Here is a 57,671-nt window from a genome sequence, read left to right as displayed (position 1 = left end):
TCAGCCAGCACAGGTCTTATGATGCTGACCTTCACGGGCACTAAGGTTCAGGACCATGCCTATGTTATTATGATGACCTCAGGAAACTACCGTAAGATGGTTACAGCTTGGTTTAATCTTTTTCGAGGCAAAGGTAATCACCGTCAGACCAAGCGTCAGGCTATCAACTACAGTATAGTTGTCGGTAGCTTTGTGGGCGGCGCCATTATTACAGGGGTTTTGACCCATCTAGTAGGACCTTATGCTATCTGGTGTGTCAGCTTGGTTCTTCTGGCTATTATTGTTGTCTACACGACCTTAGTTAAAGCCTATCATTTAGAAGATGAAAATATTTAAGGAAACGAAGGTTCATCCTTCGTTTTTTTTTAACCATTAGTAAGGAACAAGGGAAATGCTAATAAATTTTTGTTATAATAATTCAGTAAGCTCAGGAAAGATGAATCTCTGAGCAATGATTGAAAGCAAGTAATAAGCACTATGAATATTCAACAATTACGCTATGTGGTAGCAATAGCTAACAGCGGAACCTTTCGGGAGGCCGCTTCCAAACTTTTTGTCAGTCAGCCCAGTCTTTCGGTGGCCGTCAAGGATTTGGAGTCCGAACTAGGTTTCCAAATTTTTACGCGGACAACAACGGGAACTGTTTTGACTAGCCGAGGAATGGTTTTTTATGAGAAAGCTTTGGATGTTGTGCGGGGCTTCGACTCTTTTGAGAAGCAGTACACGAAGCCTGATGGTGATTACTATCAATTTTCTATTGCGAGTCAGCACTATGATTTTTTACCGCCGCTGGTGACCACTTTTTCGCAGCGCTATCCAGATTACAAAGATTTTCGGATCTTTGAATCAACGACAGTTCAGATATTAGATGAGGTTGGTCAGGGGCACAGCGATATCGGCATTATCTACCTCAATCGCCAAAACAATAAAGGAATTCAGCAGAAGATGTCCAAGTTAGGCTTGGAAATGGTTGAATTGATTCCGTTTAAAACCCATATCTATCTGCGGAAAAATCACCCGCTGGCTCAGAAGACTAGCTTGACCATGGAGGATTTGGCTGGCCTGCCAACGGTTCGCTTTACCCAAGATAAGGATGAATACCCCTACTATTCAGAAAATTTTGTAGACACTAGTGACAGTTCGCTTATGTACAATGTAACAGACCGGGCTACTCTGAATGGCATTTTAGAGCGGACAGACGCCTATGCGACAGGATCGGGCTTCTTAGACAGTCGCAGTGTCAATGGGATTACAGTTATTCCCCTAGAAGATCATCTGGACAATAAAATGGTTTACGTTAAGCGGGTTGACACTAATCTCTCGACTTGTGCCCTTAAATTTATTGAGGTCATGACTGAGTATTTTAAAAGTTTTAAACCCTAGAAGCTAAGAAAGCTAGTGTCAGCGGACCTTTTAGCTGAATGTCGAGCAAGGAGTAAAAAAGCATGCGTAAGCTTATGATTCCATTGATGATTATCATATTAGTTATTTTGGATCAGTTGAGTAAATTTTGGGTGGTTGAGCATATCCACCAGGGGGCTGTGCAAAAATTTTTACCGCCGATTTTTAGTTTAACCTATGTCCGCAATTATGGGGCTGCTTTTTCCATCCTGCAGAACCAACAATGGTTCTTTACCTTGATGACCATCCTAGTGATAGGAGTGGCAGTTCGATACCTTTGGAAACATTTATCTGGTTCTTTCTGGCTTGTCGGCGCTCTGACATTAATTATTGCTGGTGGGGTGGGGAACTTTATTGACCGATTGAGACTGGGTTATGTAGTCGATATGGTCCATCTTGATTTTATGGACTTTGCCATTTTTAATTTGGCAGATTCCTGCCTTAGTGTCGGCGTTTTACTATTAATTATTGCTTTTTGGAGAGAGGAGCAGCATGGAAGTCATTATTAAACAAGAGGGACAGCGACTGGATAAGGCGCTTGCGGATTTAACCAGTCTGTCGCGTTCTCAGGCCCATCAGGCCATCAAGGATGGTACTGTTCTGGTTAATAGCCAAGTCAAGAAGGCTAAGTACAGTGTCAAAGCTGGGGATATCATCACGTACGAAGAGCCTGAAGAAGAGGTTTTAGACTATGTCGCCCAAGACCTCCCTCTGGAAATTGTTTATGAGGATCAAGATGTTGCTGTCATTAACAAGCCTCAGGGAATGGTGGTTCATCCGTCGGCCGGCCATCCGTCCGGCACTTTGGTTAATGCTCTCCTTTACCACATTAAAGATTTGTCCACCATTAATGGTGTGGTAAGACCTGGTATTGTCCATCGTATTGATAAGGATACTTCTGGTCTACTGATGATTGCTAAGAATGATCAAGCCCACCAAGCTTTGGCCGATGAGCTCAAGGATAAGAAGTCCTTGAGAAAGTATCTGGCTATTGTCCACGGTAATCTCCCCAATGATCGAGGACTGATCGAAGCACCGATTGGCCGCTCAGCCAAAGACCGAAAAAAACAAGCCGTTACTGCTAAAGGTAAACCAGCCGTGACGCATTTTCACGTCTTGGAACGATTTGGAAACTATACTCTGGTCGAATTGCGCCTAGAGACTGGCCGAACTCATCAAATTCGTGTTCACATGGCCTATATTGGTCACCCTATCGCTGGCGATCCTCTCTATGGACCTCGCAAAACGCTCAAGGGTCACGGGCAGTTTCTGCACGCCCAAACTCTCGGTTTCACCCACCCGACGACAGGAGAACTTCTTGAATTTTCTGTTCGGCCTCCGAAACTCTTCCAAGAGACCTTAGAGAACTTGCGTCAGAGTAGGTTGTCATAAAGTGTGTAATTAATATCCCTTCGTTATGCTGTTGGGACCAGTTTATACAACGAACTTGAGCACACTGGTGGTTAAAACAAAAATGTCAGCGCAGGAATGTCACTTGAGAAATAGGGAAAATATGCATTTTCCTATAAATTGAGGCTGGAGTAGACAGCCATGACACTTGTCCCTCATCCACATGTTACCACATTTGAAGAGTGAACTTCCAAAAATTAGGCGTTAAATGAGGCAGCAAAAGACTTGCGGTTAATTCTTGCCTTAGCTAGTAGTTTTTGCTATAATGGGCCCAATGAATAAAATCCTTTAAAACTGTCCAGAGAGGCAGGCAAGGAGACAAGCTCAGAAAAAATGATAGGGTAGGCTTATACCTTTATCGCTTATTTTGTGTTATCTCCTTGCAAGGGCAGGGAGATTTTTTGTTCAAAAAATTATTTTATAAGGAAGGATTTCTTATGAAAACAAAAGAAGTCGTCGATGACGTAACCATGAAGCGGGCCATCACCCGCATCACTTATGAGATTATTGAGCGGAATAAGAGCCTTGATAATCTTGTACTTGCAGGCATCAAGACTCGCGGTGTTTACATCGCTCGTCGGATCCAAGACCGCCTCAAACAGATTGAAGGAATTGACGTTCCAACGGGTGAATTAGATATTAAACCCTTCCGAGATGATGTTAAGATTGAAAAAGACACGACAACAATGCCTGTTGATGTCACTGATAAGGATGTTATTTTGGTTGATGATGTCCTTTATACAGGACGAACAATTCGAGCCGCTATCGATAATTTAGTGAGTTTGGGACGGCCAGCCCGTGTCAGCTTGGCTGTTTTGGTTGATCGCGGCCATCGAGAATTGCCAATTCGGGCTGATTACGTTGGAAAGAATATTCCAACCAGTTCAGAAGAAGAAATTACTGTGGAAATGGTGGAAGTGGATGGTGCTGACCGTGTCACGATCAGTGATCCAAGTTAAGATAGAAACCTCCGCAGACAAGGATTAGTAAGGAAGTAGTTGTGCAAGAAATAACATACGATATTAGCGATATGCCCAAACCCGGGCTGCTCCTAGGCCTATCTTTTCAGCATCTCTTTGCCATGTTTGGCTCGACAGTGCTGGTACCAATCCTAGTAGGAATTGACCCTGCTATCGCCCTCTTCTCCAGCGGTCTGGGAACTCTGGCTCATTTGACTGTCACCAAGTATAAGATTCCCGCCTATATGGGGTCAAGCTTTGCTTACATTGCGACTATGCAGACCCTTCTCAAAACAAATGGGATGCCAGCCGTTGCTCAGGGGGCCATCTCAGGCGGTTTAGTATATCTCTTAGTAGCTCTGATTGTTAAGTTTGCAGGTAAGGACTGGATCGACAAGATTTTGCCTCCCATTGTGGTTGGTCCCATAATTATGGTTATTGGACTTAGTCTGGCAACCTCAGCTGTCGACAATGCTATGCTGGTCAATAATAAATACAGCGTGACTAGTTTAGGCGTTTCCATGATTACTCTTTTTTCGGTTATTCTCTTTAGTATTTATGGGAAAAAGATTGTTGCTGTTATTCCGATTTTACTTGGTTTGATTGTTGGCTATCTCTTTGCCATTGGGCTAGGATTCTTAACAGGTCAGACAATTGTTGATTTTTCAGGAGTGGCCAAGGCTTCCTGGTTAGATATCCCTAACTTCCATATTCTGTTAGCTGATGGTCATTTTAGACTTTATCCAAGTGCCATTTTGACCATGGCCCCCATTGCTTTTGTTACCATGACCGAGCATTTCGGCCATGTCATGGTTCTCAACAGTCTGACAGGTCGTGATTTCTTTAAGGATCCCGGCTTGGAAAGAACCTTAACTGGGGATGGTTTAGCTCAGGTCATCGCTGGTTTCTTCGGCGCTCCTCCAGTAACCTCCTATGGGGAAAATATTGGCGTTATGGCTCTCAATAAGATTTTCTCCGTTTATGTCATTGCCGGAGCGGCGATAATTGCAGTAGTCATGAGTTTTGTCGGTAAGATTTCAGCTCTCCTCCAATCCATTCCTGCCTCTGTTCTGGGTGGCGTTTCTATCTCTCTCTTTGGCGTTATCGCTTCCAGTGGTTTGAAAATCCTAGTTGAAAACAAGGTTGATTTTGACAATAAGAAAAACCTCTTCATTGCTAGTGTTATTCTAGTATCAGGTATTGGCGGACTTATGCTGCAAATCGCCGATCTTCAAATCACTAGTGTAGCTTTCTCAACGCTTCTTGGGATTATTCTCTATCAAATTCTTCCAGAAAAGGACTAAAGACCTATGGCAGTAACAAATGGTATGGTCTCCCTCAAACATCTGGTGACCATGGAAACCCTCTCCAATGAAGAAGTCCTCGGTCTGATTAAACGAGGGATTACCTTTAAGCAGGGTAAGGCTGATTTTCACCTAGATCGGCAATACTTCGCAGCTAATCTCTTCTTTGAAAGTTCAACTCGAACCCACAAGTCCTTTGAGGTGGCCGAAAAGAAGCTGGGCTTGGATGTGATTGAATTCGATGCCAAGACCAGCTCTGTCAACAAGGGCGAAACTCTCTACGACACAATTCTGACCATGTCAGCTCTGGGGGTGGACATCTGTGTGGTTCGTCACTCCAAGGATGACTACTATAAGGAATTGATTGATAGCCGGACTATTCAGGCTTCGATCATCAATGGCGGCGATGGGTCGGGTCAGCACCCTAGTCAGAGTCTCTTAGATCTCATGACCATCTATCAGGAATTTGGCACTTTTGAGGATCTTAAAGTTGCTATTGCTGGGGATATCACCCATTCGCGTGTAGCTAAATCCAATATGCAAATTCTTAAGCGTCTTGGGGCCCAGCTCTATTTCTGTGGTCCCAAGGAGTGGTATTCGCACGAATTCGATGTGTATGGCCAATACGTCACTATTGATGAAATTATAGATCAGGTTGATGTCATGATGTTTTTGCGGGTACAGCATGAACGCCATGATGGGAGAGAGTCTTTCTCAAAAGAAGGCTACCACCGTCTTTATGGTCTGACCAAAGAACGCTATAATCGCTTGAAAGAGTCAGCCATTATCATGCATCCAGCCCCAGTCAATCGCGATGTAGAAATCAAAGATGACTTGGTTGAAGCTCCTAAGTCTCGGATTGTCGCCCAGATGCAAAATGGGGTTTTTGTCCGTATGGCTATTATCGAAGCCGTTCTAAGAGGTAAAGCCTAGGCTGAATTGGCAATTAGAAATCATGTAGCTAATATGCAAGCTATTTAATTGAACACGAGCTAAAATCTTAATAAAAAGACAGACTTCCTTGTGCCTTGGTGGCATGGCGTCAGTTTCCTATTTTTATACAGATTTTTTAAGGCTCTTGTATCTTAAATGAAGGAGAAAACAGGTCAATCCTAGCAAACTTTTGCAAGATGTGACCTTGTCCTGAGGATAGATTTATGACGAAAAGACTATTAATTTTAGAAGATGGCACGATTTTTGAAGGTCAAGCCTTCGGAGCTGGGATTGATGTGACCGGCGAAATTGTCTTCAATACTGGCATGACTGGTTATCAGGAATCCATCACCGATCAGTCCTATAACGGTCAAATTTTGACCTTCACTTATCCTTTGATTGGGAACTATGGCATCAACCGTGATGACTATGAGTCCATTACACCAACCTGTAAAGGAGTAGTTGTGGCGGAGAGTGCAAGACGAGCCAGCAACTGGCGTAATCAAATGTCCTTGGATGAATTTTTGAAATCTAAGAATATTCCGGGGATCTCTGGTATTGATACCCGGGCTCTGACCAAGATTATCCGTCAGAACGGTACCATGAAAGCAACCTTGGCTAATGCTGGTGATACCATCGAACATCTACAGGATCAATTACGGGCGACAGTCCTGCCGACCAATAATATCGAGCAGGTTTCGACCAAAGCAGCCTATCCAGCTCCCGGTGTTGGCAAGAACATTGTTTTGGTAGACTTCGGACTTAAGCATTCCATCTTGCGGGAATTTTCGAAACGCAGTTGTAATGTGACCGTCGTGCCTTACAATACAACTGCTGAGGAAATCCTTAACCTCAATCCTGATGGAGTCATGCTTTCCAATGGACCAGGAAACCCTGAGGATGTGCCTGAAGCTCTGGACATGATCCGGGGAGTCCAAGGCAAGATTCCTATTTTTGGTATCTGCATGGGACATCAGCTCTTTAGCTTGGCTAACGGTGCTAGAACCTATAAGATGAAGTTTGGGCATCGAGGCTTTAATCATGCAGTGCGTGAAATTGCTACAGGGCGGGTTGATTTTACCAGTCAGAATCACGGTTATGCTGTTGATCGCGAGACCTTACCGGATAGTCTGATTGTCACTCATGAAGAGATTAATGATAAGTCTGTCGAAGGGGTTCGTCATCGCTACTATCCAGCGTTTTCGGTTCAGTACCATCCAGATGCTGCCCCAGGTCCTCATGATGCCAGCTATCTCTTTGATGAGTTTTTGGAATTGATTGATGCTTTCAAATTAGAGAAAGCTATCCGCTAATATTTAATGTTGTACAGTGAGACGACGAATAGTAGAAAGGAGAAGTTCAGTTAGCGTTCCTAACTGAACATGGGACTAAATCCTTAGGAAAAAAGAGACGTAGCTGTTGGTGCTTTGGCACTTTACAGATATAGATACTTAGCAGTGTAAAACTTCCTAGGTGTTGACCTCTGCGTCAGATTTCCTATTTTTCTACAGGATTTTTTGCAAGCAAACTGTCCCTTTGTATCTTGTATTATGCCGAAACGTTCTGATATTTCTAAAATTATGGTCATCGGGTCTGGTCCAATTATTATTGGTCAGGCTGCTGAGTTTGACTACGCTGGCACCCAAGCCTGCCTAGCTCTGCGTGAAGAAGGTTATGAGGTTGTCTTGGTTAACTCGAATCCAGCCACTATCATGACCGATAAAGAAATCGCCGACAAGGTCTATATTGAACCTATCACGACTGAATTTGTGACCCGCATTTTGCGCAAGGAAAGGCCAGACGCCCTCTTGCCAACTCTTGGTGGCCAGACCGGGCTCAATATGGCTATGGAACTGTCTAAAGCGGGTATTCTGGATGAGCTGGGTGTTGAACTTCTAGGAACCAAGCTTTCAGCTATTGATCAGGCTGAAGACCGTGACCTGTTCAAGCAGCTCATGGAAGATTTGGAGCAACCGATTCCTGAATCACAGATTGTTAATACTGTTCAGGAGGCCTTAGATTTTGCGGCCGAGATTGGCTACCCTGTCATTGTCCGCCCTGCCTTCACTCTGGGAGGTACCGGTGGCGGTATGTGTACCAATAAAGAAGAATTGCGTGAAATTGCCGAGAATGGCCTGAAGCTCTCGCCTGTTACACAATGCTTGATTGAGAGATCCATCGCTGGTTTCAAGGAAATTGAATACGAGGTTATGCGGGATAGTGCTGACAATGCCCTTGTAGTATGTAACATGGAAAATTTTGATCCTGTTGGTATCCACACAGGGGATTCCATTGTTTTTGCACCAACTCAGACGCTGTCCGATATTGAAAATCAGATGCTGCGGGATGCCAGTCTAAAAATCATTCGTGCCCTTAAGATCGAAGGTGGCTGTAATGTCCAGCTGGCTCTGGATCCTCACAGTTTTAAATACTATGTCATTGAAGTTAATCCGCGAGTATCGCGTTCCTCAGCGCTGGCTTCCAAAGCAACAGGTTATCCCATTGCTAAACTAGCCGCTAAGATTGCGGTGGGTTTGACTTTGGACGAGATGATTAACCCCGTTACAGGAACAACCTATGCCATGTTTGAACCAGCCCTTGACTATGTTGTGGCAAAGATTCCCCGTTTTCCATTTGATAAGTTTGAAAATGGAGAACGCCGCCTAGGAACACAGATGAAGGCGACGGGTGAAGTCATGGCTATCGGCCGCAATATTGAAGAAAGTCTGCTCAAGGCTTGCCGTTCGCTGGAAATCGGTGTTCACCACAATGAGATGCCAGAATTAGCGACAGCTAGTGATGACCAGCTCTTCGAGAAGATTGTCAAAGCTCAGGATGACCGACTTTTCTACATTTCGGAAGCTATCCGTCGCGGTTTTAGCATTGAAGAAATTTCAGACTTGACCAAGATTGATATCTTCTTCTTGGATAAGTTGCTCCATATTTTTGAATTGGAGCAAGAGTTACAAAAGAATGTTGGCAATCTTGATATCTTAAAAGAAGCTAAACGTTTTGGTTTTGGTGACAGAAAAATTGGTCAACTTTGGGGAATGGATACCGAAGCCATTCGCCAGCTGCGCTTAGATAATAATATTATCCCCGTCTACAAAATGGTTGATACCTGTGCCGCAGAATTTGAATCTGCGACCCCATATTTCTACTCAACCTATGCCTTTGAAAATGAATCAATCAAATCGGATAAGGAATCAGTTATCGTGCTGGGTTCTGGCCCGATTCGCATCGGTCAAGGGGTGGAATTTGACTATGCAACCGTTCACTCAGTTAAAGCCTTACAGGCAGCTGGTTATGAAGCCATCATCATGAATTCCAATCCAGAGACCGTCTCGACTGACTTTTCCGTATCTGATAAGCTCTATTTCGAACCTCTGACTTTTGAAGATGTCATGAATGTCATTGATTTAGAGCAGCCTAAGGGCGTTATTGTACAGTTTGGTGGCCAGACAGCCATCAATCTGGCCGAACCCTTGTCTAAGGCCGGGGTTAAAATCTTAGGAACCCAAGTGGATGATTTAGATCGAGCAGAAGACCGTGACCTTTTTGAACAGGCTCTGCAAGATCTTGACATTCCACAGCCGCCGGGTCACACAGCCACTAATGAAGAAGAAGCAGTAGCTGCAGCCCGTCAAATTGGCTTCCCAGTATTGGTTCGCCCCTCCTACGTACTTGGTGGCCGCGCTATGGAAATCGTTGAAAACGAAGACGATCTTCGCTCCTACATGAGAACAGCCGTTAAGGCGAGCCCAGACCATCCAGTTCTTGTTGATTCTTACTTGGTTGGTCGTGAGTGTGAAGTCGATGCCATATCAGATGGTAAAGATGTTCTCATTCCGGGTATCATGGAACATATTGAACGAGCCGGAGTTCACTCAGGGGACTCTATGGCCGTTTACCCACCGCAAACCTTCTCTCAAGAGATTATCAATACTATTACTGACTACACTAAGCGTCTGGCTATCGGACTCAATTGTTACGGCATGATGAATATTCAATTTGTCATTCACAACGAAAGGGTTTACGTCATTGAGGTTAATCCACGTGCCAGTCGGACCGTGCCATTTTTATCCAAGGTAACTGATATTCCAATGGCTCAGGTTGCAACCAAGCTAATCTTGGGGCAAAGCCTAGCTGATTTAGGCTATCAGGACGGTCTCTATCCTAAGAGTGATCGGGTTCATGTTAAGGCCCCTGTCTTCTCCTTCACCAAATTGGCTAAAGTAGACAGCCTTTTAGGCCCTGAAATGAAATCAACTGGTGAAGTTATGGGTTCGGATAAAACCCTAGAAAAAGCCCTCTATAAAGCCTTCGAAGCCAGCTATCTCCACCTGCCAACCTTCGGTAATGTCATCTTCACCATTGCAGATGATACCAAAGAAGAAGCCTTAGAGCTGGCACGTCGTTTTGATGCTATCGGCTATGGTATCTATGCAACAGCTGGAACCGCATGCTATTTCAAAAAACATGGCCTAAATTCAGTCATTGTTGATAAGCTGGGTGATAACGATGACAATGATATTCCAGCCCTGGTTCGGACCGGTGTTGTCCAAGCCATTATCAACACGGTTGGTACCAAGCGGACAGCAGATAAAGATGGTCAGACTATCCGCAGCTCAGCCATTGAAGCAGGTGTTCCCCTCTTCACGGCACTGGATACGGCAGATGCTATGGTCAGAGTATTGGAAAGCAGGAGCTTCACAACTCAAGCCATTTAGAGGAACTTAGAATTTTCTTATTATCAACTTAGGACTGGGAGAATTTTCCAGTCTTTTTTAGAAGTCTGAAAATGCAACTGGCTGTATTGGTGATTTTGATAAAGTGAGGCGTGAAGAAGCTCAATCGGTGAACCTTTAGTCCTGAGCGCTCAGCAGCTTACAGTCGCCGACAGTCACTGAACAAGCAGCCGGTTCACACATAAGCAACATTAGTCTTACCTTTAAGCAGTCGCAGTCAGATTAGATGATGAGTCGCCACCAGCTTGACTATCCAGTGAATCATTTAAGGTTGGGAATAAGTCAAAGTGAAAACAAGAACGTATCATTTGGGTTTTCAAAGAATATTTAGTTGGTTTCACACCAAAGGAACCATATAAATAGACCGCCTGATAAACAGACAGGTAGCTATGATTTATAGATTAAAATAACGAAATTTTCTAAGAAAAGTCGATTCACGACATATTTTGGCCGATTCACGACATTTTCGTGCACAAAGTAAAAAATAGGTTATACTGTCATTGTTGGATGCAATAGTTGAAGCTTGTTAGTATTTTTGATTGGTGATTAACTCAACAAGCTTCCTGACTCCTTCTTTATTTAAATCAACTCGGGTCCTTTGCTACTTTAGGCCCGAGTGATTCTTTACTCCCAAATAGTAAAAGGAGAGGCCGTATGGGTGCTTTCCTTTTGCTTTATTTACTAGTTTATACTCAAAGAAAATCAATAATAGATAAGACGACGAAGCATAGACAGTACTGGGTTACGGCAAGCTGAAGCCAACGGGATATAGTTTTGATTTTTAAAGAGTATTAGCTTAATGTGCAATGCCACAGTCTTATAGGAGGTAGCGGCGAATGAGAACCTATCGGAGGTTTACTGTAACCAGCCTTATCACCCTAATGCTCATTATCTGGCTGGGATTTTTCTTGTCGATTGCCCTATGGAAGATTATCTTTCTAGGAGTAATTAATTTTATCCTAGACTATTTGGTATACCGTGTAGCTTATGAGGAATCTTCTGGCAGTGAATTAACGTTGCGAGAAACATTACAAGGATTTTATCGGCTGATCGGCAATAAGTACTCACTAGTATTTTTAGGTCTTGTACTTATTACAGTCATCTACGATTATGTGACTCACAAGCCTTTGATTGATAACTATTTCTTTATCAGCCTTGTCATAATGACTTACGGGATTCACTTTATCAGCGCTTCCAATGGCAGTTCTAAGAGAGGTCGACGATAACATCTTCTATCAGTTTATTACTCTAATTTTATTTAATAAAATTAACAAAAATAAGTAATTGAGATGTTATTTTGGAATGGTAAAGTGATAAAGTAGATTTTCAACAATAGTTGTTAAGTCGAAAGTTGATTATTTGTTAAAAATTTAGGTTATATTTATTTTATGGAGAAAAGTGATGAAAGCAAGTTATAAAGGAAAATTGATTGATGTCTGGCGAATTAGCAAGGCCTCCCCTTATCCTGCTTGGGTGGCAGAGGCCTTTAAAAAGAAGTGTTTGACTTGGAGGGATAACAAGAATTTGCAGATTTTGATTCCAGCCTTGGATCCTAATTGGGCTAGTGACAGCCATTTTTATGGTTATGGTATGTATGCAACAGCTCAGGTTGGCGATGTTATCGACCATACCAATGGACGGATTATTCCAGCTGAGCGTTTCGAGCAAGCCTATCGTACCATTGGCGATTGGTAATAGACTCACTCAGAAACGAGAACAATTTACGTTGAGAAATGAGCTGAGATGTTTTCATCTTAGTCTCTTTTTTATGCAACTTTAGTCGGTCTCACACCTTTGAAGCGAGCCAAATACATCACCTGCTCCTCGCGGGTGTGCATGGAAAGTTAGTGTTACAAAAAATCTCCAAGCGCACTACAATAAAGGTGTTCAAGCCTTATTGTAAAGCGAAAGGGGAAAAAGCATAGTTTATCACACACAAAGTGGCTGTTCTTCTACTCACCTCTAAGTATAGACGGAAGATCGTCTATAATCAATATCGAATCCGTTTAGGTTAGATATTATTGGGCTTCATTTGTGTCAGCATACCTTCTACCTTAAGCATTTTAGTATTTTTCTGCTTTATATTATGATTAATATAGCACAGATAAACGGACCCAATGCAGTCATTTAGCTGATTTTCTTTGGAAGTGCAGGTATCTAAAAAAGCAGGCATACGCCTACTTTCTATTAACTATTACGCTTTTTCTAGGACGCCATCATTGAGGTGATAAACCTCATCAGCAAACTCTTCTAATCGTATATCATGAGTGACAATGACGATCGCCTTATCACCTTGGTGGGCAAGATTGGCAAAGAGTTCACCGACATCTTTAACATGCTCACTATCAAGAGCGGCAGTGGGCTCATCAGCTAGGACGACCTCAGGCTGGGTGTAGAGGGCCCGCGCAATGGCTAGTCGTTGGCGTTGACCACCGGAGAGCTGATCAGGATATTTGTCTTTGAGTTGGTAAATGCCTAGCTGTTTGAGAAGTTGGACAAGGGCATCTGCACCAAGATTGCCCTCTTTTTTTACTTGATCAACCAACTGTAATTGTTCCATAGCCGTAAGATAAGGAACTAAGCTATAGTTTTGTAGGACAAAACCTATTTTTTCCAAACGGAGACTATCGCGCTCTTTGGACGTCAGCTTGAGAATGTCTTGTCCATTGATGGAAATGCTGCCATCATCGGGTGTTTGCAGTCCGCCTGCGATGGTCAAAAAGGTACTTTTCCCAGAACCAGATGGGCCCAAGACTAGGATAAGTTTACCTTTATCAATAGTGAAATCAAGATTTTTGAGAACATGAACGCGAGAGCTGTCCTTACCGAAATATTTATTAATATATTTTAGTGATAATACGGCCATTTTAACCTCCAATAATACTTGTAGGATCGATTTTAGCAATGATACGAAGTGGAATTAGTGAACCGATCAAGGCCATGATAATCATCCCAAATGACACTAGGGATAAGAGGTTGAACTTGAAAGTCATGGGAACGTTGCTTGGAATTGCCAAGGAAGTTATTATAGTCAAAAGAATTCCCAAGATTAAACCTGTAGCCGTGAGGATAAAGGATTGCGCTAGAGTAGCGCTCATTAGGCGACCGGCTGGAATCCCTTGAGCTCTGAGAACTGCAAAGTTATTGATCTTCTGGATAGTAATGATATAGAGAAAAACAGCAATGATAACGAGGGAAATAATCATGAGAAAGGCAATCATAAAGACGAAGGTTTCATTTTGTGCTGAATAACCAGGTAGCTTTTGAATCATAGAATTAACACTATAAGATTTAACGCCGTCTTTGTCAACATCGAGGTTTGCTTTCTTAGAAACAATCGCACTGGCCGCAAAGTCTTTAGTCCCCTTCAAAGTTTGCCAGTCTGAGAGCTGTCCATAAACGACAGGAGCAATATTGAGCTTAGCTCCTCGGGTAAAGCCAACAATGGTAAAGGTTTGATCAAAGCCGTTAAGCTTGATCTTATCTCCAAGATTATAGCCATCATCAGCTAGGGAATCATCGACAACCACTTCATGCCCTGCTTTAAACGAGCGGCCATCAGATATCTTCATATCTTTAGCAATAAATTGGCTGGCCTTCAAGCCAACAAAGGTTGCGGAGGTTTTTTTGGCTCCTCTGGCAGTCAGGATGACAGTCGTTTCTCCAATTTGAGCCTTATCCCTATCATCTGTATATGGCTTGACTTGTTCTTTAGTCAAGAGAGACTGACGTAAGGTTGTGTTGGCATTATCATTGAGCAGGACTGTTTTAATCTTCCATGACTCAATAGCTGCTGTATTCTCATGTGCCAGTCCGAGGGCCAAGCTAGTCATGATAAATATGAGATAAGTAATCAGAGTGATCATAGCAATGACCAGACTATAACGTACTTTCTCATGTCTTATTTCCTTTAGTGCTAGAAACATCAGTGTACCTCCAATTTCATCCATTTCATCATACTACTTAGGCATATCAGTGTCAAAAATTACTTACTTTAGAGGCTGGACAAAAATTTGTCCAGTATTCCTGTCTTGGAATAAACTCTTGGCGCAGTGGTTGGCTGCTGGATGCCGAAACTACACTAAGATGGTTAATAGAAACGAGCTTGGACTTAAAATGACATAGAACTTTTATACGTAATCTTCAGAGATTACAACATTTTGTGGGCGAGGGCAAAGTCCTCATAGCTGCTATGCTACTCTCTTTTTAAGTGGTCTAAATCATAGGATTCTATCAGTATTTCCCTAGATAGTATAAGTTTTATGAGTGAAATCGTGTTATACTCCTGTTACTATTGGAAGAAGGAGCAAAATATGATTAAGGTAATTGCGACCGATATGGATGGAACCTTTTTAAGAGATGATAAGACCTTTGATCGCCAGCGATTTGCTCGGGTTCTCAAGAAGCTAGAGGAACGAGACATTAAGTTTGTTATTGCTAGCGGCAATCAGCATTGCCAGTTGCGGCTAAATTTTCCGCAATACGATCAAAGATTGACCTATGTGTCAGAAAATGGTTCTCATGTTGTGACAGAGAATCAAACGATCTGGGAAAATTTTATCGAGCGGCAGACGGCTCTTGACTGTTTGAATTTCCTTCAGGAAAAATTTCCTCAAGCTTTAAATATGGTTATCTGCAAGGATATGGCTTATTTATTAACAGACGCCGATTCTAAGACGATTGATGTGCTCAAAAGTTATTTACTACCCAAAATGCAACTGGTTGAGTGTTTTGAGCAAATGCCAGAGGATCCTATTTTTCAGCTAACGGTCTGGGTTCCTGAGGAGTTAACCCAGCAAGTTGTGACGGAAGTTTCTCAGACTTTTGCTGATCGAAATTTGACAGGGACCTCCAGTGGTCCCGGAAGTATTGATATTATTATCTCTGGTATGCATAAGGGAAAAGGGCTGAGCTATCTTCTCGATTATTGGGGGCTGGAAGCAGCTAATCTCATGTGTTTTGGTGATGGCGGCAATGATATTGAGATGCTAAAGCTGGCCGGTCAATCCTATGTCATGGCCAATGCTCCAGAAAACATAAGGAAACTTGGACAGTTAGCACCATCTAATAATGACGATGGCGTCTTACAGGTTATTGAAAGCTATCTAGACAGACTGGGAAAGGAAGACTATGAAAGTTGAACATTTAGCTATCTCTGTCAAGGACTTAGAGGGAGCCCGAAACTTTTTTTGAAGCATACTTTCAGGCCCAGTCCAATCAGCTCTACCACAATCAAAAGACTGATTTTCGGTCTTATTTCTTGAGTTTTGCGGATGGGGCTAGACTGGAGATAATGAGTAAGCCAGATACTCTAGACCTTGCTAAAGAAGCTAATCGAACTGGGCTAGCTCATTTTGCTATGAGTCTCGGAAATAGGGAAGCGGTTGATGATTTGACGAAACGCCTAGAGGCCGATGGTTACAAGTGCATCAATAGCCCTCAAACGACAGGTGATGGCTATTATGAATCTGTTATTCTAGGATTCGAGGATAATATCATAGAATTGACTGTTTAAGCGATCGCGTTTCTTATTTGTCTTTTAATTAGAGTTTAGCTGGTGACTTTCATCAGCTTTTTTGCAGGTAATCATAGTATAGTATCAATTCCTAATAGGATTCTATAAGAAAGAGCCTTTATAGGGTTTTATAATATCGATAAGGCTAAAGTTACGAAAGGAGTGGGGCTGAGCCCTAACTGATTTATGACCAAGAAGCTATATTTGATGCGACATGGAGAAACCCTTTTTAATACTCAAAAACGGGTTCAGGGCTGGTGCGATTCTCCCCTAACCCTAAATGGTATTGAGCAGGCTAAGCAGGCCAGAAATTGGTTTAAGGCCAATGATGTTGACCGTCAAGCTATTTATTCCTCAACTCAAGAACGGGCTGCAGATACGGCACGCCTCATTGCTGAAAATGACAAGATTAAGCAGCTCAAGGGGCTCAAGGAGATGAACTTTGGTATCTTCGAGGCCCAGCCAGAAAATCTCCTGCCGAAAATGCGGCCGGGAGCTCGCTCCTTTGAGGACCTCCTAGTTCCTTATGGCGGTGAGGATATTACTAAGGTTGGTGAGCGGGTTTGTCAGGAGATTCTGATGACAGCAGAAAATGACCCAGCGCAAGAAATTATTATGGTCAGTCATGGAGCAGCCCTCTGGGGACTCATTCAGCATTTAGATTTGGCTTTTCCAGAAGGAGTAACATTCGGCAACTGCAATATCTGCCTCTACGAGTACGAGAGCGGTAGTTTAATACTAAGAAAAGTCATTGATCCTTTAAGTAAGAAAGAAGTGGTTTTATGAAAACGCTCTATCTTATGCGACACGGGCAAACACGTTTTAATGTGCAAAAGCGAATCCAAGGAGCTTCGGACTCTCCCCTGACAGAGTTAGGCATTGAACAGGCCAGATTAGCTAAACAATTCTTTGATGACCAGAAAATCGCGTTTGATGCGGTCTATGCCTCGACCCAAGAGAGGGCCGGTGATACAGCCCAAATCGTCAGCGGTCGTAATGATACGATCCGTCTCAAGGGACTCAAAGAGATGGATTTCGGTTCCTATGAAGCACAGCCGGAATACCTCAACCCACCTCTGCATACGGATGGAACGGGCTATCGCGATGCCTTCGTCTTTTTTGGTGGAGAAGACACTATGGCTGTCCGCCGTCGCATGGTTAAAACACTCACCAATCTCATGGAGGAATTGGCAGAGGGCAGTAAGGTTTTGGCGGTCAGTCACGGGGCTGCCATTGCCCAATTTTTCCGAGGAGCTTTGAAAGAAGCTCCTGATGTGCGAGGAATGAGTAACTGTGCCATTCTCAAGTTTACCTATGATAAAGGACAGTTTGATATGCACTATATCTACAATCCCACAAAAAAAGAATTTATCTATCGCAAGTAGCTAAACCTCTCTTTGGAAGTCTCAGTCGCTTGTGCCAAATACGGACGCTCTAAGTTAGGAGGTGAGTCCATGGTTTGCCTCCCTTTATTGGCTGATTTTATCGAGTGGCCTAGGTGTCTGTTTTCTTGAGGTGAGCAGAGTTGTATAATGGTCTTGTAAATCATTTTTCTAGAAGGAGTAGCTTAGATGGCAACGCATCTTTATTTGATGAGGCACGGTGAAACCCTCTTCAATGTTCAAAAACGGATTCAGGGTTGGTGTGATTCTCCCTTAACTCAAAAGGGGATTGATCAAGCCAAGCGGGCAGGGCGTTATATGCGAAAGCATAGTATTAAGGCAGATGTTTATTTCGCGTCAACAACAGAGCGGGCCTGTGATACTTTAGAGCTAGCGACAGGCGTAAGTAAGTACGGCCGTCTCAAAGGACTCAAAGAAATGAGTTTTGGTAGCTTTGAAGGGCAGCAGGAGTACCTTCATCCACCGCGGGACTATCGTCGTAAGGTCGGTAATTATTATGAAATACATGGCGGTGAGTCAGATAGTCAGGTTCAGGAGCGCCTTAAAGCAAGCATTACCCAGCTGGCTCAAGATTATGATGGGCAAACGATTTTAGCGGTCAGTCATGCTGGAGCCCTCATGCATTTTGCACATGCGGTTGGGATTGATTGGGAGTCTTATCAAATTTTTCCGACCAACTGCTCAATTTTTGAATACAGCTATGACCAAGGTCAATTCAAGCTACTGAAGCTAATTGATCCTATTCAAGAAATTGTTCATAATTTTGATTAAGAAGTCAGATTAGGCTGAAAACATAGGATAGTATTAGAATTTCTGATGATAAATGAAGTTTGCCAAATTTTATCAGGCTATAATAAGAATAACGAAAGAAAGGAAGTATTCTTATGACTGAATTACAAGCATTTCCAGACGGATTTTTATGGGGTGGAGCAACGGCAGCTAATCAGTGCGAAGGTGCCTACGATGTTGATGGTCGTGGTCTAGCCAATGTTGACGTGGTACCGATTGGTCCCGACCGTTTCCCAATCATTGCCGGTAAACGGAAAATGTTCGATTTTGAGGAGGGGTATTTCTATCCAGCCAAGGAATCCATCGATTTTTACCATCACTACAAAGAAGACATCGCCCTCTTTGCCGAGATGGGTTTTAAAACTTACCGAATGTCTATCGCCTGGTCGCGAATTTTCCCAAAAGGGGATGAAAGTCAGCCTAATGAAAAAGGTTTGGCCTTCTACGAAGCTGTCTTCAAAGAATGTCACAAATATGGTATTGAACCTCTAGTGACCATTACTCATTTCGATTGTCCAATGTACTTAATTGAGCATTATGGCGGCTGGCGAAATCGCAAGTTGATTGATTTTTATGGAAATCTCTGCCGAGCTATCTTTAATCGGTACAAAGGCCTAGTCAAGTATTGGTTGACTTTCAATGAAATCAATATGATTTTGCATGCACCGTTCATGGGAGCCGGTATTTGTTTTGAGGAAGGTGAGAATGAAGAAGAAGTCAAATATCAGGCGGTGCACCATGAACTGGTAGCTTCAGCCTTGGCCACCAAGATAGCTCATGAAGTAGACCCTGAAAACAAGGTCGGTTGTATGCTGGCGGCAGGGCAATATTATCCGAATACCCCTAATCCTGCTGACTACTGGCAAGCCATGCAGGACGACCGGGAAGGCTATTCTTTGATCGATGTTCAGGCGCGTGGCTACTATCCAAACTACCTCCTTAAAAAATTTGAACGTGATGGCCTTGATATCACAATGACCGAGCAAGATTTGGAACTCCTGAGAGACCATACGGTTGATTTTGTTTCTTTCTCTTATTATTCCAGCCGAGTGGCTTCTGCTGATCCAAAAGCTAATGAAGAAATACAAGGTAATATCTTTGCTTCCATTAAAAATCCTTACCTGACATCATCTGAATGGGGCTGGCAGATTGATCCTCTAGGACTTCGAATTACCTTGAATACCATCTGGGATCGTTACCAAAAACCATTATTTGTCGTCGAAAATGGCCTAGGGGCAGTTGACGAACCCGATGCGAATGGCTATGTTGAAGATGATTATCGCATTGACTACCTGCGGGAGCACATCAAGACTATGAATGCGGCTATCAATGAAGACGGTGTTGAGCTTCTTGGCTACACTACTTGGGGCTGTATTGACCTCGTATCAGCTGGTACTGGTGAAATGAAGAAGCGCTACGGATTTATCTACGTTGATCGTGATAACCAAGGCAATGGCAGTCTTAAACGCTCTAAGAAGAAATCCTTCGACTGGTACAAGAAGGTTATTGCTTCCAATGGGACAGAACTGGATTAATATAATTTGGAAGAAGTTAATTTATATAAGTTACTAGAGATTTGCGATATAAAAGTCTGAGAATCCTCGGACTTTTTTGATTTGGAAGTAAGGAAATTTCTCATACTTATTGAAAAATAATACAATCATAAAACTAACTAAAATTCTTGACAAATATGAGTTTTGAAAGCTAATATAGTCTATATTTATTGTTATAGTTTTAGGTTTTATAAGGAGAATTTTATGGAAATCAAAAGTCAATTATCTATTGCTCAATCGCATGCCAGTCAATTTTCGGCGACAGGCAGCACTCTAGCTGGCATTGGTGAAGTGGCTAAGGATGATTCCACCACTGTGGCTGGCAATGCTAAAGCGCATGAGGCGCTGAAGCTAGCTCAATCAGCTCGACAAAAAGTTTTTGATTTGCTGAGTCATGCTTCCACAAATATTCACAGTGTTGCCAGTGAATTTGAATCTGTTGACGCCAATCAGGCTCAGGCTATCCGTGCCACAAAGCTGTAAGGTGAGCCGTGATGCTTCAGTTTTTTAGAAAATTATTGAGACGCTCAAGCCCCAGTGTTAATGGAACCTATCGGACGTTTAAGAATGCTCCGCTGTCCCCAAACACTCCGTACGTATCGCCTGATCAGTTTTCAGCGACAGGAGCTCCGATAACAGGTTTTGTCCAGCAGTCTGTTCAGCCTGCCAATCCTGCTGGTTTTCAGCCTATGCCGCCGACATGTTCCACTGCAATGTCTGCCCAGCCAGTACCTGCCCCAGTGGGTCCCCAGCCCGTTCAACCTGTGACTCCTGCTGGCTTCTCGACAGCTTCGGAAGCTCCGACAGTACCCTTCCCATCAGGGACCGTTCCAGCTCAGACTCCTCAGCCAGTCTCTCTGGATCAATCGTCAGTTCCAAAGCAGGAGCCGAAACTTTCTCGGTCTGAGCAAGTGGTATCCCAATCGTCGCCTTCTAAAAAGAAAGCGCCATCAGATCAGGCTGCTAAAAAGTATCAGCTTGAAGATGCCAGCGAATGGCGAAAGAATTTAAACCGGACTTTAGAGCGTGAGCGCCAAAATCTTGGGCTCAATACTTGGCCGACTCCTCCGAGCAAGGAAGACTTGGAAGAGCTGGAACGGCGCCGAGCGAAAATCAAAAAGGAGGCAGAAGCCGAGGCTAAACGTCGGGAAAAGCGGAAAGAGATAGCAGCCAAGGAGACCGAGCAAGATAAGCTTTTGCAGCAAGAACGGGATTTATACGAAGAAGAAGATATGTTAAATGCTAAAAGCCGCCGATTAGACGAGCAAGAGCAGATAGTCGGTGAAGTCTTAGCTAGGCTGGGCGGTGCTTTGGAGGGTTTAGCCTATGCTTACCGATTTTCTGGTGAAATCGAAAGAAGCTACCATCTGGTCTTCCAAGAGCGTGGCAGAGCCGATGATTTACTAGAAACCGCTAAGGAGAAGGTGCAGGCTCGAAAAAGACAGGTCATCGAGGAGCAAGGAGTGGTTTATACCCAGCGTCAGAAACTGACAGCTGAGATCGAAGATTTAGAAGAGGAGATTAGGAAGATTCCATGAGTATTGATATGTATTTAGAGAAATCTCAAGCACAGGCAGCCAGTGCCAAGGCCATAGCCCAGCAAGAGATTCAAGCCTATGAAGAGCTGGAAGCTGCTTTAGAAGATTTTGAGAACAGCGGGGCTGAATTAAAAGGAAAGACCTATGATTCGGCTCGGCGGTATTCAGCCACCGTCCTGCGCCCGCTGGCCATGATTGGGAAACAGCTGGCTCAGACTGTGGCTGAGGCCGTTCAGCGTTTCCCAGAAGCTTATATGGAACAGGTAGCTCATGAGAGTCTGAAAGAATCGGAGTTGGAGATGGCTATTGCCGAGTTAAATCTTCGGATTTCCAATGCTCGAGATGCGGTTGACGCCATGAATCTGGATCGCCATGATGCCAATGAAGGGGCCCGGCTGAACAGCTATCACAGGATGATTGATGCTGCAGAAAGCAGCCGGCGGGTTTTGGAAGACAAATTGGAGAAACTGCGTGCCTTTAATGCGACGTCTCCGCAGATATTTTCCGAGATTGATGCCTTAAAAGCTGCTTTAGACAGGGGCATTGCCCTAGCAGAGCAGAGTTGGGACAGCCAGACGGGGACCTTCAAGTCTGTAGGCACTCAGTGGCTTTCTGGCATGACGGCCATCACTAATCAGTTGGCGAAGGAACTGAAACTGTCCGCAGAAGAGCAGCAATATGTGGAGAATCTCAAGGCCCAATACGGCTTTGACGACATCACTGCCCGCCAGATTATCCAAGTCAGAAGAGGGTTGGAGAAGAAGTTTCCCGATAAGGGTCAAGAAGAGAGAGACTACATCCTTAATCTAATTATGGGAAGTTTTGTCTATCAAGAAGATTCTGGAGTAAAAGGATATGTCAACAATCAAATGTGGTTTCAGACTGCGGGAAATCTTGCGGATGTAACTGGACTACCCATTAGAAATGCATCTGATTTATTAGAATGGCTGGGAATGGATAAAAAGGATGTTAAGAAATTGAGATATAATATTAGATTGCAACATACAATGTCTGATGGAAGTCAAATGACTGCTGAAGAAATGAAAGAAAAAGATAAAGATGCTTATGTTCAGGCAAAGAAAGCATACAAGTCAAACTATGGTTCAGCAAAAGGCTTCGATGAATTTTGGGATAAAAAATTGCAGGATTATACAGATAACGATAAACAAACCAATGCAGATTTTGCCCATCAATCTATTACAACAGCCACGATATTACGTCCTAATTATTCTGCGGCTGACTTATATGGTGGTAAGGATCACGTAGAAAAACTAGCAGGTTGGCTCGGTGATACAACGAGTGCCGCAGGAGCCAGTCCAAGTATTGGAAATGATGACTACAGAGCAGATTTAGATTCCGTCAATATTACAGCTCGCATGGAAAAAGAAGGACTAAGTTATACAGAAGCTTCGAATCAATACTATGCAGATATTGATTCTGGGGCAACCACAAGAGCTGACGAGTTTAAGACTAATCAAAATTATGGAGAAATGGAAAGTGCTATAGTTGGCTCTAATACAGGTTCAATTGATGATGAAAGTATGGAGCGCTTGAGAGAAGAAAATCCTGAAAGCTATAACTTTATCATGAGTGTGAAGAATGGCGATAATAACTTAAGGAACTATGCGGATGAATAATAATTTAAATAAAATACTTTCTATAATCATCATTTTTATAATGTTAATTTTAGGGATAGTAGCATTCAATGATATGAAATATCATCATACAACTACTGTTATTAATATTTTTGACGAAATTTATACTCAGACAAATTCTAGTTACTTAAATAAAAATATATTTAGAAATCTGAATGATGTTATTGTTTATAAAAAAAAGGTCTATGATAGTGATATGAATGACACGGGAAAGCTGAATCCTCAAGTAGTTTATAAGGAGGAAGCGTTTTCGAATATTTACTCTAATGTAAAAATTGATTTTGATTTACATTCTAAAAATCAAGGATTTATTATCTGGTTTCAAAGAAAGTTACCTAATAGTGATTTTTTATGGTACACCATCAAGTATAATTCAAAAAATAAGTTGTTAGAAAAGGAAGTTAATATCCTTAATAATAATGGAAGAAATATAGCAGATACTGATAAGGAAGTTCGACCTTATCTTAAAAGTCAAGAGATAAAAGTTCAAGAATTAAATGATGACTATAATAAAATAATCAATAATCTTGTCCTCAAAGACTGGGTAAGCATTTATGAAAGTAAATTTTCTTCAACTAACTATGGTGATGTAACAGTTAAAACTCAATGGCAAGATTGGTAAAGTTGCTCAGAGATTTCTAATAGTTATAGCTTATTTATGGGTCTGAAAATGGTAAAATTCAACTTGTTCAGTACGTTAAAACTGCCGAGTGACAAGGAGAAAGTCATGCACAAAAAAACTATTATAATAAGTATCTTGGTCACTATCCTATTGTTTATCCTAGCACCATTTGGTTACCAGTAGCTTGACCCTAAGTATAAGCTATCTCAAAATATCTTTGATGAGATGTATGTCAAGATGGGGAGGGTTACTCCTTCCAAGAAAGTAACAAGAAAAGATTACTCAAATTTTGATGATAATGACAAAGAGTACCCTGTTGTTGAATTCACATATAACGGTAATGTTTCATCAGAATATGAAGATATCTTTTTTGCAAAAAATAGCAGGGATAGAAGTTTGGAGATCTGTTTTACGAAAAAATTAGATAAGGATATCGATTTAAAAATGTGGTATATCTATAGGTCAAATGAAAAAAGGGCTGAGGAAGAGTTAATTATTATTGATAATCAAGGTGATGAGGAACGTTATATTGATCAAACTTCTCAGATCAAAACTTATTTAAAACGCTATCATGTAACCAACGCTCAAATTAAGCAATCCTATAAACGTGTCATAAGAGGTCTTATTCTTAAAGACTGGACTAAGATTTATGACAGTCAATTTACTCCTAGTGATTATGACAAGATTGAGGTCAAAAAACAGTGGTAGGATTGGTAACTTACTGTTTAAAAACCAAGGCGCAAGAGCTTGGTTTTTCTTATACCGAAAAATTCTGTGTTATACTAAATTCATGAAAACTTTTGAAGAAATTTATGCCAACCATGCAGAAATGCCCTATATCTCAGCTAAATATGAGGACGAGCTGAGACGCAAGCCAATCTCGAAGCGTAACATGGAACGAACGAGAGAAGGCTTGCTGCCTGGACACATTATCTTGCTTTGGCGGATTAATTTTGGTACCTATACGACCTACAGTCCTCATCACAAATATTTCTATACGACTTATGGCATCGATGCCCAGAAGGAATTGGACTGGTTGATAGAACACGATTACCTTCGCCTGATGTCCGCCAAAGAATCACTCATCTATTTGCGAGCTGATAAGCTCAAAGACTTCCTCAAAATTAAGACGATCAAAGGCTTGTCCAAGATGAAGCGGCAGGGCTTGGAGCAAAAAATGTTAGAGGTATACAGTGAAGACGAACTGGCGCCGCTCTTTGCTCTGCGGGGTTATGCTTTGACAGCCAAGGGTGAAGAGGCCTTAGCCGCTCATCCAGAAATTGTTCGGCGACACCCGCAAAAGAAATTTTAAGCACCTGCCGTAAATAAGGCTGAGTTCTCAGACTCATTTCCAGCCTTTCTTTCTGTCCAGAATTTTCTTTGAGGATTAACAACTCATAAATAAAAGGCCAAATAAAAGCTAAATAATCATATCAGACAGGGCTAAAGCCCTTTGAAGCGAGGGCGAAGTGTGCTATAATAAGCTAGTTAAAAGATTCAAATTAGGAGAAGAATAATGGAATTAACTCGTGATCAAGTATTCGTTAATCAATATCACTATGATGCCCGCAATTTAGAATGGGAAAAGCAAAATGGTGAGCCGAAAACCAATGTTGAAGTAACCTTCCAATTGGTCAGCAAGGATGACAAGAAAAACGACACCCATTTGGTAGCTGTTTTGCAGTTCCAAATCGTTCGTGATGAATTCGTCATTGCTGGTGTCATTTCACAAATGGTGCACGTCCATAATCGTTTGGTCAATGAACCAAAAGAATTTTCTCAAGAAGAAGTTCAAAGTTTGGCAGGCCCGCTCTTGGAAACGTTGCAGCGCCTAACTTACGAAGTGTCCGAAATCGCTCTTGACCGTCCAGGTATTAATCTGGAATTTTAAAATGAAATTAGCAGTTATAACGGACTCCTCGGTCTACCTCCCCAAAGATTATTCGGATCACCCCGACCTTTATATCTTGGATATTCCCATTATGATTAATGGTGAGACCTATGTTGAGGGGAAAAATCTGACCATTGAGGAGTTTTATCCCAAGATGCAGCAGGCTTCCAGTCTGCCGACGACTAGTCAGCCCAGCATCGCAGATTTAGAGGATACCTTGACCAATTTGGAAAAGGGCGGCTACACCCATATTCTGGGGATTTTCCTTTCCAGCGGTATCTCAGGTTTCTGGCAAAATATCCAGTATTTGATTGAGGAACACAGCCAGCTGACGATTGCCTTTCCAGATAGTAAGATTACTAGCAGTCCCATGGGTTATATGGTAACCTCAGCTTTAGAAGGGGCGAAAGCCGGGCTGAGTTTTGAAGAGATTTTAAGTCAGTTGGAGACCATGATTGCTGGAACTGAAGCCTATATTATGGTCGATGACCTTAATCATTTGGTAAAAGGCGGCCGCCTCTCCAATGGAGCTGCTCTTTTGGGAAATTTGCTTAATATCAAACCCATTATGCATTTCAATGAGGGGGTTATTGAGGTTTTCGAGAAGGTTAGGACTGAGAAAAAAGCCCTCAAACGTTTAATTGCGATTTTAGACCAGAGAGCTGAAGAAAAAGCCTACAAGACTTGGATTATTGAGGCCAATGCCCAAGACAAGGCTCAAGCCTTTCGTCAGCAGCTCTTGGCCAGTGGCTTTAAAGGTGACTTGGACATTGTTCCTTTTTGTGGCGTGATTTCTACCCACCTTGGAGAAGGGGCAGTGGCGGTCGGTTTTACACCCAAGGCGGATTAGCGGCCGCATTTTTTAATAAGGCTGACTTGGTCAACTGTGCTTAGTCAATTTAGGAGGAAACAGGTATGAGTATTAAAGTTATTGTGGCAGGATTTAAGGGACGGATGGGTTCAACCGCTGTCGATATGGTCAAGGGAGATGCTGATTTGGAATTGGCGGGACTTCTTGATCCCTTCGCTCCTGAAAAAGAGATTGATGGCATTCCGGTCTTCAACAAGAAGGAAGACTTAGTTGGCTTCGATGCTCAGGTTTGGGTTGATTTCACCATGCCCAAGGTTGCCTATGAAAATACTCGTTTTGCTTTAGAAAACGGCTTTGCTCCTGTTGTTGGGACAACAGGCTTTACACCTGAGCAAATCAGCGAATTGATCGAACTTTCTCGTCAGCAAAAAGTCGGTGGTCTGATTGCGCCTAACTTTGCTATCGGAGCCATTCTTCTTATGGAGTTTGCTGCTAAGGCAGCCAAGTATTTCCCTGATTTAGAAATCATCGAACTCCATCATGATAAGAAAAAAGATGCCCCTAGCGGAACGGCCGTTAAGACTGCTGAATTAATTCAGAAGGTCCGTGCTCCTAAGAAACAGGGGGCTCCGGATGAGGAGGAGACCCTGACTGGTGCACGTGGAGCTGAGTTTGATGGTTTTCGCATCCATTCAGTCCGCCTTCCGGGTCTGATAGCTCACCAAGAGGTCATCTTTGGTGCTGAAGGCCAAGGCTTGACCCTTCGGCACGATTCCTATGACCGCGTTTCCTTCATGAGCGGAGTTAATCTAGGGATCAAAGAAGTGGTGAAACGAGAGGAACTCGTTTATGGGTTGGAAGAATTACTATGAGATTAAAAAATTTGCCTTCTGAGTTTCAGGAGGCTTTACCAGTCTTAGAGAAGATAAAATCAGCAGGCTATGAGGCCTATTTTGTCGGAGGATCGGTGCGGGATGCCCTCTTAAATCGGCCCATCCACGATGTCGATATTGCGACCAGCTCCTATCCTCAGGAAACCAAGAGGATCTTTGAGAGGACGGTAGACATTGGCATTGAACACGGAACAGTCTTGGTCTTGGAAAATGGCGGCGAGTATGAGGTTACGACCTTTAGAACTGAAGATGTTTATGTTGATTACCGCAGACCCAAGAGCGTCTCTTTCGTCCGCTCCTTGGAAGAAGATCTCAAACGACGAGATTTTACTGTCAATGCTTTTGCTTTAGCTGAGGATGCCCAAATTGTTGATCTTTTTGATGGCTTCAGCGACTTGGAGAACCAGGTTCTGCGGGCGGTTGGCAGAGCTGATGAGCGTTTTAGCGAGGATGCCTTGCGAATTATGCGTGGGCTTCGTTTTGCGGCTAGCTTGAATTTTACCATTGAAACTAGTACTTTTGCGGCCATGAAGATCTACGCTCCTCTCTTAGAAAAAATTTCGGTTGAGCGGTCCTTTATCGAGTTTGATAAGCTCTTGACTGCTCCTTATTGGAAAAAAGGATTGGAAGCCTTGATTCAGGCTAAGGCTTGTGACTATCTGCCTGATTTACAAGGGAAGGCTGACAAATTGGCGACCTTGCTGACAGATTATGCAGATGATTTTGTCTTTGCGACCAGCGAACAAGCCTGGGCTGCTCTCTGCTTAGCCTTGAAAATCAAGAATTGCAAGGCTTTCTTGAAAAAGTGGAAGACCTCCAGTCACTTTCAAAAGATGGTAACACAATTAGTAGCTATTTACGACCATCGTCTAACGGCTGTCCACGATAAGCAAACCCTTTATCGCTACAGTAAGCCTCTGGCAGAGTTAGCTGAAAATCTACGACAGGCTCAAGGTTTGACGGTCGATTTTGACTTGATTGCCCAGTTGGATGCTAGTCTCCTCATTCATCATAAGAAAGAGATTGTTGTCAACGGCGGTGACCTCATGGCTCAATTAGGACTCCGGCCAGGTCCAGCGCTGGGGCAGGTTTTGAACCAGATAGAGGCCGCTATTGTTCAAGGGGAGTTAGCTAATGAACGAGAAGCTATTTTAGCCTTTGCTGAATCTAAGATTGAGTAAGTAACTGTATTCACAAGATTAAATTCTTAGCGTCAGCTGGAAAAAGTTTGGAAAAAAGTATTCCAGCCTTCTATTTTTGCAGTAATAACAGTTTGCCGCAGTGCTTGGGAGAAAGACTTGTTGGCACTGCCAAGAAGTCTTTCCCCTGCACAGTTCATTAGGTGCTTTAGCACCAATGAACCACTGCTGATTGGAGGTCCTTATCTTGGGGTGCAGTTCCATTTTCAAGTCCCCCCTTAAACAGTCCACTGGACTGTTTAACTACTCCGTAAGTGTTAGCGGCCATCCTAATCAACTTGTGCGGAGGTGGGACAACGAAGTCAATTTATATAAAAAATCGACTTCTGTCCCACTCTCAAAACAGACAGTTGCCGTTGTGGTAAAAAGACGGTTGACCCTATTTAAGTCAATCGTCGAGGGGATTTTCAAGACCCTAGGCTTGAAAATGAGCAATGGAACTCCGTTAGGAGATTGCTTGCGTCCCTACCACATAAGGCTAACTATCAAAAAATGTGAATACAAGTTCTAAGTAACTTGCAACTATTTAGCATAAACATATTTATGTAAATCAAAAGAGATTTCTAGTCCAGGGAGGAAAAATGAACGATTTTATTGTAGAAGGATTGACCAAATCGGTTGGAGATAAGACCGTTTTTTCAGATATTTCCTTTATTATTCACGATCTGGATCGCATCGGTTTGATTGGGGTTAATGGGACTGGGAAAACAACACTCCTAGATGTTTTGGCGGATAAGATTGGCTTTGATGGAGATGTTTCTCCTTTTTTAAAGGCCAAAGATTATAAAATGGCCTATCTGACTCAAGAGCCAGATTTTGATGATAGCCAAACGGTGTTAGATACGGTTCTCTCGTCTGATTTGAAAGAAATGGTGCTGATTCGCCAATACGAGGAACTTATGCTCCACTATGATGAAGCCAATCAAGCCAAGCTGGATCAGATCATGGCTGAAATGGACAGTTTAGATGCTTGGACTATTGAGAGCGAGGTTAAAACTGTCCTGTCTAAGTTGGGCATTTCCGAATTGACTCAAAAAGTCAGCCAGCTTTCCGGAGGATTAAAACGGAGGGTACAGCTGGCTCAGGTTTTGTTAGGGAATGCGGACTTGTTACTGATGGACGAGCCAACCAACCACCTCGACATTGACACCATTGCCTGGCTGACGAATTTTCTCAAAACCTCCAAGAAAACCGTCTTCTTTATCACTCATGACCGCTATTTCTTAGATAGTGTGGCGACACGCATTTTTGAATTGGAGCAGGCCCGATTGACCGAGTACCAAGGCAATTACCAAGATTATGTCCGTCTCAAGGCCGAAGCAGATGAGCGAGAAGCAGCCAATCTGCATAAGAAGCAGCAGCTCTACAAGCAGGAATTGGCCTGGATGCGGACCCAACCCCAAGCCAGAGCTACCAAGCAACAGGCCCGAATCAATCGCTTTAAGGAGCTCAAGGGCCAATTGCAAAAGACATCCTCAACCAATGATTTAGCCATCAATTTCCAGACCAGTCGAATTGGCAAGAAGGTACTCAATTTCAAGGGGGTATCTTTTGCCTATCCCAACAAGCCAATTTTGCAGGATTTTAATCTTTTGGTGCAGAACAAGGATCGAATCGGCATTGTCGGTGATAATGGCGTTGGCAAATCGACCCTCCTCAATCTCATTAATGGAGATTTACGGCCGACTTCTGGCCAACTTGATATTGGTGAGACAGTGAGAATTGGTTATTTCTCCCAGCAAATCATGGGGATGGACGAGAGCAAGCGAGTCATCAATTATTTGCAAGAGGTGGCCGATGAAGTCAGGACAACTGTGGGGACAACCAGTATTACCGAACTTCTGGAACAGTTCCTATTTCCGCGTTCTAGTCATGGTACACGGATTGCCAAGCTATCTGGCGGTGAGAAAAAGCGGCTGTACCTTCTTAAGATTTTGATTGAGAAACCTAATGTTTTACTTCTGGATGAGCCAACCAATGACTTGGATATTGCAACCCTGACCGTTTTGGAGAATTTTCTCCAAGGTTTTGGCGGGGCTGTTATCACTGTTAGTCACGACCGCTACTTCCTAGATAAGGTAGCTAATAAAATCTTAGCCTTTGAAAATAACACGGTTCGGGAGTTTTTTGGCAATTATACTGATTATCTGGATGAGCAAGAATTTCTTCGACATCAAGCCAGCCATGACAGTCAAAAGGCTGAAAAAGAATCCCAAGATGCTCCAAAAGAAGAGTCTGTCAAGAAACGCATGTCTTGGCAGGAAAAGCAGGAATGGGCTTCAATTGAAGATGACATTGCCAGTCTGGAAGATAAGATTGCGGCAGTTGAAGCTGATATGGAAAATTATGGCAGCGACTTCGCCAAGTTGGCCGACCTGCAAAGAGAACTGGACCAGCTCAACCAAGACCTGCTGGAAAAGTATGAGCGCTATGAATATCTGAGTGAGTTGGAGAGCTAAGGACTAGTTTATTTCTTAAGTAGCGAGATCGTTAGAAACTCCGAGAAGAAGTTGCTTGCGTCTGCACTGTCTAAGAAAGCATCAAAATTCTGATTGTGATTTTAATCAAGTACGAGTATAAGAAAGGAAACCAAACCCTCTATGAACCTTATCTGGTCTTATTTGAAAAAATATCCTAAGTGGCTGGTTTATGACTTCTGCGGAGCTTTCTTATTTGTAGTGGTCAATCTGGGCTTACCGACGGTTTTGGCTCGGATGATTGACCAAGCTATTAATCCCAAAGATAAGCAGTCTCTGACCTTTTGGACCCTGATTATGCTGGCTGTTGTCATTTCGGGAATTATCGGCCGGGTGACACTGGCCTATGCAACTGGAAAGCTATCGACGAATATGGTCCGAGATTTGCGCCGGGACATATATGCCAAACTGCAGGACTATTCCCACGAAGAGTATGAAAAAATCGGTGTCTCTTCACTGGTGACACGGATGACTAATGATGCCTTTGTTTTGATGCAGTTTACCGAAATGAGTTTGCGGATGGGGGTGGTGACACCGCTTATGATGACTTTTTCTGTTGTCATGATTTTAGTCACCAGCCCGTCCTTGGCCTGGGTAGTTGCTGTTTTTATGCCTTTCTTAATAGCAACCATTGCCTATGTGGCGATCAAGACCCGTCCTTTATCTGAGCGGCAGCAGAGGACTTTAGATAAAATTAACCAGTATGTTCGGGAAAATCTGAGCGGCCTGCGGGTCATTCGGGCCTTTGCTCGTGAGTCATTCCAAGAAGACCGTTTTGACGAAAAAAATCAGGATTATGCTGGTATTTCAACGAAACTCTTTACCCTGACCGGCCTGACTGAACCCCTGTTTATCCAGATTATTGTTGCTATGATTGTGGCGATTGTCTGGCTTGCTTTGAAACCTCTGCATCAGGGAAGTCTGCAAATCGGAGATTTAGTGGCTTTCATCGAATACAGTTTTCATGCCCTCTTTTCTTTCTTAATTTTTGCCAACCTCTTTAATATGTACCCTCGGATGGTCGTTTCCAGTCGACGGATCAATGAAGTCATGGATATGCCCCTGTCTATTTCGCAAAATCCTGACGGGGTAACCGAAACAGACAGTCGGGGTTATCTGGAATTTGATCATGTCACCTTTGCCTATCCGGGTGAAACAGAAAGTCCAGTTCTCCACGATATTTCCTTCAAGGCTGGCCCCGGGCAAACGACGGCCTTTATCGGCTCAACTGGTTCTGGAAAATCCTCTCTGGTCAGTCTGATCCCGCGTTTTTACGATGTAACCTTGGGCAAGATTTTAGTTGATGGTGTCGATGTCCGTGATTACAATCTCAGGGCTCTGCGGCAGAAGGTTGGCTTTGTTCCGCAGAAAGCTTTGCTTTTTACCGGTTCGATTGAAGAAAATCTCAAATATGGGAAGCGTGATGCTGACATTCAGGAGCTTGATCAGGCAGCCTCAGTAGCCCAAGCCAAGGAATTTATCGACAGTCGTGAAGAAGGGTACGCCACCCATCTAGCCGAAGGAGGCAGCAATCTTTCTGGTGGTCAAAAGCAGCGCCTAGCCATTGCCCGAGCTGTTGTCAAAAAGCCTGATATTTATATCTTCGATGATTCTTTCTCAGCCTTGGATTATAAAACTGATGCACAGCTGCGAAAACGCCTCAAGGAAGTCACTCAGGATGCGACTGTCTTGATTGTAGCTCAGAGGGTGGGAACTATCATGGATGCAGATCAAATCATTGTTCTTAACGAAGGTCAGATCGTCGGTAGAGGTACCCATGAAGAACTCATGAAAACCAATGATATCTACCGCGAAATCGCTAACTCCCAGCTCAATGCTGGCAAGCTCTTGGAAGAAAACTAGAAAGGAGGGGCTTATGTCAAAAAATGTCTTTTTACGCTTGTGGTCCTATTTAAAACATTATCAGAGCACCCTCTATCTGGCAATCTTTCTTAAAATTGTGGGAGCAGTGGCCAGTGTTGTTGAACCCTTTGTTTTGGGTCTCATGGTGACAGAACTGACCTCCAGCCTTTTATCCGGTCGAGCTATTGATGGGAAGAAAATTCTCTTTCTCATTATTGTTTATGCTATTCGTGGTCTTTTATCTGAAATTGGTAGTTATGGTTCTAATTATTTCATGACCAGAACAGTGCAACGCTCTATCCACGATTTGCGTCATGATCTCAGTCATAAAATCAATAAGATTCCTGTATCTTATTTTGATAAGCACAAGTTTGGGGATATGCTGGGGCGCTTTACCAGCGATGTTGAAACTGTTTCTAACGCCCTGCAGCAATCCTTCTTGCAGATTATCAATGCAGTTCTAACTCTAGCCATGGTCATCGCTATGGTTCTCTACCTCAATATCCAATTGGGCCTTTTCGTTATTGCAACGATTCCCATCACTTATTTCTCAGCGTCTTATCTTCTGAAAAAATCCCAGCCCTATTTCAAACGTCAGGCTGATGTTTTAGGAGATATGAATGGTTTTGTTCAAGAAAATCTGACGGGCTTTAATGTTATCAAGCTCTACGGCCGAGAAGAGGCTTCTGCGCAGGAATTCGACGGTATTCTCGACGAGTTGCAGGAGGTTGGTTTCAAGGCCAGCTTTATTTCAGGTATCATGATGCCTATCCTCAATGCCATCTCAGATACTTCCTATTTGATTATTGCTGTCTGGGGCGGCCTCAAGGTTATCGCCGGAAAATTGACCATTGGTAATCTTCAAGCTTTTGTCCAATACCTCTGGCAAATTGGGCAGCCCATTCAAACATTGACTCAATTAGCTTCTATGCTCCAATCAGCCCGCTCATCTCTAGAACGGATTTTTGCTGTTCTGGATGAAGAGAATGAAGTATCTGATGTCACCGAGCACCTCTCCCATAATTTAACCGGTCAGGTGTCCTTCAGGCATGTAGATTTCCAATACGCAGAAGGAAAGCCATTGATTAAGGACTTTAATTTGGATGTTCAGCCTGGTCAGATGATTGCTATTGTTGGGCCGACTGGAGCAGGCAAAACAACCTTAATCAACCTGCTTATGCGCTTTTATGATGTGACCAAGGGCGCTATTACAGTAGATGGCCACGATATTCGCCATCTATCTCGGCAGGAGTACCGTCAACAGTTCGGTATGGTGCTCCAAGATGCTTGGCTTTATGAAGGAACCATCAAGGAAAACTTACGCTTTGCTAAGTTAGATGCGACAGATGAGGAAATTATCGCAGCAGCCAAGGCGGCTAATGTTGACCACTTTATTCGAACCCTGCCAGGCGGTTACAATATGGAAATGAACCAAGAATCCAGCAATGTTTCTCTGGGGCAGAAGCAGCTCTTAACCATCGCTAGAGCTCTTTTGGCCGATCCAAAGATTCTGATTTTGGATGAGGCGACTTCCTCGGTTGATACCCGTTTAGAACTCTTGATTCAAAAAGCCATGAGTCGACTTATGGAGGGACGGACAAGCTTCGTCATTGCCCATCGCTTATCAACCATTCAAGAAGCTGATAAGATTCTGGTCCTCAAGGACGGTCAAATTATTGAGCAGGGCACTCACGACAGGCTCTTGGCTGATAAGGGCTTCTATCATGATCTTTATATGAGTCAATTCAGCCAGTCTTAAAACAGTGCTATCAATTCCTTCACTGCAGGCTAACCTCTTTTGCCCTTTTGAATGAAAGTATTTATGGGAGAAGCGTATCGAGAATGAAAAAAGCACGGAAAGTCTATTTTAAACAAAGGAGTTAACAATGAATGGATTAGAAGATATGAGCTCAGAAGAACTTCGGCAGCTTTTTCCTATCTTTTTGGTAGCCCACAATGATGACTGGACAAATTGGTATGAAGAGGAGAAAAAGAGTATTTTGGACTTACTTGCGGATAAATTTTCTGTCAGCGTTCATCATATTGGCAGCACCGCTATTCCCAAGATTTGGGCTAAAAACATTGTGGATATTTTACTGGAAGCTGATAACAGACAAAGTCTTCAAGAGATTAAGACCATCCTGCTGGCTAACGGTTGGCTTTTTATGAGCAAGACTGAAACTCGCATATCGCTTAAGAAAGGTTACACAACAAGTGGTTTTGCTCCAAGAGTTTTTCATCTGCATCTGCGACTTTTGGGAGATTGTGATGAACTCTATTTTAGAGACTATCTGATTAAACATCCGAAAACGGCTAAAGCTTATGAAGAGTTGAAACTTTCTCTCTGGAAAAAATTCGAACACGACCGTAATAGTTATACGGAGGCTAAAGCAGACTTTATCAGGAAATATACTGAATTAGAAAAGCAAAAGGGTGATAAGAATAGGAAAATCCTATAATACAGCCTACTTTCCTCGGTTTGACAGATAGCCAAACAATTGAAGTGTTAATCATTTGTCAATCCTGCATCGGCCATGATGCAGGATTTTTCATTATGGCTTGAAGCTAGTTTTTCTCAAAGAGAAAAACAAGAAAACCACCAGCTTAGCTGGTGGCTGATAAAGACTTCTAGTTTCCATTTATTATGCGATTGTCAGTTCGCTTTGCGGCTTTGGATGCCAAACAAATAAATCACTCGCAAATGTCTAGAAGAAAATTGCTATGATAAGAATGTAAGGAGGGGAGAGAAGTGCATGATGATTTTGAAAGATAAAGGTCAAGAAGTTATACACCTTTCTGCTAGACAAAGAGACTTTATGACTTCTGAAGCTTTGACACAGGAACTCCAGGCCATTTCATCAGCGGCTTTTTATAGTATGTGTTTCGCACTACCGATCTTTTTTGAATTTTTATATTTTACAAGGCTGATAATACTTTGTAGTTATGAAGCTAATATTTCTTATTATGATTAGCCAGATTGGATTTGGATATTAAAAGGATGGATTGACCATTGACCAAATTTTTGAAAATATTTTATGATTTGTCTCGCACCGCAAGGTGCGAGACGGACTAAAAGTCACATAATTAAAAAGGTCCGAAATTTTTCGGATCTTTTGTTGTTATTTAATAGTTTACAGTTCAGCGAATCCTAAAGTAGAGCGAGAGAAGGGCAATGCCAATCATCAAGAAGAAGAAAGCGACCATAATGCCAATAATACTGGCCGAAAACAGGGGGCTGCCCAGTAGAATAAGGCCAAATAGGATAGTAAGAACAGCCGAGGAGAGATTGATGGAGTATCTCGGATAGCCAGCCCGACGTAGCTGGACGCCAGTGACTAGGCGCAGCAGTCCAGATAGCAAGACCCAGTAAGCAATGATGGTCATAAAGGCTTTAGTCAAGGAAAAGACAGAGCTGCTCAGAAGTACAAAGCCAAAGACGACAGAAAGAAGACTTTGAATGAGCTGCCAAATGCTGCGGTATTGGGGACTGTTCAAATATTCCAAAAAACTAGCAATTCCAGTCACAAAGATAATCAAGGCGATGATCCAGGCAATCGTAGCCACGCTGGTTAGTGGATTAGCAAAGAGAAAGACAGCGTACAGGATTGAAAACACTCCTCCGATTAAAGGAAACCATTTCATAAGTAGACCTCACTTCTATGTTTATCCCTATTATAGTTTAGCAATAAAAGAAAAGCAAAGAGAACCCATCATTATTAATAAAAATAGGGACATGGCAATAGTTCGAGACCATCGCTATGTCCTTTTCTCAGAAGATCTAGTAGTTTATACTCTTTGAAAGTCAAAATAATAAGCCTTCGAGTACACAGCCTAATACATTCGTGGCAAGTTTCTATGTTGTTACTCATTAGCATGAATGTCATAATTGTTGAGTAGCCAATCACCAACGCCCGGTGCGTCTGGGTTGTGAGCAGGTTGATTTTTATCAAGAGCGCGCAGTTCTTCCATTTCTTGGCTCGTCAATTCAAATTCGAAAATATCAAGATTCGATTTGATACGAGCTGGTTTAGTTGATTTTGGCAAGACAAGGATACCTTCTTGGTTCTCAAAGCGAAGGATAATTTGTCCGACATCTTTACCGTATTTTTCAGCCAGCTTTTTGATGACTGGATCAGACAGCAGCTCCTTATTCCCCTGACCAAGTGGTCCCCAAGCCTCGATGAGGACATTATCTTTAGCTAGCAGTTCTCGCAATTCTTTTTGTTGGGCATAGGGGTGCATTTCAACTTGGTTGACAGCAGGCCTAGTTTTAAACTGTGGCACATACTCTTTCCATAGTTTAGGTGTCATATTAGAGACACCGATAGATTTGATTTTGCCAGCAGCCTGAAAATTCTCCAAGGCACGCCAGCCATCTAAGACTTCTCCGTAAGGCTGATGAAGCAGGACCAAATCGATGTAGTCTAAATTAAGCTTTTCTAACGAAGTATTTAAGCCTTTGACGGCTAAATCATAGGCGTAATCCTGCAGCCAGAGCTTGGTAGTCACGAAGATTTCTTCGCGCGGAATGCCAGAGTCCGCAATAGCTTGGCCAACTTCTTTTTCATTCATGTAAGCCTGTGCGGTGTCGATGTGGCGATAGCCCACCGCGAGAGCTTCTTTGACTGCCGTATAAGTCGAGCCGCCCGCAGGGATGCGGAAGACCCCGAAACCAACTGCGGGGATAGTATTGCCGTCGTTAAGTGTAAATGTTTGTACCATGGTTTTTCTCCTTTTTAACAAGATACAAAGCCGTTAAGCACTCCAAAGAAAAACAGGGAACCTGACAAAGAATTAATAAAATTCTAGGAAGGTGAGTCTTTTTTCACAGGAGTGTAGGCGTGTTCAATTAACAAGATACAGCCAGATATCTGTTAGCTAAGTGTTATGCACTTGGTAACAAAGGCTAATGATAAGAGTGAATTGGCTGCTTCTAGTTTTATTTTTTCTAAAATATAGCAAAAGCAAGCTAATAACATAAGCTATTGCTAAGCAAGTAATGTACGCTAATCGCGTATAATACCAAAGTTTGTATTGACAAATTTGCTTGGTTCCAGTGCGACTTCCTTTATAAAATCAGCGATAGCCAGCCGCGAAATATTGTTGGCATAAATGATATCACCTTTGGGGATTAAATCATAAGAGCGGTCGCTTGAATTATCAAGCCAACCTGGTCGTAAGATTGTGATGTCAAGGCCTGAGTTTTCCAGAATATCGGCAGCCTGTCGATAAGGTTTTAGAATTCTTGCAACTTGACCATTTTGGCCAGGCAATTCACCATAAATACCATAGGATGAGATGAAAATAATGCGCTTGGTCTGCGTTGCCTGCATGGCATTGACGATGGCTGTTACCATTCTTGGCAGATCGCCTGATAAAGCAACGAAAACAAGATCACTACCGATAAGAGCTTGTTCCAAGGCAGCTTTATCAAAGACACTGGCTGCGATTTTTATCGTACGAGCGCTATCTGGCAATCGATTGGCTGACCGTGAAAACAAGGTCAGCTCCACCTCAGTCTCATTCAGTAAGATTTTTGTTGTGGCACGGCCGAGTGACCCTGTCGCGCCGATGATTGTTACTTTTGTCATTTAATATCCTCTTTCTATCCCATACGGCCATTCTTCATGGCAGCAATGACACCGCCGTCGATAAGAAGGTCTGTTCCTGTAATGAAGCTAGCCTCCTCGCTAAGTAAATAGGCACTCGCAGTTGCAACTTCAGCTGTTGTTCCAACACGTTTAGTGGCCGAATTATCAATCAAAGATTGATAACCAGTCGGATTTGCTTTCAGTTCGTGACGAGCCAAAGGTGTAATGATGATACCAGGACTGATACTATTGAGTCGAGCCCCACGTTCTGCCCAATTTAGACTTTCTGCTTGCACCCTCAGAATATTGCCCTGCTTGGAGATACCGTAGGCACCTCCAGGCATATCTTCTTGAATAAAATCCAATTTGCCTAAATCATCTGCTGGAGTTGTCATCAAGGCTTGACGTTGTTCAACTGTCACAAAGTCCGTAAACATGTGCCCAGCCATACTTGAAATGACAAGACCGGAACCGCCGGGTGCTATAATTTTTCCGAAAATTTCTAGAGCGATAGCTGTACCAACCAGATCCACCCGAAGGACGTCCGCAAAAGTCGCTTGATTTGGTGAAAGTCCCGCTGTATGGACGTAATAGTTGATATCGCCTAGTTGTTTGGCCTTATCAGCAAAGGCTTGGATAGAGGCGCGTTCACCTGCGTCAACAATGACTGTTTCGACGGTGAAGCCAGCATTCTCCAAATCTTCCTTGGCATTCTCAAGATTTATTTGATTGATATCTCCTAAAATAAGTGTTTTGCTGGTTGCGATGCGGCGCACAATTTCAAGTCCGATGGCTCCTGCACCTAACAAGACTACAATATCCTTTGATTTTTTCATGTTTTTTCCTTCCTTATTCCTTATCCTATAGTTTTAATCAATTTTACACGGCTAGCCGGTAAATTTCTACTCCAGTCATTATCATACTTAGTAACTTAAGAGTGCTAGAGTAAAAAATCCTTTCTCAATAGGTGCTAGCCACTTGCTTGGTAATTTTCCACTGACCATTTACTTTTTCAAAATACATTTTGGTTTGCAAGCGCCAGATCGAAGGCCCTATGCCCCAAACCCGCGCTTTGACACGGCTTTGCCCGATGAGACTGGCGCTGTTTTCCCCGACAGTCACCTCCTTGATGGCATCCTCCTGCCAGGAGTAGTAGGCCATCTCCCCTGAAGCGATCTGGTCCAGCCATTCGCTCACCGGCTGATGATAACCTGTCGTGTGAATTAATAAGGTATCTGGCTTCAGCAGTTTTTCAAGCGTGTTAATATCCTTGGTCACCATAGCTTGATTGATTTGGCGGTAAAGATTTTTCAAGATTTCATCATCTGTCACAAGCATTACCTCCTTTTGGTTGATGAATTCAGTATAAAACCTTATAATCAAATTATCCAATACTTATTTTCGATTATTTATAAAATTATTTTATAAGAAAAAGAAAGGAACTAAACACAGGCTGTGTGTGAAGTGAGTTAAAAGTTATTTATCCCTGAGATGCAAGTATCTTCGGTTAGCTTTCTATCTTAGCCACGTTCGCTTAATAGCCTATTTTAATTATGAATACCAAACAAATAACCTATCTGATTGAAACGGCTAAGACCCTGAATTTGAGCCGTGCCGCTGAAAATCTCTACATTTCTCAGCCATCCCTATCTTACCAAATCAAAGTTATTGAGGAAGAAGTTGGCTTTGCAATTTTTGATCGTATTGGAAAAAGCATTCGTCTGACGCCTGCTGGAGAAGAATTGGTTGTGTCGCTGCAGCGCATTTTGCAGGAGCTGCAGTTTGCCATTGAGCAGGCACAAAATATGGGGGAGCGTTACAAGGATTCGATTAAAATTGGATTTTCAACCCGAACGTCCCTCTATTATCTGCCTGAGGCTATCAAAATCTTTGAAGAAAAACAACCATCGGTGCAGATTGTGCCAGAGATTCAGTCACCCGATGATTTCGTCAGTTCCTTCATGCGCAGAGAGCTGGACATGATTTTGCTGCTAAGGGAAGAGGCTGAAAAGTTAGCTGGCGTCAGCCTTCATCCACTTTTTATAAGTCACATCTATCTCTTGTGCCAAAATTCAGATCTGCTCGCTCAGAAAGAAATCATCACAGCTGATGACTTGGCCCACCGTACTTTGCTGGTAAACGGAGGTTCATCGTCAAAACTTCGCCAAGTCCAGCAGCGCGTCTTATCAAGTGTTCCTATTCATTACTATAACAGTCCGACGCATGATTTTACTCTGATCCAAGTCGCAAGTGGCAAAGCCATTTGCCTCTCGCCAGGTTTCCTCAATGATTACTCGGGACAGTTTGCTTGGGTACCATTTGATTGTCCAGAGCAGTTTGACTTTGTCTTAGTGACACATGAGGATAATCGTATCACTAGTGTCAAGGTCCTGATTGACATCTTACAAGATTTATACGATGGGGCGAGAGATCGTTTTTAAGTATTTTAAAGTATCAAAACTTTGCATCGTTTTGAATGCTCCTCAATGATTCATCAGATATAAAAAGGATTTCCTTGAAATTTAGCTAGAAGTCACTTAGAGATAGTGATCATCCCTTTTGAGATTTAATTTTCCACCAGATAAGAAGGGGAGCAGCCTGAGAGTCGTGTTATAAAATCTAACATAAAAATCGAAAAAAATTAAAAAAATTACACAAAAGTCTTGACAAAATATTCTGAAAATTTGTATAATAGCACACGTAATTAGATTTACGAATTAATCGTATTGGAGGATTTATAATTATGACAACAGGTAAGCAGTACGTTGACGGTGTCTTTGAAAAGGTGAAAAAGCAAAATAGCCATGAGCCGGAATTCCTGCAAGCAGTAGAAGAGGTTTTCCAATCTTTGGTGCCTGTCTTTGATAAGTATCCTAAGTATATTGAAGAAAATCTTTTGGAACGTTTGGTTGAACCTGAACGTATCGTGTCTTTCCGTGTCCCATGGGTTGATGACCAAGGAAAGGTTCAAGTAAACCGTGGTTTCCGCGTGCAATTCTCGTCTGCCATTGGTCCTTATAAAGGCGGCCTGCGTTTCCACCCATCGGTGAACCAATCCATTATCAAGTTCCTCGGATTTGAACAAATCTTTAAAAATTCGTTAACTGGTCAGCCTATCGGAGGCGGTAAAGGGGGATCAAATTTTGATCCTAAAGGTAAGTCTGACAATGAAATCATGCGCTTCTGTCAAAGCTTCATGACTGAATTGAGCAAACACATCGGTGCAGATACTGATGTTCCTGCCGGTGATATCGGTGTTGGTGGACGTGAAATTGGCTACCTCTACGGTCAATACAAGCGCCTTCGCAATGAATATACTGGCGTTCTTACTGGTAAAGGCCTGCAATGGGGTGGATCACTCGCTCGTACAGAAGCAACTGGTTATGGAGCTGTTTACTTTGCTGAACAAATGCTCAAGGATCGCGGTGAAACCTTCAAGGGTAAAACAGCTCTTGTCTCAGGTGCCGGTAATGTTGCTATTTACGCCTGTGAAAAATTGGAAGCTCTCGGTGCTAAGGCTGTGACTGTTTCTGATTCGTCAGGTTTCGTCTATGATCCGGATGGTATTGATGTTACTCTCTTGAAAGAAATCAAGGAAGTTAAGCGTGAACGTATCGTCAAATACGCTGATGCTCGTCCAAATGCCACGTTCACACCAGCTGGTGGTGACAAGACTGTTTGGTCTATAAAAGCGGATTTGGCCTTCCCATGTGCTACTCAAAATGAATTGAGTGAGACAGACGCTGAAACGCTTGTGAAGAATGGTGTTATCGCCGTTTCTGAAGGGGCAAATATGCCGTCAACGCTTGGCGCTATTGATGTCTTCCTTAAAGCAGGTGTAGCCTTTGGCCCTGCTAAGGCTGCCAATGCTGGTGGTGTTGCTGTATCAGCACTTGAAATGGCACAAAATAGCCAACGGACATCATGGTCATTTGAAGAAGTTGACTCTAAACTCTATGACATCATGAAAGGTATCTACGAAAATTCAGCAGCAGCAGCTAAAGAATTCGGTCATGAAGGCAATCTCGTTGTTGGTGCTAATATCGCTGGCTTCCTCAAAGTCGCTGAAGCAATGTCTGCTCAAGGGATTGTTTAGTCCAACACGTATGGCAAAGATCTTACTGTGATCTAATGCACGATCGATATTTTTCAATAGATTAGGCTCGGAATATCTTTTTCCGAGCCTTTTTCTTGCTCAAGTTCATGTATTGTATTTTAAAGGGAAGCTAAAATTCGGGTACAAAGGATACTAAGAAAACGAGCAGAAAATTAGGTCATTTGGCAAGGGATAGCAAGTCCTGAGAAAGCTTATCAATTTTCACAGAAACATAGACAGGTGCAAACTAGGCCATTGAGTGATCCAAAGGTTGAGGAAATCTTTAGAGGTCTGTGTGTTATTTAAGGAACTTAACGTAATAGAGTTACTAAAGACTCAGGAAAAGTGAGTTACAGTGGTCAATTGGCAGTACCTATCACTTTGTGATAGCGTCCAACCTTAATCAACTTTGCAGAGGGGCTACTACGAAATTGGCTTTTCGAGCATCAATTTTTCTGTACTTCCCTTTAAATTTACAGCATCGTAGGCGAATTGCATGGCAGTGCCTATCGTTTCGATGTTCAAAGACTATTATTATCTTAATGTGTCCTGATAGTTACTCTAAAACATGATGGTTAGGAACTCTGATTTTTGTAATAACCATCAGGCGTTTATGGTATAATTCTTTTAGTAGTTATACATATTCAACTTTATGCAAGAAAAGGATAAGGGGAAACTATGACCTTGTATGCGCTGACTGCAGTTGTTGTCATTTGGTTTATCATTTCGTTTAAAATAGATCGGCGAAAGTTATCAAATGCCTTCTTGTTTTTATTTTCATTAGGCTTGTTATTTCTCAGTTTTGCTTATTTTGCCTACGAACGCCAGTGGGAAACGATTCATGGCCTTTTTATCTTGTTTGTATATGGCTTTATCCCAGTCAGTTTGATGATATTTGCGACTTACATGATTATCAATGGTATCCTTATTTTGAGAAAAGAGCGCAAAAGCCTAGCCAATAGTTTGTCTATCTTCTTTGGAATAGGGATTTTATTTTATTTAGCGATGACGATCTTATATGTGCGCTATTGGTTTAGGCTCTATGTTCAAAATAGTATGCAGGGCTATATTGCTCAATATAGTTATATTATCCTTAGTTTCTTCTTTATTGTTTTTCTCTTTATCTTTTTTGCTTTCTTAGCTTACTCCATTTTGTATTTGACTTTACCTAAGAATAAAGATTACGATTATATCATTATTCATGGGTCGGGCTTGATAGAGGGGTATAAGATTCCTCCATTATTGGCTTCAAGGATAGATAAAGCAATAGAGGCCTATCGTGCAGCGACCAAGGACGATGTTCGCATCATTGCCAGCGGGGGAAAAGGACGTGATGAAATAATTTCTGAGGCGAGAGCAATTGCTGATTATCTAATAGCGAAAGGGATTAAAGAAGACCGTATCATATTAGAAGAGCAATCGACTTCAACTTATGAAAATTTAAAATTTTCGCAAGAACTTACAAGAGGGCAAAAGGAAAATCCTAAATACCTCTTTGTCAGTAATAACTACCATGTCTTTCGTGCGACCCTGTACGCTAGACGGCTCCACATGGATGGTGAGGGGGTTGGAGCTAAAACGGCCGGTTACTATATTCCCAGCGCCTTTTTGCGAGAATACCTTGCCATTTTGAATAAGATAAAGGGAATATTGATTGTGATTTCGGTAGTTTTTCTCCTGTTAGTCTACTTTTCATTAAAATAAGAGTTTGTGATGACCATTACAATAGGTATCGTTGAAGATGTTTAGATTTGGTCAATCTTGTCCAAGGCCACTTAATAAGATATGACTTTGAAATAGTTCTCTATGAGGATTTTAGGTCTATTGACCAATTTATTGATGCCCAGCAGCATGACCTTATTTTGCTGGATATTATATTCCTTATTATGGTGGTTTTTACTGGTGCTCTGAAATTAGGAACAATACTACAGTCCCAACTATCTTTATATCTGCCGGAACAAAAGAATACGACCAGATAAGAGCGTTATAAATGGTAGTGATGACTATATTACCAATCCATTTTCCTAGAGCTTACTGTTGACAAAGGTCAATTCGAATCTGAGAAAGAGCCTACGGTAATATACTAATAAAGAAACTGGAGAGATCTTAAAAAAATAGATTGAAGAGAAAAGTCCGTTTTGGGCACATTTCTTCGATCTATTTTCTTTTTAAAGACTCTAGATGAAAACTCCTATAAGCATTGGTGGTATCAATACTTATAGGAGCACAAGGAGTCCAGAGATTTTTGCGATAAATAAGAGACTAAGAGGGATGATAGCTGCGTCATCAGAAATTCTGTCTGACTTTCCAAAATACTGTCCCTTTACCATCTGATATGGTTAATGAAGCAAGAGAGATAATCGTTAACGAAATGGGACAAAGTCCTTCACTGTTTTTGGCTTTGTTTTTCCTTTTCCTTTTCTTCTTTTTTAGTAATACCATGACGGCTTGGTTCATCTTTTCTCATATAGTCTAATTTAAAAGTATGAGCTTGGGCGATAGACTTTTCTATGGCATTTTCAAATTTATCCTTATCTTTTGCAGGATAGTAGACATTAGCAGTGACAATATTGTAGCCTACTTTAAAGAGATAGATAGCCTCAATAACATCACCGTCAGCATAAGACATCGTTTGCTGGTAGATATAGACAGTTCGGTCGCGAAGTGTTAGAGAATCATAAGTAATAGTTCCATGCGTAAGATTAAGGGCATTCCCAACATTGTCTAAATTTCTGTTAAATTGTATATCCTCTTGCCTCTCTAATTCATGGGTAAAATCGTACTGGGACTTATCTATTTTCGCAAACCGCTTAGCATCCTTTGAAGCAGCATAATCTCCTGCAGTCTTATATTGTCCGCCAGAGGCTGCAATTTCAAAAAAGACGAAGGCGCCCGAATTGTCTTCGCTATTGAGGATCAGGCCGTATTTACCGCCAAAATCAATAGGGGCCTGTCGATCTTTATAAGTTTGTTGCCATTGCTTAGGGATCGGGACAGCAATATCAGTGCCTGGAAGCCAAGACTCATTGCCCCTTAGTTCTTGCGGTTTGGTCTTTTGATAGGTATCAGCCCAGTCAATCAGGGAGCTTTGTTGCTGCTCCTTAGTTAAGGTTCCTGTAGAAGAATTCATGGCCTTGCGATAATCCTTTTCTTTAAAGATAAAGAAGAGGGGATCTTGATATTTTCGCACGGCGGCCATATAGTCAATTTCTGCTTCAGTATAAGGCGCGTGCTTATTAATGAGAGCACTGTAGTAGTCTGACGTATTGTCTTCACGCCAGGAGACTAAGACTCCATAGCCCACCGTAGATAGCAGAGCTATCAACGATATCCCTAAAATCCCTAGAATAAAACGCCCAATTTTGGATTTAAAAATTTTTTTCATAATAGCTTCCTCGCTAAATGTCATTCGATTATATAGTTGGGAGAGCATCAGTAATGTGACAGGAGTGAATATTTCCGTCAGTTACGGCTAAGTAAGGGAGCAGCTATCCAGGCCTCTGACAGACTGAAATGATTCAATAATTTTTAAATGATGAGGATGGAAAGAGTTCTCCAGCTCATCTTATTTTTTAAAAAGAAAGCGCTTGCTTACCTTGAGTATACCATAAAATATTTTAAAATAGTGATTAAATTTAGAAATGTGGTCCTTATAACCTTTCCAAACCTTTTGTTGCTGCCTGCACTTCATTGTCTTGGCCCTTCCTTGCTTTTCTGCGAGTATTAGTAGTGGCTAGCAGCCGTATAACGAATAAGTAGGAGTGATTTTCTCTAGTTAGTTTTAAGATGAGCGGGTTCCTGTTTCCGACTGTCATTACAGTAAAAAAACAGCGGCAAAAGAATAACGATTGCATCTTGGATGAGATTTTTGCACCCTATCTCAAAATAGATTTTATGGTCTGAAATTTTGCTATAATGATCGCAAAGGAGAAAAGCAGTGAAGTTACGATTAGAACAAATTTCTGAAGGGGACGAAGAAGTAATCGTGCGTTACCGTCAGATGACTCCGACTGTTCAGGCAATCAGCGATTTGCTGGCAGCAGAACAGGAGAAAATTCTCGGCAGAAACGATCAGGGTGAACGCTATCTCCTACTGGATGATATATTGTATATTGAAAGTGTCGATAGCAGGACCTTTGCCTACACGGATAGGGGGATTTATCAGATTACTGCAAGCCTGAGTCAGCTGGCAGAGCGCTACCGCAGGCATGGCTTTTTTCGCTGTGCCAAGGCTATGGTAGTCAATATCTACAAGATTCACTCCTTCCAAAGTCAGGCTTATGGGCGGATTGAAGCCACTCTGGACAATGGTGAACGTGTCCTTATTTCACGTAAATACGCCAATAAACTCAGACAGGTCTTACAGGAGGGAATTAAAGATGAAGACTAAGTGGTGGGAACGTTTCTTAAGTCAGGAAATTGCCAATGAATATAAGGCAGCCATCTATTGCTTTTGTGTTTATTTTTTCTATGCTGTTTGCCAGCTTTTGCAGGGAAGAACAACAGCTAATATCTATTATTTAATTGAAATGGTTATTGCGGCTTATGTTATCACTCAGGTTCAGGTTTTCCTGTTTAAAAATTTTGATGAAGCCGATAGATTAGCGAGAAGAGAGTTATTAGGCTTAATTGTTTGTTCCTGCCTCTATGGCCTTGTTGGACAATGGCTGAGCTGGTTTGATGGTAATCTTCTAGCAGCTGCTTGCTTTGTCCTCTATATGATGCTGGAATACTTGACTATTTTTATTGCCAACAAAATCAAGCGTAACATTGACAGCAAGAAGCTAAATAGATTGTTGAATGATTATAAGAATCAAAGAAAGTGATAAGTGGAATATTATGTCAGAGATAAAATTAATGAAATTAAATAATGACGAGATGTATTACAGTGATACTGGGGAAGGTATCGCCCTAGTTTTTTTACATGGTCTTGGCTGCGATGGACGAATGTTTTTACAGCAAATTCTAGCTTTTCAGCATCAATATAGAGTAATTTGCCCTGATTTATTGGGAAACGGAAAATCCTCTATTTTAAAAGTCCCTGTTAAGCAAGTGATTGAAAAGCAGGCTGCTGCTGTGATTGCTTTACTGGATGAACTTAACATTAAAGAGGCAGTATTTTGTGGAACGTCATATGGTGGGATTGTCTGTCAGCATATTGCAGTCAACTATCCAAATTATGTTAAGGGATTGGTTTTAACTGATACATTTTCTGATACGACTATTCATAACATCAGGGAGTTTCTTAATAAAATGGCTATAAGTGCTAGTTTATGGCTCTATTATTGTCGCGGTCTTCTTAAATGGTCGGTAAAATCACAGTATAAAGGATTTCCAGAAGCACAAAGTTATATGGAGACCATTATGGGAAACCTACGCAGTCGGGAAGTGGTTTTACAGCGCAGGGCTATTAACCAAATTAATTATACTGAGAAGATTGGTCAGTTAAAAATACCTATCTTGTTGTTGGTGGGGGGCCGTTATAATCTTTTGATCGACTATATGAAGAGAATTCATCAAGTTATGCCATCCAGCCAAATTAAAGTTATTGAAGATTCCTTTGATCCGTCTAATATGCTCAAGCCTGATAAGTATAATCAACTGTTATTGGAATTCTTAAACACTTCTATCTAAGGAAAGGAAGTAATCACATGGAAACTGTTATTGATATCAAGCATTTGCGCAAATACTATGGCAGGCATATGGGTGCAGAAGATGTGACCTTGTCTGTTAAAAAGGGAGAAATCTTCGGTTTTTTAGGTTCCAATGGTGCTGGAAAGTCAACGACTATTCGCTGTCTGCTGGGATTGATCCAAGCAAGCAGCGGTCAGATGATGCTCTTTGACGGTAAATATGGGACTTTAGTAAAAAATCTCAAACATATCGGCTATATGCCATCAGAAGCTATGTTTTATCCGAATATGAAGGTTAAAGATGTCATTGCTTTTGCGGCTAAATCTAGAAAAAAGACTGTTCGCAAGAAGCGGAAGAATTCTTAAAGTGGATAGGCTTGCTAATCTGACACGCAGCCAAACTAAGCATGTGACAGTCTGGAAGGATAATCATCAAGAGAACTTTAGGTTTACAGGCTCCAGCAGCGAACTGTTAGAACGTTTGACAGACATGCAGTCAGATGATTTTCTGGTTGAAGAACCGCCGCTGGAAGACCTCTTTTTGCAGTATTATGAGGAAGCAGCTTAATGACTTTATTCACACATGAACTAAGACAAAGTTTTAAAACTCTTCTAGTTTGGGCTTTTACAGTTGGAGTTATTTGTTGGGCTTGTATTCTGCTCTATAAGAGTGTTGAAGATCAGTTAGCAACCAAGGCAGAAATTTTCAGCAATATGGGAAGCATGACTCGGGCTTTTGGGATGGATGAACTTAGCATTGCCAGTCTGGATGGTTACTTTGGGACTCAAATCACGATGATATTTGGACTTGGAGTAGGGATGTTTGCGGCTATGCAGGGAGCGGCCAGCCTGTCTAAGGAAGAGGAAGGGCATACCAGCGAATTTCTGCATACACTTCCTTATGGACGCTTGAATATCTTGGTTTGGAAATATCTCAGTCTGCTCTGTATGCTACTGATCTTCAATCTGATAGTTGTAGGATTGGAGGCTTTGGGGATCTGGCAGGTTAATTTGGATTTTTCTTTCGATTTATTTCTACGCTACCATGCTCAGGCCTTGTTGATGCAGGTTGAAATCGTCAGCCTTGCTTTCTTGGTTTCTGCTGTCAGCCGTAAAAAGCAAATCGGCCTCTCGCTTGGGTTGGTTTTACTGCTTTATGTCATGGATGTAATGGGCCGTATTGTTTCGAATATTGAAGATCTTAACTATCTAACGCCCTACCATTTCGCTAGTGGTGCAGATGTTTTCAGTCAGGAAAAATTGGAGCCAGCCTATCACGGCGTCGCTTTTATTCTTATTGCAGTTAGTATCATACTAGGTACTAGGGGCTGTGATTTACCAGAAAAAGGACTTGAGCGACTAAGCAAACGGTTCATAAGTAGGTTTGAAAATAAGCAGGACCTTTAACTCTGGGAAAATACTTATTTAATATAATAGGGCAAAAATTTAGAGAAATAAATTCTAGTTTGTAAAAACGGATAAAATTAAGGCTGTGTGTGAGGGTGATGGAATGAAAATAATTTGTATTGGAGATAGCTTGACTTTTGGAAATGTTGGATATTCATACATTTATTTTTTGGGTAAAAAATCTCATCGCAAATACATCAATAAGGGAAAGAACGGGGATACGGTAAGGGGAGCATATAACAGATTGAAAAATTTGATTGACAAACCGAAATATAAATCAGAAATATACATTCTTGGGATTGGAACAAATGATATTTTTTTACCATATTTGAGGTCGGTCTCTTGGTTTTGGTTTTTACAGATGAGTTTGCGTTGTAAGATAAAGAAGTGCATTGAAGATGACAATATATTTTATGAGGAATATGATAAAGTTTTGAAATTTCTCTGTGAAAAAAATAAAAAAGTTATCATTTTTGGAATACCATTTATCAATTTGAAAAATTTTCCGAATGAACACTTAATGAACAGAAATAAAATCATAAGAGAATTGGCTGAAAAACATAATTGTCCATTTGTTGATATTTACAAACTTCAAAGAGAAAATATAGATGAGGACAATCGTGTATATACTTGGAAATACAGATTTTTAGTTAGAATTTTAGATACATTGATAATGACCTTATTTCCTTTTACCAAAGATTATTTTGCAAAAATGAGAGGTTTAACGACAACTGTTGACGGAGCACATTTCAACTCTAAATCGGCAAAAGTCTTAGCTGAGGAAATAGAAAAACATATAATGTTCAAATAGAAATAATTAACAAATTTGAATTTGTAAGGAGATAATAATGCTTGGAAAAAAATATGAAACACCATTAGGAGTGATTCATTATTGGATAAATGATTTTGATAAAACTAAAAAAACGGCCCTTATATTTTTACCCGGATTGACTGCTGACCATAGATTATTTGAGAAGCAGATAAATTATTTCAATGATAAGTTCAGACTATTGGTTTGGGATGCTCCGGGTCATGCTTCATCCTATCCTTTTAAACTCGATTTTGACTTGTTTGATAAGGCAAAATGGTTAGATGAAATATTGATAAAAGAGGGGATTGAAAAACCTGTTTTAATCGGTCAGTCAATGGGAGGCTATTTAGGTCAGGTTTATGCGGAGCTGTTCCCGGATAAGCTTAAGGGACTTGTTATGATTGATACCCCGCCTCTTCAAAGAAAATACTATACAGCTATAGAATTATGGCTATTAAAAATAGTGGAGCCGATTTATAAAATATATCCTTGGAAAGCTCTTTTAAAAGCAGGACCAAAAGGCGCTTCGACAACTGAATATGGAAGAAAATTGATGCTTGACATGATGATGGTTTACGATGGAGATCAGAAAAGATATTCTCATCTTTCAGGACATGGCTATAAAATGATAGCAAAAGCAGTAGAAAAAGATTTGCCCTATGAAATAAAATGTCCGCATATGATAATATGCGGGGAAGAGGATCGGGCAGGCTCTTGTATACGATGTTTAAAGAAATATGAGAAATGTACTAATAAACCTGTTGAATGGATTGATCATGCTGGGCATAATTCCAATACCGATCAAGCGGAAATTGTAAATAAGTTGATTGGTGAGTTTATAGATAAATATGTTATATAAGGCCTTGTTTGTTCATTTCAAATTGGTATGTCTTCGAAAACTTGTCCTATTTGTAGAACATGCCTTTTAAAGACTACACCACGCCAAGTGTTCTTGTCGCAGATAAGAGCTGACAAGTTTTAATAAGGCCACTACAATAGAAAAGGGGCTTTTCAATTTTTAAAGCGAACTTACGATGCGTGTTGATGGAGCAATTCTTTTAATTAAGTAAATTTCTCTATAAATCATTAGTGACAGCTGTCTTATTGCTTTGCATTTTGGTATAAAACGGATTGTAAAGTGTAAAAACCGAACATTATATTTTAATATAGTTATCTTTTTGGACAAAATCAATATATTATTATAATATAATCGCGGAAAGGTAAGAATTTACCTAGCGATGCTCTGATAACAGTGCTAGTTTTCAGAGTTATAGGAAGGTCATCATATTAATGCCAGAGGCTGAAGATGACTTTTCTGATACACAGAAAATCCTCTATCAGTGTTCATGGCTGAAAGAGGATTTTTTATGCTTAATGATTTCCCAGTTTTTGATTATGAAGACATTCAGCTGATTCCCAATAAGTGTACTATTGATAGCCGGTCGGAGGTTGATACAGCAGTAACTTTAGGTCGTTATAGTTTTAAATTACCGGTCGTTCCCGCGAATATGCAAACAATTATTGATGCAGACGTTGCTGAATTGTTAGCTAAAGAAGGGTATTTCTATATTATGCATCGTTTTGATGAAGCGTCACGTAAATCTTTTATCGCACGCATGCATGAGCAAGGCCTCATCGCCTCAATATCAATTGGGGTTAAGGATTCTGAATATGATTTCGTGACAAGTTTGAAAGATAATGTCCCTGAGTTCATTACTATTGATATCGCTCACGGTCATGCTGACAGTGTGATTAGGATGATTCGGCACATCAAGACTGAATTACCGGATACGTTTGTTATCGCAGGGAATGTTGGTACTCCTGAAGCTGTGCGTGAATTGGAAAATGCTGGTGCCGATGCTACTAAAGTTGGTATTGGTCCTGGAAAGGTCTGTATTACAAAAGTTAAAACGGGATTTGGAACAGGTGGCTGGCAGTTGGCCGCCCTTCGTTGGTGCGCAAAAGCTGCTCGTAAGCCTATTATAGCTGATGGCGGAATCCGCACGCATGGTGATATCGCTAAGTCAATTCGCTTCGGAGCAACAATGGTTATGATCGGATCGCTGTTTGCCGGTCATATCGAAAGTCCCGGGAAATTGGTAGAAGTGGACGGAGAAACGTTCAAAGAATATTATGGGTCGGCTTCGGAATACCAAAAGGGTGAGCGCAAAAACATTGAGGGTAAGAAAATTCTCCTTCCAACTAAGGGCTATCTCAAAGATACCTTAGCCGAAATGGAACAAGATTTGCAGAGTTCAATTTCTTATGCTGGCGGACGTGATCTTAAAAGTTTGACACGTGTTAATTATGTCGTGGTAAAAAATTCTATTTGGAACGGAGACAGAATATAAGAACACCCAAAATGATAACTAAATGTCACTGATGTTCTTCCATCAGAAAATGAGCAAATACTTTAAAATGATATACTTTGAAGTATAAAACAATTTAAGCCAAAAGTAAGATATAAGGGAAAAACAGGGAGAGAAGTGCATTTTTGACCTTATATCTTAATCGCAGATTAAAAAATTAAGAAAAATTAGAAAATTATTGAAATATAAAATGGTTTATATTACAATGAAAATCCCAACATGGCCATAAATAAATGAAATACGCCTTTGGGGAGAGAGAGGTATCTAATATGAAAATTTCTAAAGCCATACGCTCTAGAAGGAGTTTTAATTGGTATGGACTCTATCAGCGTTTTTCAATTCGTAAATACCATTTTGGTGCAGCATCGGTTTTACTTGGTACTGCATTAATGTTTGGTGTTCAGGCTGACCAAGTGTATGCGGATGGGGCAGTGTCTCCGGCATCAGAGCCGCCTGCTTCAATAGCGGCAATTACTCAGCAGGCAGACACACAAGTATCGCCAACTTTAGATAATACTGTAGCAGCAACTTCGGCAGAAACTGCGAATTCTACCGAAGCAGCTGCACCTCAAACAGAAGTTGCTCGAGCAACTGGGACTCCTGTGACTAATCAGAACGAGGCTACTCCTGTAAGTCCGGCAACAAGTACTGTGGATCTTACACCAACTGCGGCTTCACAAATTAGCACTCCATCAGATGTACAAACTTCTGAATCCTCAACTAGTGCAGTTTCAGCATCTGGTGCTAATTCAGAACTTGGAGGTAATGAAAGATCGGCAGCTAGCCAAATTAATAATCAAACTGTTTCAGCGATGCCATTAGTCTCATCTAACATTATCTCTGAACGGCAATCGCAATCTCCAGAGATGCCATCAGCATTTGCTGCAGCCCTTGAAGATATGAAGCGGCAAGGTTTAGCAACAGATACTCAGGTTAGTGATCTTCGCTCAGCGTATCGTGCAGGCTTGTTAAACGATAAAGAAGTTAACCAAGTGAGCGGCAAACTTGGCAGTACTCCAGTGACATCAGCAAGCCCAGTTACAGTATTTATGGCAGAAGGAACTGGTGAAACCCCGCCAATTTATGCACCGCACCTGCATACAAAAGATATTGCACTTCAAGTTACAAATTCAAATACAGCTAACAAACTAATTCGTGCGGTTTACCTTCATAACTATAACCGAAATCCTGATGGAAGCTATACCATTGAGTATCAAATTTACTTGCGTGGGAACATGATTACGGATCCGTATGCAGCTGTTATGGTAAGTACAGATGATAATACAACTGTTGGTTCCTACTATTCCTGGACCGATACAGGTTCTACAGGTTTACATTATCCAAGTGGCACAGATGCTTATACAAGTACTGATGGTGATCGCAAGTATACGAATTCCCCAGTATTAGTTTCTGATGTGATTTCATCCACAACCAACCCAAATGCTTCGATTACTAACCCAACTGGTGTTGGTTTCCGGGTTCTTGTCAATACAACATCGCTTACTGGAACAGGGTTAACCATCAATGTGGCACAAGGTAAAACTGAACAAGCAGCACGCGATATGGCAGCAGGGGGAGTAGCAGACGATGCGGCGGCTAAGGACTCTGTAAACCTTTGGTTGCAAGATTATTCAATGGATCAAGGGCCAACTATCCAACCGGCCATCTATTTCTTACCGATAGGTTTGACCTTGACTAAAGATTCAAATGTTCGTGCAATCGTCGATGGAAATCCCAAGGCAACGGGCAGCGTAACAATTGACCAAATATATAGCCGGGCGGTTGCGTTTGGTGGAAATAACATTGTTAACCAAGTCAATGGAACGTTGCAATCTCAATTAGGCGGAAGTGCTGATGTTACCTTCGATCCTGCAACTGGTATTATAACTGGTACTGTTGGCGGATTACTAGCTGGTGGACGTGAAGGTGCAATGGTTAATGGGGTAACTGTTGTCGCTACCGACAGTACAGGTACAGCGATGTCAGACGATAACAATGCGGTTAACTTTGCTCACGTAGTGGTTAAAGGCTTGTCTGGTGTGAAGAATGAAGGCGAAACCTTCACAGAAGATGAATTAAAGAAGCTGATTCGCTTCCGTACGTGGATGGGAACTAGTTATGGTGAAGAACCGCTTGATTACTTGATGAAGAATGGGAATGTATTCTCTAACCGCAATTTCTATAAAGCTGAAAATAGTACTCTTGTTGCGATCAAACCATTCCACGACTTTGTTCAGAAGATGGAAATCCTGACACCGATTGCTAGCACAGGAACAAATAATACTGCAACTATCCGAGTGACTTACGGAAATACTATGACCGGTGATGTTCTTGGTAGCATGGACTATACTGTTAATTACGGATATTCTGTAGCTCCGAGTGTTACACCAATTAATCCAGTTGTAGCGGTTAACCCAGGTGTTACTTATAGTCCAGCTGCAAACGTGACAATTGCTGATCAGGATAATTCTGGTTATCGCTCACAAACAGTTGAAGTTACTGATGCTAGTGGATCCGTAGTTTACGCTGGGGAACTCGGTGACTTTACCGCACCGACGACAGAAGGTACTTATACGGTTAAAGTTTCAGTAACTGATAATTCGGCAACTCAATATAATGGTAAAACCGAAGACATTGGTTATGATGAAGCAACGCCTAAAACAGTTAAACTTCTTGATAAAGATATTCATGACTTGTCAGCATCTGGTACTTACCAACTTATCGTCGCTAAACAAAAAGCGAACATTAAGTTTGTGAATGATACGGAGCCAACAGTTGCTATGACTACTGTTTCAGAGTCTGGTAATAACGGATATGCGATTCCAACGGTCGATTATAAGACAACGTTGAATGATTACCTCAAAGCTGGTTACTCTGTTAAGAGTGATAACTTTACAGGTGGTAAAACGTTTGATACTGACTTCGATACTGATCAAGAATTTACAGTTGTTCTCAAGGAACGTATCGAACCATTCGATCCAGCAAATCCACCAGTTCCAGGGCAACCAGTTGATCCAAATGATCCTAACAGCCCAAGATGGCCAGATAATGTTAAGGACCAAAAAGGTACTGAAACAGTTACACGTATCATCCGTTACGTCTACGCAGCAGATGGTTCACAAGCATCTGCCCCAGTGTCAGAAACCTTGACCTTCACACGTCAAGCTAAGGTTAACTTAGTAACTGGTGAAGTGGCATTTGGCGAATGGACAGCAACCGATACAACCTTTGATGTTGTTGTCTCCCCAGTTATAAATAGCTACATCACAGACCGTAAAGAAGTTCCAGCTAAGACAGGTGTTCAGGCTACGGATGCCGATTCTGAAGAAATTGTTAAGTACACGAAACTTGGTCACTACGTCCCAAATATTCCAGTGCTAAATTTCCCAGACAATCCTTATCCGAATGATCCGACAGATCCAACTAAGCCAAAGCAGCCAGTTGATCCAGATTACCCAGTGATTCCGCATAATCCTGGTTACACACCAATTGATCCAAACACCAACACGCCGTTGACTCCGGTGGACCCTAACGAGCCAAGTAAGGGTTATATTCCACCAATCCCAGAGGATCCAACGGAAGATACCCCGATCAATTACGAAGCAGATACTCAAAAAGCCATTATCAACTTCGTAACCGAAACAGGCCGTCAACTATCACAATTAACGGAAGCTGGCAAGTCAGAAGAAGCTATTCCATCAGCGAACTATACTGCCGCACTTGCGGGCTACCTCAAAACAGGTTACGCTCTTGTTAGCGATGACTTCGGTGGCCATCAAGTATTTGACAAAAATCAGCTGGTAGACCAAACCTTTACAGTTGTTCTTAAGGAACGTATCGAACCATTCGATCCAGCAAATCCACCAGTACCAGATCAGCCCGTAAATCCAAACGATCCTAACAGTCCAAAGTGGCCAAGTACGGTTGAAAATCAACAAGGTACTGAAGCAGTTACACGTACCATCCGTTACGTCTATGCAGCAGATGGGTCACAAGCATCTGCCCCAGTATCAGAAACCTTGACCTTCACACGTCAAGCTAAGGTTAACTTAGTAACTGGTGAAGTGGCATTTGGCGAATGGATGGCAACCGATACAACCTTTGATGCTGTTGTCTCCCCAGTTATAAATAGCTACATCACAGACCGTAAATAAGTTCCAGCTAAGACAGGTGTTCAGGCTACGGATGCCGATTCTGAAGAAAATGTTAAGTACACGAAACTTGGTCACTACGTCCCAAATATTCCAGTGCCAAACTTCCCAGACAATCCTTATCCGAATGATCCTGACGATCCAACCCAACCAGAACAACCTGGTAATCCCAACTATCCTGTGATTCCAATCAAGCCAGGATACACACCTTACGATCCAGAAGGCAATCCATTGCAACCGGTAGTTCCAGGTAATCCTACTCAGGGCTATATCCCGCCGGCACCAATAGATCCGACTAAAGATACCCCTGTAAACTATCTTGCGGATATTCAAAAAGCAGTGATTGATTTTGTACAGGAAAATCAAGATAGTACTACACGCACTCCGATGACATCAATTGATGAAACAGGTGAAACAGGCTTAACTATTCCTGCGACTGGTTATCAAAGAGTATTAGATGGCTATCTTAATGCTGGTTATGCTGTTGTGAGCGATGATTTCAAAGGCACTAAGACATTCGATACCGATTCAAATCGCGATCAGACCTTCACTGTAGTTCTTAAAGAGCGTCTCGAACCAATCGGACCAAACATTCCATTTAATCCTGGTCAACCGGTAGATCAGCCAGAGCCAAACAAGCCAAATCCAA

Annotated in this window: 49 protein-coding genes and 4 pseudogenes (2 of these 53 cut by a window edge); 45 read left to right on the top strand and 8 right to left on the bottom strand. The window is 41.9% G+C overall.

Annotated features, from left to right (window positions below; genetic code table 11):
* From STRCR_RS08105 to STRCR_RS08055, 11 genes are all read left to right on the top strand, one after another.
* Nucleotides 1–336: the final stretch of a YoaK family protein gene (locus STRCR_RS08105; protein WP_040804593.1), read on the top strand. 354 nt of this gene lie to the left of the window's left edge; the window shows 336 of its 690 coding nt (coding positions 355–690); its start codon lies beyond the left edge, outside the window; its stop codon occupies nucleotides 334–336.
* Between the two features lie 141 nt (nucleotides 337–477).
* Entirely contained in the window at nucleotides 478–1,383 is a 906-nt protein-coding gene (locus STRCR_RS08100) for a LysR family transcriptional regulator (protein WP_004225322.1), read from the top strand.
* Between the two features lie 62 nt (nucleotides 1,384–1,445).
* Nucleotides 1,446–1,910: a signal peptidase II gene (gene lspA / locus STRCR_RS08095; protein ID WP_004227128.1), complete on the top strand. Its 465-nt coding sequence runs from the start codon at nucleotides 1,446–1,448 to the stop codon at nucleotides 1,908–1,910.
* A complete protein-coding gene (locus tag STRCR_RS08090) occupies nucleotides 1,894–2,793 on the top strand; it encodes an RluA family pseudouridine synthase (protein ID WP_004228882.1) in 900 nt (299 codons plus the stop codon). The genes lspA and STRCR_RS08090 overlap by 17 nt, the downstream gene beginning before the upstream one ends.
* A 455-nt stretch (nucleotides 2,794–3,248) precedes the next feature.
* Nucleotides 3,249–3,770 (top strand): bifunctional pyr operon transcriptional regulator/uracil phosphoribosyltransferase PyrR, encoded by a 522-nt coding sequence (gene pyrR, locus STRCR_RS08085; RefSeq protein ID WP_004228456.1) that lies wholly within the window; start codon nucleotides 3,249–3,251, stop codon nucleotides 3,768–3,770.
* A gap of 41 nt (nucleotides 3,771–3,811) precedes the next feature.
* Entirely contained in the window at nucleotides 3,812–5,074 is a 1,263-nt protein-coding gene (locus STRCR_RS08080) for a uracil-xanthine permease family protein (RefSeq protein WP_004229806.1), read from the top strand.
* A gap of 6 nt (nucleotides 5,075–5,080) precedes the next feature.
* Nucleotides 5,081–6,007 carry an aspartate carbamoyltransferase catalytic subunit gene (locus STRCR_RS08075; protein WP_004227815.1) on the top strand — a complete coding sequence of 309 codons (927 nt, stop codon included), beginning with the start codon at nucleotides 5,081–5,083 and terminating at the stop codon, nucleotides 6,005–6,007.
* 224 nt (nucleotides 6,008–6,231) lie between these two features.
* Entirely contained in the window at nucleotides 6,232–7,320 is a 1,089-nt protein-coding gene (locus STRCR_RS08070; RefSeq protein ID WP_004226278.1) for a carbamoyl phosphate synthase small subunit, read from the top strand.
* A 237-nt stretch (nucleotides 7,321–7,557) separates the two neighbouring features.
* On the top strand, nucleotides 7,558–10,737 hold the full coding sequence (carB, locus tag STRCR_RS08065; RefSeq protein WP_004227548.1) for a carbamoyl-phosphate synthase large subunit: 3,180 nt from the start codon (nucleotides 7,558–7,560) through the stop codon (nucleotides 10,735–10,737).
* Between the two features lie 854 nt (nucleotides 10,738–11,591).
* Nucleotides 11,592–11,981: a hypothetical protein gene (locus tag STRCR_RS08060; protein ID WP_004227866.1), complete on the top strand. Its 390-nt coding sequence runs from the start codon at nucleotides 11,592–11,594 to the stop codon at nucleotides 11,979–11,981.
* 175 nt (nucleotides 11,982–12,156) lie between these two features.
* Nucleotides 12,157–12,450: a hypothetical protein gene (locus STRCR_RS08055; protein ID WP_004229166.1), complete on the top strand. Its 294-nt coding sequence runs from the start codon at nucleotides 12,157–12,159 to the stop codon at nucleotides 12,448–12,450.
* A gap of 499 nt (nucleotides 12,451–12,949) precedes the next feature.
* Here STRCR_RS08055 and STRCR_RS08050 read toward each other — a convergent pair whose 3' ends face one another.
* Nucleotides 12,950–13,621: an ABC transporter ATP-binding protein gene (locus tag STRCR_RS08050; RefSeq protein WP_004225615.1), complete on the bottom strand. Its 672-nt coding sequence runs from the start codon at nucleotides 13,619–13,621 to the stop codon at nucleotides 12,950–12,952.
* Between the two features lies 1 nt (nucleotide 13,622).
* Nucleotides 13,623–14,681, bottom strand: coding sequence for an ABC transporter permease (locus tag STRCR_RS08045; RefSeq protein WP_004226736.1), 1,059 nt, complete (start codon nucleotides 14,679–14,681; stop codon nucleotides 13,623–13,625).
* Nucleotides 14,682–15,068: 387 nt separating this feature from the next.
* On the opposite strand from STRCR_RS08045, the gene STRCR_RS08040 reads away from it, so the two are divergent.
* The 21 genes and pseudogenes from STRCR_RS08040 (at nucleotide 15,069) to STRCR_RS07940 (ending at nucleotide 35,936) form a co-directional block, all read left to right on the top strand.
* The gene (locus tag STRCR_RS08040) at nucleotides 15,069–15,896 is read left to right on the top strand and encodes a Cof-type HAD-IIB family hydrolase (RefSeq protein WP_004225617.1); all 828 of its coding nucleotides are present in this window, start codon (nucleotides 15,069–15,071) and stop codon (nucleotides 15,894–15,896) included.
* Nucleotides 15,886–16,270 (top strand): annotated as a pseudogene (locus tag STRCR_RS08035) (VOC family protein). The gene STRCR_RS08040 and the pseudogene STRCR_RS08035 overlap by 11 nt, the downstream one beginning before the upstream one ends.
* Nucleotides 16,271–16,456: 186 nt before the next feature.
* Entirely contained in the window at nucleotides 16,457–17,056 is a 600-nt protein-coding gene (locus STRCR_RS08030; protein ID WP_004229656.1) for a histidine phosphatase family protein, read from the top strand.
* Entirely contained in the window at nucleotides 17,053–17,655 is a 603-nt protein-coding gene (locus STRCR_RS08025) for a histidine phosphatase family protein (protein ID WP_004226571.1), read from the top strand. The genes STRCR_RS08030 and STRCR_RS08025 overlap by 4 nt, the downstream gene beginning before the upstream one ends.
* A 186-nt stretch (nucleotides 17,656–17,841) precedes the next feature.
* On the top strand, nucleotides 17,842–18,444 hold the full coding sequence (locus STRCR_RS08020; RefSeq protein WP_004228703.1) for a histidine phosphatase family protein: 603 nt from the start codon (nucleotides 17,842–17,844) through the stop codon (nucleotides 18,442–18,444).
* Nucleotides 18,445–18,557: 113 nt separating this feature from the next.
* Complete coding sequence (locus STRCR_RS08015; RefSeq protein WP_004227253.1) at nucleotides 18,558–19,997, top strand: 6-phospho-beta-glucosidase; 1,440 nt, start codon at nucleotides 18,558–18,560, stop codon at nucleotides 19,995–19,997.
* Nucleotides 19,998–20,219: 222 nt separating this feature from the next.
* Nucleotides 20,220–20,498, top strand: a complete 279-nt coding sequence (locus STRCR_RS08010; protein ID WP_004225209.1) for a TIGR04197 family type VII secretion effector — start codon at nucleotides 20,220–20,222, stop codon at nucleotides 20,496–20,498.
* Between the two features lie 11 nt (nucleotides 20,499–20,509).
* A complete protein-coding gene (locus STRCR_RS08005) occupies nucleotides 20,510–21,553 on the top strand; it encodes a hypothetical protein (protein ID WP_004228957.1) in 1,044 nt (347 codons plus the stop codon).
* The gene (locus STRCR_RS08000; protein ID WP_004230025.1) at nucleotides 21,550–23,190 is read left to right on the top strand and encodes a hypothetical protein; all 1,641 of its coding nucleotides are present in this window, start codon (nucleotides 21,550–21,552) and stop codon (nucleotides 23,188–23,190) included. Before STRCR_RS08005 ends, STRCR_RS08000 begins: the two co-directional genes overlap by 4 nt.
* Nucleotides 23,183–23,830: a TipC family immunity protein gene (locus STRCR_RS07995; RefSeq protein WP_004228596.1), complete on the top strand. Its 648-nt coding sequence runs from the start codon at nucleotides 23,183–23,185 to the stop codon at nucleotides 23,828–23,830. The genes STRCR_RS08000 and STRCR_RS07995 overlap by 8 nt, the downstream gene beginning before the upstream one ends.
* A gap of 207 nt (nucleotides 23,831–24,037) precedes the next feature.
* Nucleotides 24,038–24,538 (top strand): annotated as a pseudogene (locus STRCR_RS07990) (TipC family immunity protein); the annotation flags it as partial.
* Nucleotides 24,539–24,620: 82 nt separating this feature from the next.
* Complete coding sequence (locus STRCR_RS07985) at nucleotides 24,621–25,142, top strand: hypothetical protein (protein ID WP_004228607.1); 522 nt, start codon at nucleotides 24,621–24,623, stop codon at nucleotides 25,140–25,142.
* A 204-nt stretch (nucleotides 25,143–25,346) separates the two neighbouring features.
* Nucleotides 25,347–25,721, top strand: coding sequence for a DUF1149 family protein (locus tag STRCR_RS07980; protein ID WP_004227418.1), 375 nt, complete (start codon nucleotides 25,347–25,349; stop codon nucleotides 25,719–25,721).
* Nucleotide 25,722: 1 nt separating this feature from the next.
* A complete protein-coding gene (locus STRCR_RS07975; protein WP_004226324.1) occupies nucleotides 25,723–26,571 on the top strand; it encodes a DegV family protein in 849 nt (282 codons plus the stop codon).
* A 65-nt stretch (nucleotides 26,572–26,636) separates the two neighbouring features.
* Entirely contained in the window at nucleotides 26,637–27,404 is a 768-nt protein-coding gene (gene dapB, locus STRCR_RS07970) for a 4-hydroxy-tetrahydrodipicolinate reductase (protein WP_004229002.1), read from the top strand.
* Nucleotides 27,401–28,606 (top strand): CCA tRNA nucleotidyltransferase, encoded by a 1,206-nt coding sequence (locus STRCR_RS07965; protein WP_004227823.1) that lies wholly within the window; start codon nucleotides 27,401–27,403, stop codon nucleotides 28,604–28,606. The genes dapB and STRCR_RS07965 overlap by 4 nt, the downstream gene beginning before the upstream one ends.
* Before the next feature lie 599 nt (nucleotides 28,607–29,205).
* Nucleotides 29,206–31,083, top strand: a complete 1,878-nt coding sequence (locus STRCR_RS07960) for an ABC-F family ATP-binding cassette domain-containing protein (protein WP_004229894.1) — start codon at nucleotides 29,206–29,208, stop codon at nucleotides 31,081–31,083.
* 141 nt (nucleotides 31,084–31,224) lie between these two features.
* Nucleotides 31,225–32,964 carry an ABC transporter ATP-binding protein gene (locus STRCR_RS07955; RefSeq protein WP_004226774.1) on the top strand — a complete coding sequence of 580 codons (1,740 nt, stop codon included), beginning with the start codon at nucleotides 31,225–31,227 and terminating at the stop codon, nucleotides 32,962–32,964.
* Between the two features lie 13 nt (nucleotides 32,965–32,977).
* A complete protein-coding gene (locus tag STRCR_RS07950; protein WP_004227193.1) occupies nucleotides 32,978–34,723 on the top strand; it encodes an ABC transporter ATP-binding protein in 1,746 nt (581 codons plus the stop codon).
* Nucleotides 34,724–34,850: 127 nt separating this feature from the next.
* On the top strand, nucleotides 34,851–35,423 hold the full coding sequence (locus STRCR_RS07945) for a GrpB family protein (RefSeq protein WP_004225287.1): 573 nt from the start codon (nucleotides 34,851–34,853) through the stop codon (nucleotides 35,421–35,423).
* A gap of 294 nt (nucleotides 35,424–35,717) precedes the next feature.
* Nucleotides 35,718–35,936, top strand: a complete 219-nt coding sequence (locus STRCR_RS07940; RefSeq protein ID WP_040804589.1) for a hypothetical protein — start codon at nucleotides 35,718–35,720, stop codon at nucleotides 35,934–35,936.
* A 166-nt stretch (nucleotides 35,937–36,102) separates the two neighbouring features.
* On the opposite strand, the gene STRCR_RS07935 is transcribed toward STRCR_RS07940, so the two are convergent.
* The 5 genes from STRCR_RS07935 to STRCR_RS07915 form a co-directional block, all read right to left on the bottom strand.
* Nucleotides 36,103–36,606 (bottom strand): HdeD family acid-resistance protein, encoded by a 504-nt coding sequence (locus STRCR_RS07935; RefSeq protein ID WP_004227227.1) that lies wholly within the window; start codon nucleotides 36,604–36,606, stop codon nucleotides 36,103–36,105.
* A 219-nt stretch (nucleotides 36,607–36,825) separates the two neighbouring features.
* A complete protein-coding gene (locus STRCR_RS07930) occupies nucleotides 36,826–37,686 on the bottom strand; it encodes an aldo/keto reductase (RefSeq protein WP_004228012.1) in 861 nt (286 codons plus the stop codon).
* A 284-nt stretch (nucleotides 37,687–37,970) separates the two neighbouring features.
* On the bottom strand, nucleotides 37,971–38,555 hold the full coding sequence (locus tag STRCR_RS07925) for an NAD(P)H-binding protein (RefSeq protein ID WP_004229223.1): 585 nt from the start codon (nucleotides 38,553–38,555) through the stop codon (nucleotides 37,971–37,973).
* A 14-nt stretch (nucleotides 38,556–38,569) separates the two neighbouring features.
* Nucleotides 38,570–39,391 carry an SDR family oxidoreductase gene (locus STRCR_RS07920; protein WP_004229794.1) on the bottom strand — a complete coding sequence of 274 codons (822 nt, stop codon included), beginning with the start codon at nucleotides 39,389–39,391 and terminating at the stop codon, nucleotides 38,570–38,572.
* 124 nt (nucleotides 39,392–39,515) lie between these two features.
* A complete protein-coding gene (locus STRCR_RS07915) occupies nucleotides 39,516–39,893 on the bottom strand; it encodes a nuclear transport factor 2 family protein (RefSeq protein ID WP_040804588.1) in 378 nt (125 codons plus the stop codon).
* A gap of 215 nt (nucleotides 39,894–40,108) precedes the next feature.
* Here STRCR_RS07915 and STRCR_RS07910 point away from each other — a divergent pair, with 215 nt between their 5' ends.
* From STRCR_RS07910 to STRCR_RS07900, 3 genes are all read left to right on the top strand, one after another.
* A complete protein-coding gene (locus STRCR_RS07910) occupies nucleotides 40,109–40,996 on the top strand; it encodes a LysR family transcriptional regulator (protein WP_004229735.1) in 888 nt (295 codons plus the stop codon).
* A 302-nt stretch (nucleotides 40,997–41,298) separates the two neighbouring features.
* Nucleotides 41,299–42,651: an NADP-specific glutamate dehydrogenase gene (gene gdhA, locus STRCR_RS07905; protein ID WP_004228397.1), complete on the top strand. Its 1,353-nt coding sequence runs from the start codon at nucleotides 41,299–41,301 to the stop codon at nucleotides 42,649–42,651.
* Between the two features lie 678 nt (nucleotides 42,652–43,329).
* The gene (locus tag STRCR_RS07900; protein ID WP_004226757.1) at nucleotides 43,330–44,355 is read left to right on the top strand and encodes a YdcF family protein; all 1,026 of its coding nucleotides are present in this window, start codon (nucleotides 43,330–43,332) and stop codon (nucleotides 44,353–44,355) included.
* 682 nt (nucleotides 44,356–45,037) lie between these two features.
* On the opposite strand, the gene STRCR_RS07890 is transcribed toward STRCR_RS07900, so the two are convergent.
* The gene (locus STRCR_RS07890) at nucleotides 45,038–46,036 is read right to left on the bottom strand and encodes a hypothetical protein (protein ID WP_004229162.1); all 999 of its coding nucleotides are present in this window, start codon (nucleotides 46,034–46,036) and stop codon (nucleotides 45,038–45,040) included.
* Between the two features lie 552 nt (nucleotides 46,037–46,588).
* On the opposite strand from STRCR_RS07890, the gene STRCR_RS07885 reads away from it, so the two are divergent.
* The 10 genes and pseudogenes from STRCR_RS07885 to STRCR_RS07840 form a co-directional block, all read left to right on the top strand.
* A complete protein-coding gene (locus tag STRCR_RS07885) occupies nucleotides 46,589–47,041 on the top strand; it encodes a LytTR family DNA-binding domain-containing protein (RefSeq protein ID WP_004226637.1) in 453 nt (150 codons plus the stop codon).
* A complete protein-coding gene (locus tag STRCR_RS07880; protein WP_004228261.1) occupies nucleotides 47,031–47,477 on the top strand; it encodes a DUF3021 family protein in 447 nt (148 codons plus the stop codon). Before STRCR_RS07885 ends, STRCR_RS07880 begins: the two co-directional genes overlap by 11 nt.
* Nucleotides 47,452–48,285: an alpha/beta fold hydrolase gene (locus tag STRCR_RS07875; RefSeq protein WP_234944262.1), complete on the top strand. Its 834-nt coding sequence runs from the start codon at nucleotides 47,452–47,454 to the stop codon at nucleotides 48,283–48,285. Before STRCR_RS07880 ends, STRCR_RS07875 begins: the two co-directional genes overlap by 26 nt.
* A gap of 17 nt (nucleotides 48,286–48,302) precedes the next feature.
* Nucleotides 48,303–48,852, top strand: a pseudogene (locus tag STRCR_RS07870) (ATP-binding cassette domain-containing protein).
* Nucleotides 48,852–49,647: pseudogene (locus STRCR_RS07865) on the top strand (ABC transporter permease subunit). Before STRCR_RS07870 ends, STRCR_RS07865 begins: the two co-directional pseudogenes overlap by 1 nt.
* A 147-nt stretch (nucleotides 49,648–49,794) precedes the next feature.
* The gene (locus STRCR_RS07860) at nucleotides 49,795–50,502 is read left to right on the top strand and encodes an SGNH/GDSL hydrolase family protein (RefSeq protein WP_004228339.1); all 708 of its coding nucleotides are present in this window, start codon (nucleotides 49,795–49,797) and stop codon (nucleotides 50,500–50,502) included.
* 37 nt (nucleotides 50,503–50,539) lie between these two features.
* Nucleotides 50,540–51,361 (top strand): alpha/beta fold hydrolase, encoded by an 822-nt coding sequence (locus tag STRCR_RS07855; protein WP_004225512.1) that lies wholly within the window; start codon nucleotides 50,540–50,542, stop codon nucleotides 51,359–51,361.
* Nucleotides 51,362–51,869: 508 nt separating this feature from the next.
* Nucleotides 51,870–52,853: a GMP reductase gene (gene guaC, locus STRCR_RS07850; RefSeq protein WP_004228958.1), complete on the top strand. Its 984-nt coding sequence runs from the start codon at nucleotides 51,870–51,872 to the stop codon at nucleotides 52,851–52,853.
* 287 nt (nucleotides 52,854–53,140) lie between these two features.
* The gene (locus STRCR_RS07845; protein ID WP_040804585.1) at nucleotides 53,141–57,025 is read left to right on the top strand and encodes a mucin-binding protein; all 3,885 of its coding nucleotides are present in this window, start codon (nucleotides 53,141–53,143) and stop codon (nucleotides 57,023–57,025) included.
* A gap of 93 nt (nucleotides 57,026–57,118) precedes the next feature.
* Nucleotides 57,119–57,671, top strand: partial view of a mucin-binding protein gene (locus STRCR_RS07840; RefSeq protein WP_004226036.1) — the start only. 1,679 nt of this gene lie beyond the right edge of the window; 553 of the gene's 2,232 nt are visible here — the first part of the coding sequence; its start codon is at nucleotides 57,119–57,121; its stop codon lies beyond the right edge, outside the window.

Origin of the sequence: Streptococcus criceti HS-6 (assembly GCF_000187975.2) — a bacterium.
Taxonomy (GTDB): Bacteria; Bacillota; Bacilli; order Lactobacillales; family Streptococcaceae; genus Streptococcus; species Streptococcus criceti.
This window is presented reverse-complemented; position numbering and strand designations above follow the sequence as displayed.

Coding starts and splice junctions, on each gene's coding strand:
- STRCR_RS08100 (WP_004225322.1), top strand. CDS start 478: ATGAATATTCAACAATTACGCTATGTGGTAGCAATAGCTAACAGCGGA.
- lspA (WP_004227128.1), top strand. CDS start 1,446: ATGCGTAAGCTTATGATTCCATTGATGATTATCATATTAGTTATTTTG.
- STRCR_RS08090 (WP_004228882.1), top strand. CDS start 1,894: ATGGAAGTCATTATTAAACAAGAGGGACAGCGACTGGATAAGGCGCTT.
- pyrR (WP_004228456.1), top strand. CDS start 3,249: ATGAAAACAAAAGAAGTCGTCGATGACGTAACCATGAAGCGGGCCATC.
- STRCR_RS08075 (WP_004227815.1), top strand. CDS start 5,081: ATGGCAGTAACAAATGGTATGGTCTCCCTCAAACATCTGGTGACCATG.
- STRCR_RS08070 (WP_004226278.1), top strand. CDS start 6,232: ATGACGAAAAGACTATTAATTTTAGAAGATGGCACGATTTTTGAAGGT.
- carB (WP_004227548.1), top strand. CDS start 7,558: ATGCCGAAACGTTCTGATATTTCTAAAATTATGGTCATCGGGTCTGGT.
- STRCR_RS08060 (WP_004227866.1), top strand. CDS start 11,592: ATGAGAACCTATCGGAGGTTTACTGTAACCAGCCTTATCACCCTAATG.
- STRCR_RS08055 (WP_004229166.1), top strand. CDS start 12,157: ATGAAAGCAAGTTATAAAGGAAAATTGATTGATGTCTGGCGAATTAGC.
- STRCR_RS08050 (WP_004225615.1), bottom strand. CDS start 13,621: ATGGCCGTATTATCACTAAAATATATTAATAAATATTTCGGTAAGGAC.
- STRCR_RS08045 (WP_004226736.1), bottom strand. CDS start 14,681: ATGTTTCTAGCACTAAAGGAAATAAGACATGAGAAAGTACGTTATAGT.
- STRCR_RS08040 (WP_004225617.1), top strand. CDS start 15,069: ATGATTAAGGTAATTGCGACCGATATGGATGGAACCTTTTTAAGAGAT.
- STRCR_RS08030 (WP_004229656.1), top strand. CDS start 16,457: ATGACCAAGAAGCTATATTTGATGCGACATGGAGAAACCCTTTTTAAT.
- STRCR_RS08025 (WP_004226571.1), top strand. CDS start 17,053: ATGAAAACGCTCTATCTTATGCGACACGGGCAAACACGTTTTAATGTG.
- STRCR_RS08020 (WP_004228703.1), top strand. CDS start 17,842: ATGGCAACGCATCTTTATTTGATGAGGCACGGTGAAACCCTCTTCAAT.
- STRCR_RS08015 (WP_004227253.1), top strand. CDS start 18,558: ATGACTGAATTACAAGCATTTCCAGACGGATTTTTATGGGGTGGAGCA.
- STRCR_RS08010 (WP_004225209.1), top strand. CDS start 20,220: ATGGAAATCAAAAGTCAATTATCTATTGCTCAATCGCATGCCAGTCAA.
- STRCR_RS08005 (WP_004228957.1), top strand. CDS start 20,510: ATGCTTCAGTTTTTTAGAAAATTATTGAGACGCTCAAGCCCCAGTGTT.
- STRCR_RS08000 (WP_004230025.1), top strand. CDS start 21,550: ATGAGTATTGATATGTATTTAGAGAAATCTCAAGCACAGGCAGCCAGT.
- STRCR_RS07995 (WP_004228596.1), top strand. CDS start 23,183: ATGAATAATAATTTAAATAAAATACTTTCTATAATCATCATTTTTATA.
- STRCR_RS07985 (WP_004228607.1), top strand. CDS start 24,621: ATGAAAACTTTTGAAGAAATTTATGCCAACCATGCAGAAATGCCCTAT.
- STRCR_RS07980 (WP_004227418.1), top strand. CDS start 25,347: ATGGAATTAACTCGTGATCAAGTATTCGTTAATCAATATCACTATGAT.
- STRCR_RS07975 (WP_004226324.1), top strand. CDS start 25,723: ATGAAATTAGCAGTTATAACGGACTCCTCGGTCTACCTCCCCAAAGAT.
- dapB (WP_004229002.1), top strand. CDS start 26,637: ATGAGTATTAAAGTTATTGTGGCAGGATTTAAGGGACGGATGGGTTCA.
- STRCR_RS07965 (WP_004227823.1), top strand. CDS start 27,401: ATGAGATTAAAAAATTTGCCTTCTGAGTTTCAGGAGGCTTTACCAGTC.
- STRCR_RS07960 (WP_004229894.1), top strand. CDS start 29,206: ATGAACGATTTTATTGTAGAAGGATTGACCAAATCGGTTGGAGATAAG.
- STRCR_RS07955 (WP_004226774.1), top strand. CDS start 31,225: ATGAACCTTATCTGGTCTTATTTGAAAAAATATCCTAAGTGGCTGGTT.
- STRCR_RS07950 (WP_004227193.1), top strand. CDS start 32,978: ATGTCAAAAAATGTCTTTTTACGCTTGTGGTCCTATTTAAAACATTAT.
- STRCR_RS07945 (WP_004225287.1), top strand. CDS start 34,851: ATGAATGGATTAGAAGATATGAGCTCAGAAGAACTTCGGCAGCTTTTT.
- STRCR_RS07940 (WP_040804589.1), top strand. CDS start 35,718: ATGATGATTTTGAAAGATAAAGGTCAAGAAGTTATACACCTTTCTGCT.
- STRCR_RS07935 (WP_004227227.1), bottom strand. CDS start 36,606: ATGAAATGGTTTCCTTTAATCGGAGGAGTGTTTTCAATCCTGTACGCT.
- STRCR_RS07930 (WP_004228012.1), bottom strand. CDS start 37,686: ATGGTACAAACATTTACACTTAACGACGGCAATACTATCCCCGCAGTT.
- STRCR_RS07925 (WP_004229223.1), bottom strand. CDS start 38,555: ATGACAAAAGTAACAATCATCGGCGCGACAGGGTCACTCGGCCGTGCC.
- STRCR_RS07920 (WP_004229794.1), bottom strand. CDS start 39,391: ATGAAAAAATCAAAGGATATTGTAGTCTTGTTAGGTGCAGGAGCCATC.
- STRCR_RS07915 (WP_040804588.1), bottom strand. CDS start 39,893: ATGCTTGTGACAGATGATGAAATCTTGAAAAATCTTTACCGCCAAATC.
- STRCR_RS07910 (WP_004229735.1), top strand. CDS start 40,109: ATGAATACCAAACAAATAACCTATCTGATTGAAACGGCTAAGACCCTG.
- gdhA (WP_004228397.1), top strand. CDS start 41,299: ATGACAACAGGTAAGCAGTACGTTGACGGTGTCTTTGAAAAGGTGAAA.
- STRCR_RS07900 (WP_004226757.1), top strand. CDS start 43,330: ATGACCTTGTATGCGCTGACTGCAGTTGTTGTCATTTGGTTTATCATT.
- STRCR_RS07890 (WP_004229162.1), bottom strand. CDS start 46,036: ATGAAAAAAATTTTTAAATCCAAAATTGGGCGTTTTATTCTAGGGATT.
- STRCR_RS07880 (WP_004228261.1), top strand. CDS start 47,031: ATGAAGACTAAGTGGTGGGAACGTTTCTTAAGTCAGGAAATTGCCAAT.
- STRCR_RS07875 (WP_234944262.1), top strand. CDS start 47,452: ATGATTATAAGAATCAAAGAAAGTGATAAGTGGAATATTATGTCAGAG.
- STRCR_RS07860 (WP_004228339.1), top strand. CDS start 49,795: ATGAAAATAATTTGTATTGGAGATAGCTTGACTTTTGGAAATGTTGGA.
- STRCR_RS07855 (WP_004225512.1), top strand. CDS start 50,540: ATGCTTGGAAAAAAATATGAAACACCATTAGGAGTGATTCATTATTGG.
- guaC (WP_004228958.1), top strand. CDS start 51,870: ATGCTTAATGATTTCCCAGTTTTTGATTATGAAGACATTCAGCTGATT.
- STRCR_RS07845 (WP_040804585.1), top strand. CDS start 53,141: ATGAAAATTTCTAAAGCCATACGCTCTAGAAGGAGTTTTAATTGGTAT.